Source organism: Xanthomonas codiaei, assembly GCF_002939785.1.
In the GTDB taxonomy this organism is placed as follows: Bacteria; Pseudomonadota; Gammaproteobacteria; order Xanthomonadales; family Xanthomonadaceae; genus Xanthomonas; species Xanthomonas codiaei.
Map to the genome: position 1 here is coordinate 1 of NZ_MDEC01000007.1, position 55,179 is coordinate 55,179.

Below are 55,179 nucleotides of genomic sequence, written 5' to 3' on the forward strand. Positions count from 1 at the left end.
GCATCTGGTCTATGGCGTCCTCAAATCGGGCACCGCATTTGACCCACAGAAAGCCCTTGCCAGGTGAGGGGCAAGACGGTATCTACACGACGCGGCCTGGTCGCTCCGGCTAGCCGGTTTCACCCGGCGCGAAGGCCTCGATCGACAAGGCATGGATATCGGTCTGCATCATCTCGCCGACGGCGGCGTAGACCGCCCGATGGCGCGCCAACGGCGGCTTGCCGGCAAACACGGCACTGACCACCCGCACATTGAAATGCCCGCGCCCATCGCGCGCGCCGGCGTGGCCGGCGTGCCGGTGGCTGTCGTCCACCACCTCCAGTTCGGTGGGCGCCAGCGCCGTTTGCAGGGCCACGCGGATCCGCTCGACCCGGCTCATGGCAGCACCCGCCGGAACGGCCGGACCTCGATGCGCGCATATACGCCCGCTTCCACATAGGGATCGGCATCGGCCCAGGCACGCGCCTGCTCCAGTGCATCGAATTCGGCAATCACCACGCTGCCGCTGAAGCCGGCCGGACCCGGATCCTCTGCATCGATGGCCGGGCATGGCCCCGCCACCAGCAGCCTGCCGGCCGCGGCCAGCGCCTGCAGGCGCGCCAGATGCGCCGGTCGCGCCTGTTGCCGCGCGGCCAGCGCATCGGCCCGGTCATAGCCTTCGATTACGTACCACACACGCCACCTCATCCAGGACTTGGAGATCACCGCGGGATTCTAGCCGGCCCGGCGCTGGACACCGCCCCCGCGCACGCATTACCCTTGGCACCACTGCACACGCAACCGGACGCAGCGGCCCGTCGGCACAGGCTCAACGCTCTTCCCGACGACCGATTCGCTGCCCACCGCCGGCCCGCGTAGACGACCTCCTCGCTGTTCCGTCGCCGCATGCCACGCGGCGCCTGCTTGCATGTGGATTGGCGAATGTAGATATGTGGGATCGTGCCGGCGCAGGCACGACATTGATCGCAATAACTCAAGGCAAAGCCCTGCAGGCGCGGCTCAAGACCGCGGCCGGCGACCGTAAGACCCGATGTCGACCTGATGAATTCCGAACTCGCGCACGTCGCGACTCCGCCAGCCACGAGCGCGCCGCCACAGCAGCAGGAAATGCCGCTGGCGGTGGTGCATGGGCAACCGGTGCTGCAGATTCCGCAGGATCTGTACATCCCGCCGGATGCGCTGGAAGTCATCCTGGATGCCTTCGAAGGTCCGCTGGACCTGCTGCTGTACCTGATCCGCCGGCAGAACCTAGACATCCTGGACATCCCTGTCGCCGAGATCACCCGGCAGTACGTGGACTACATCAACGTGATGCAGGAGCTGCGCTTCGAACTGGCGGCCGAATACCTGGTGATGGCCGCGATCCTGGCCGAGATCAAATCGCGCATGCTGTTGCCGCGCCCGCCCAGCCAGGATGGCGAAGAAGAAGACCCACGCGCCGAGCTGGTACGCCGCCTGCAGGAATACGAGCGCTTCAAGCAGGCCGCCGAGGATCTGGACACGCTGCCACGCATGGGCCGCGACAGCGCGCCGGTGCAGGCGCATCTGCCCGAGCGCGCCGCAGTCAAGCTGCCGCCGCCGGTGGAACTGAAAGAAATGCTGATGGCGCTGTACGACGTGCTCAAACGCGCCGAGCTGTTCAGCGGCCACGCGATCAAGCGCGAGGCGCTGAGCGTGCGCCAGCGCATGGGCGATGTGCTCGGCCGCCTGGACGACGGCAAGTTCTACCGTTTCGAATCGCTGTTCACCGCCGAGGAAGGCAAGCTCGGCGTGCTGGTCACCTTCCTGGCGCTGCTCGAATTGGCCAAGGAGCAGTTGCTGGACATCGTGCAGGAAGCGCCGCTGGCGCCGATCTACGTGAAGTCGCTGGCGTTGGGAAATACCAATGCGCCGCTGCAATTCTCCAGCGAATTCGATGACAGCGATGCTGCCAACGAACCTACCTGAAGCCGATCGCCGAATGGATCAAGCGCTGATCACCCGCATCATCGAAGCCGCCCTGTTGGCGAGCAGCCAGCCGCTGACGCTGGCGCAGCTGCAGGGCCTGTTTCCCGAAGAAGAGCCGGCACCGCCCGGCAGCGTCGAGCGCGCGCTGGAGCTGCTGCGCGAAGGCTGCGCCGAGCGCGGCGTGGAACTGGTCGAGGTGGCCTCCGGCTTCCGCTTCCAGGTCAAGGCCGATGTACATGGCTGGGTGGCACGGCTGTGGACCGAGCGCCGCACCAAGTACACCCGCGCCACGCTGGAAACCCTGGCGCTGATCGCCTATCGCCAGCCGATAACCCGCGGCGAGATCGAGCAGGTGCGTGGCGTGGCGGTCAGCAGCAACATCATCCAGGCGCTGGAAGAACGCGAATGGATCCGCGTGGTCGGCCACCGCGACGTGCCCGGCAAGCCGGCGCTGTTCGGCACCACCAAGGGCTTTCTGGATTACTTCGGGCTCAAGCGGCTGGACGAGCTGCCGCCCTTGTCCGAGCTGAAGGACATCGCCGAGCTGGAGCCGCAGCTGCCGCTGGACCGCGATGGCCAGCTGGACGGCGCAGTGCCGGCATCGGCATCGTTGCAGGCCGACCAGGACGAAGCGGATGCCGATGCGGCCGATGACGCAGCCGGCGGCGATACGGATGCAGATGCCGCGATGGGCGAGGCTTCCTCGACGGCAGATGCCGGCGCCACCCCGGCTGAGTCCACCGACAACGCCGCCGCACCTGCCGATGAAGAGAACGCCGCCCCTGCCGATAACGGCAGCGAGGCCGACGACGCCATCGAAAGCGCTGCAGCGCAGCCCGGCAGCGCAACAGATGGCACGCTGGACCACGAGCAAGACCCGCACCGGCACGACGCCGTCAGCCGCGACCACCGCGATGCCGACGAGCCGCACCCCGGCACACCGCAGCACCCCGAGCCCGCCTCGGCGCAGGACCCGAACACGCAACACCCCGATGCCGCCCGCGAGGGCGACCCCGACACCGCGCCGGGCACGCGCGCGGATGCAGCGAACGAAGACGAAGACAACGCCGTCGCGACGACGACCGTGGCTGTTGACGAAGCCGATTCCGACCCAGAGGCCGACCCGCAACGCGTCGGCCGGAGCCAGACACATGAGTGACACCCCCCGCAAGCTGTCGTTGAACAAGCTTTCCCTCAAGCGCGACAGCGCGCCCGAAGCGCCCAAGCTGGAAGAGCGCCTGCACAAGGTACTGGCCCAGGCTGGCCTGGGCTCGCGCCGCGCGCTGGAGCAGCGCATCGCCGATGGCCTGATCAAGGTCAATGGTGCCGTCGCGCAGACCGGCATGTCGGTGCGCAGCGGCGACAAGATCGAACTGGACGGCCGCAGCTTCGTGGCCAGCGCGCTGACCGAGCCGGCGCGCGTGCTGATCTATAACAAGCCCGAAGGCGAAGTGACCACGCGCGAAGATCCCGAAGGCCGCCCGACCGTGTTCGAGTCGCTGCCGGCACTGAAGGGCTCGCGCTGGATCGCCATCGGCCGCCTGGACATCAACACCACCGGCCTGCTGCTGCTCACCACCGATGGCGAGCTGGCCAATGCGATGATGCATCCCTCCTACGAGGTCGAGCGCGAGTACGTGGTGCGCGTGCGCGCCCCGGAAGGCGAGGAAAAAGTCTCCGACGCCATCATCGAGCGCCTGTCGCGCGGCGTGTTGCTGGAAGACGGCGGCGCCAAGTTCGACGAGATCGAACGCATCGGCGGCACCGATTCGCACGACTGGTTCCGCGTGGTGGTCAAGGAAGGCCGCAACCGCGAAGTGCGCCGCCTGTGGGAATCGCAGGGCTGCCAGGTCAGCCGCCTCAAGCGCAGCCGCTACGGCAAGATCTCGCTGCCGCGCGAACTGCTGCGCGGGCAGTCGGTGGAAGTGGCGCAGGACAAGGTCGACGCGCTGCGCGCCGAACTCAAGCTGGAAGAAGGCGCGCCCTCGGCGCTGACCCTGCAGCCGGTGATCGGCCAGCGCCGCGCTGCCAAGTCCACCGTGCATGTCGCGCGCGATGGCGGCCGCAGCAATGCCTACGTCAATGGGCAGACCTCCGGTGCCGATGAAGGGCGTGAACTGCGCCGCTTCGACAATTTCCGCGAAGACCGCGGCGGCCGCGGTCGCGGCAAGTCCGGTGGTTTCAAGGGCGGCCTGACCGTCAGTGGCGAAGCCGCGGCCAAGCAGTCGCAGCAGCGTCCCTTCAAGCAGCGTGGCCCGGCCAAGGGCGACCGCTCGCTGCCGGACGGCAACCCGGCCGCGTTCCGCAGCTGGTATGTGCCCGATGGCGTGAGCACCGGCCCCAGTGGTCATCGCAATGCCGGCCCCGGTGGCAACGGCACCGGCCAGACGCGCCCGTATGCCAAGAAGGGCCCGGGCGGTGCACGTCCGGGTGCCGGCGGACAGGGCCGCGGCGGTGCCGGTGGTCAGGGCCAGTCGCAGGGCCAAGGCCAGGGGCAGCGCAAGCATCCCTACGGCCATCCGGGCAATGCGCCGATCTTCCCGTCCGACCACGCCACTCCGGGCTTCAATCCGTATGGGGCAGCACGTCCCGCCGGTCGCCCCAGCGGCGGTCGTCCGGGTCCGGGCGGCAACCGCGGCCCGGCCTCGGCCAATCGTGGTCCGGGTGGTCCGGGTGGCGCCCCGCGTGGCCCGGGCGGCCGTCCGCCGGGCGGCGGCAACCGTCGCCCGCCCGGTGGCGGCAATCGCGGTCGCTAAGAGCGGCTAACAAAACGTAACGAGCGCTGGTCAGGTGGTGCGGACGGCGCGGAGGAAGCGCAGTGTACGCGTGGTACATGCCGCACCGAGCAGCGACCGCGCCCGCCTGGCGGCCGCGCAGTCGTTTTGCTGGCGGCTCTTAAGTCCTGGCGGCTACGCACGCAAAAAAACGGCCCTGCAAAGGGCCGTTTTCATAAGCGCCTGCCGGCGGCATGACAGCAGATCGAGTGCCACAAGCCAGGACTGCAGCAAGCCTGCCTGCACTTGTTATTCGACGATCATGGCATCGGGCAATCGGCAGGTACCGCGTCATCGCAGCACGCGCGCCCGCAGACGCGCGTTCCTGATGGCGTGGCTTACTTGCGGCGCTCGATCACGAAGTTGCCGACGTTGACGCCCAGGTCCACACCCTCGCCGGTGCCGGCCAGCGCCAGCGAGATGTCGCCCTTGGTGACCACCTGTGCGGTGCTGGACTTCACCACGCCTGCGTGCGCTTCGGCCGCCGCGTAGGTGCCGAACAGATCGTCCAGGCTGTAGGCGCCGGAGAACGTGCCACGGCCACCGGTGATCTTGGACTTGCCCACGGTCAGGCCGCCGCCCTTGCTGGAGATCTTGACCGGGATTACCGCACCGTTGTCGCACTTGATGGTGCCGGTGCCGCTGGCGGTCTTGTAGAACACCGACCAGCCGGACAGGTTGAACGAGAGCTGGCAGTCGATATTGCCGGCGGCCTTTGCCTGCGGAGCCAGCGTTGCCGCGCCGAGCAGCGCGAGAAGAGACAGGGACTTGATCATGTGTGCGGTGCCGGTGGTGGAAGTGGCGCGAGACTAGCAGCGCCGATGTGGCAGCCGCGACAACGCCCACTGACCTACGCGGCGGCTGTTCAGCCCAGCATTAGCTGGTCGCGCGCGGTGTAGGCGCCGCTGCACATCGTGCCCACGGCATGGGATCATGCCGGCATGTCACGCCCTGCCCTCCTGTTTGCCGCCGCCCTGGTGTCGCCGTTTGCGCATTGCGCCGAGGCCATTCCCACCCAGGCCTATACCGTGGTGCGCAGTTATCCGCACGACACCACCGCCTTCACCGAAGGCCTGTTCTATCGCGATGGCTATCTCTACGAAAGCACCGGCGAGCTGGGCCAGTCGCGGGTGCGCAAGGTCGAGCTGGACACCGGCCGGGTGCTACAGCAGGCGCAGACACCGCTTCCCTACTACGGCGAAGGCATCGTGGCCTGGGACGACCGGCTGATCCAGCTGACCTGGCGCAACCAGCGCGGCTTCATCTACGACCTGGCCACGCTGACGCCGCGCGGGCAGTTCAGCTATCCCGGCGAGGGCTGGGCGCTGACCAGCGATGCGCACACTCTCTACATGAGCGACGGCAGCGCGCGCATCCGCAAGCTCGATCCGCAGAGCCTGAAGCAGACCGGCAGCATCGCCGTCACCGCACGCGGCCGGCCACTGGACAATCTCAACGAGCTGGAATGGGTCAAGGGCCAGCTATTTGCCAATGTCTGGCTGACCACCCGCATTGCGCGCATCGACCCGGCCAGCGGCAAGGTCGTCGCCTGGATCGACCTCAAGGCGCTGGTACCGGAGGCGGACACCCTGACCGACCCGACCAACGACGTACTCAACGGCATCGCCTACGACGCCGAACACGACCGCCTGTTCGTCACCGGCAAGCGCTGGCCGAAGATCTATGAGATCAAGGTGGGTGAGTAGATGGGATTCGGGATTCGGGATTGGGGATTGGTAACAGCGGGCGCGCTGGCGCCTGAGGCTGCGGTGGCTTGCACCAATCCCGAATCGCGAATCCCTAATCCCCGATCTCAACCAGCAGCCGGGATTTGAGATTCGGGATTGGAGATTGGTAACAGCGGGAGCGCTGCGGCCTGGGCTGCAGTGGCTTGCACCAATCACGAATCACGAATCACGAATCCCGAACCTATCGGCATCCAGCATCGCCGGGAACCGGGCGCGGTGGTCGGCCAGGGCGGCGGCGCTGATGGTGGTGGTGACCACCTGTTCGCGTTCGCGGATTTCCACCTGCGGCTGGCCGAGGAAATCGATCACCGCGCTGTCGCCGGCGTAGTGCAGCTGATTGCCGTCCACGCCGATGCGGTTGACCGCCGCCACGAAGCACAGGTTCTCGATCGCGCGTGCGCGCAGCAGCGTCTTCCAGGCGTAGGCACGTGCCGAAGGCCAGTTGGCCACGAACAACTGCAGGTCGAAATCCAGCTGGCCCGGGCGCTCCACATCGAAGCGGTTGCGGCAGAACACCGGGAAGCGCAGGTCGTAGCAGACCTGCGGATTGATCCGCCAGCCCTTCCATTCCACGCAAAGACGCTCGCGTCCGGCCGCGTAGCGAAGGTGTTCGTTGCCGAAGCGGAACAGGTGGCGCTTGTCGTAGTACTGCAACGCACCGTCAGGCGTGGCCCACAACAGTCGGTTGAACACACCGTGCTCGGTGCGCAACTGCACGCTACCGGTCACCGCCGCACCCAACCGCGCCGCCTGCGTGCGCACCCAGTCCACGGTTGGCCCGTCCATGCCTTCGGCCTTGTCGATGGCGTCGTTGGAGAACCCGCTGGTGAAGGTCTCCGGCAGGATCACCAGATCGCTCTGCCCGGCCAGCGGCTCCAGCAATCCAGCGTAGTAGTCGCGATTGCCGGCCGGATCGTGCCAGCGGGTGTCGCCTTGGATCAGGGAGATGCGCAGGTCGTGCATTGAAGGCTCGGGATTCGGGAGTGGGGATTGGGGATTCGAACGGCGGGCTTCGGGTGGCTTCCTGTCATCGGCATTGTGCGAACTCGTCAACAAACGACCAACCGCCGTTGCCAATCCCCAATCCCGACTCCCGAATCCCAGCTGTTCAGAGCCTGCGCAAACGCTCGATCGCCGCATCCAATGTCGCATCGTTCTTGGCGAAGCACAGCCGCGCCAGACGCTGACCAGCCGGGGCATTCTCATAGAACGGCGACAGCGGGATCGCGGCCACGCCGTTTTCGATCGTCAGCCACTTCACGAATTCGGTGTCGGGCAGATCGCTGATCGCCGAGTAATCCACCAGCTGGAAATAGCCGCCGGGCACGGGCAGCGGCTTCAACCGCGTGGTCAGCAACTGTTCGCGGAAGCGGTCGCGCTTGGCCTGGTAGAACGCACCCAGCTGCTCGTCGTGCTCGGGCTCGTCGCGGATCATCGCGGCGAAGGCGTGCTGGGCCGGGCCGAAGCTGGTGAACGTGTTGTACTGGTGCACCTTGCGGAATTCGGCGGTGAGCGCCGGCGGGGCGATCGCATAGCCGATCTTCCAGCCGGTGCAGTGGTAGGTCTTGCCGAAGCTGGAGATCACGAACGCGCGCTCGCGCAGCTCCGGCCAGCGCAGCACCGACTCGTGGCGGCGGCCGTCGAACACGATGTGCTCGTACACCTCGTCGGACAACAGGAAGATCTCGGTGCCGCGCAGCAGTTCGGTCAGCGTCTGCAGGTCGTCGGCCGAGAGCATCGCGCCGGACGGGTTATGCGGCGAGTTGATCATCAGCAGGCGGGTCTTGGGCGTGATCGCCGCGCGCAGCGCGTCCCAGTCCACCGCGAAGGTCTGCGGGTGTAGCGCCACATGCACCGCCCGCGCGCCGGCCAGTTCGATCGCCGGCTCGTAGCAGTCGTAGGCCGGGTCCAGCACGATCACCTCTTCGCCCGCGCGCACCACCGCGTGGATGGCGTTGAAGATGGCCTCGGTGGCGCCGCTGGTGACGGTGATCTCGGTATCGGCGTCGACCTGCGCGCCGTAGCAACGCTGCGCCTTGCCGGCGATGGCCTGGCGCAGCGCGGCCACGCCGGTCATCGGCGGGTACTGGTTGTGGCCGGCGGCCATGGCCCTGGTCAGTTCGTCGACCAGCCGCTGCGGCACCGCGAAATCGGGAAAGCCCTGGCCCAGGTTGACCGCGCCGTGCTCGGCCGCCAGCTGCGACATGACGGTGAAGATGGTGGTGCCCACCTTGGGCAGCTTGGTGGTGAGGGGCATCGGGCCTGTCCGGGCAACAAACGGGGGGACCGCGAGTGTACGCAAAGCCGCCAGGCGGTTGCGCCCGAGCGATGCAATACAGCGTTCCCGGACACATCACCCCACCGAACGCGCCCCCGGCAGCGCGCCATCGTCGCTACAATGCGCGCCCTGCTTCACAGGGTGTCGCGCCGGTTGCCTGTTGGCGATGGCCCGGCACCTGTTCGCCCACCCCATGCCGTCCTGCGACGGGAGCCCGCTGCGCCGATGATCGAACCGCTGCACACTGCGCCCCCGCTGCTGGCGGCGCGCGCGCTGGCCTTCAGCCGCAACGAAGAGCCGGTGTTCGGCCCGCTGGATTTCCATGTGGATGCCGGCGAAGCCCTGCTGGTGCAAGGCGACAACGGCGCCGGCAAGACCACGTTGCTGCGGGTGCTGGCCGGATTGCTGCAGGTGGAGCGCGGGCAGATCCAGATCGACGGCAAGACCGCGCAGCGTGGCGACCGCAGCCGCTTCATGGCCTACCTGGGCCACCTGCCCGGCCTGAAGGCCGACCTCAGCACGCTGGAGAACCTGCACTTCCTGTGCGGCCTGCATGGCCGCCGCGCCAAGCAGATGCCCGGCAGCGCGCTGGCCATCGTGGGCCTGGCCGGTTACGAGGATGCATTGGTGCGGCAGCTCTCTGCCGGCCAACGCAAGCGGCTGGGGCTTGCCCGGCTGTGGCTTTCGCCGGCTCCGTTGTGGTTGCTGGACGAGCCCTACGCCAACCTGGACCTGGACGGCATCACCCTGGTCAACCGGATGATTTCCGCGCACCTGCGCGGCGGTGGCGCGGCACTGGTCACCACCCACGGCGCCTACGCGGCACCACCGGTGCGCACCCGCATGCTCACCCTGGAGGCCGCGGCATGACACCGTCGTCGCAGCCGTCCTTGCTGCAAGCGGCCCGCGCGCTGGTCCGTCGCGATCTGCAATTGCTGTGGCGCCGTCGCAGCGACGCACTGCAGCCGGCGCTGTTCGCGCTGCTGATCGTGGTGCTGTTCGCGCTGGGCCTGGGCGGGCGCCCCGACCTGCTGGCACAGGCCGCACCTGCGGTGCTGTGGCTATCGGTCCTGCTGGCCGGCCTGCTGTCGTTGGATGCCCTGTTCCGCAGCGACGTGGAAGATGGATCGATGGAGCAATGGTTGCTGGCGCCGGTGCCGCTGGCCTGGTTGATCGCGATACGCGTGCTGTTGCATTGGGCTACCAGCGCGCTGCCGTTGATTGCGGTGACGCCATTGCTGGGCGAATTGCTGCACCTGCCGCATGACCAATTGCCGGTGCTGCTGGCATCGTTGGCGCTGGGCACACCGATTCTGAGCCTGCTCGGCGCAGTGGTCGCGGCGCTGACGGTCACCATGAAGCGCTCTGGTATTCTCGTGGCGTTGCTGGCGTTGCCGCTGTACGTGCCGGTGCTGGTGTTCGGTGCCGGCAGCGTGGCGGCCAGTGGACAAGGGCAGGATGCGGTGGGTGCGTTGTTGTTGCTGGGCGCAGGGTTGGTGATCGGCATCGTGCTGGCACCGCTGGCGGCGGCGGCGGCGATCCGGATCTCGCTCAGCTGATCGACGTTGCAGATGCACCGCTGATGGCAGACCGTAGGCCGTACCGCGACGTCGTACCGAGAGTTGTCTCCATGCAAAGAGCCATCGCCATGCCAAGAGCCACCGCCATCGCATGAACGTCGTCGTCCGCTGGTTCCACCAACTCGCCTCGCCCCCGATCTTCGACCGTTTCACCGCGCGCTGGGCCCCCTGGTGCTACGCGCTGGCTGCGCTGTTGCTGGGCGCGGGGATCTGGCAGGCCCTGTTCGCGGTGCCGGCCGACTACCAGCAGGGCGACAGCTTCCGCATTCTGTATATCCACGTGCCCAGCGCGTGGATGAGCCTGTTCGTGTTCGGCCTGATGGCGCTGTACGCGGCCATTGCGCTGATCTGGCGCATCAAGGTGTGCGAGATCCTGGCGATGGCGTGCGCACCGATCGGCGCGGCGTTCACCGTAATCACCCTGCTCACCGGCAGCATCTGGGGCAAGCCGATGTGGGGCGCCTGGTGGGACTGGGACCCGCGCCTGACCACCGAATTGATCCTGCTGTTCCTGTATCTGGGCGTGATCGGCCTGTACCACGCCATCGACGACCGCCGTCAGGCGGCACGCGCGGCCGGCCTGCTGGCGATCGTGGGGGTGGTGCTGTTGCCGGTGATCCGCTATTCGGTGGTGTGGTGGAATTCGCTGCACCAGGGCCAGAGCATCCGCCTGTTCGGCCCGTCGACCATCGATGCCAGCATGTTGCTGCCGCTGTGGTTGATGGTGATCGGCACCAAATTCTGGTTTGCCGGGTCGCTGCTCACCCGCGCACGCGCCGACAACCTGCGCCGCGAGGCCGGCAAGGCCTGGATCGTGCGCGAGCCGCAGGACACTGCCGCATGAGCTATCTGCCGTATGTCATCGCCGCCTACGCCGTGTTCGTGCTGGTCCTGCTGTGGGACCTGATCGCCGGCCGTTGGCAGGTGCGTCGCGCATTGAAGACCGCCCAGGCGCGCCGCCTGCGCGAGCGCAAGCGCACCCTGCCCAGCGATGCGGAGCTGAGCCGATGAACCCGCAACGGCGGCGCCGCCTGTGGCTGGTGCTCGCGCTGGTGCTGGCCGGCGGACTGGCGACCACGCTGGTGGCGATGGCCCTGCAGCGCAACGTGGCGTATCTGTACACGCCCTCGGAAGTGCTGCGCGGCGATGCCGGCGAACACGCGCGCTTCCGGCTCGGTGGCATGGTGGAAAAAGGCTCGTTCAAACGCGCCTCCGGGTCGCTGGAAGCGCAGTTCCGCGTCACCGATGGCGATGCGCAGCTGCCGGTGCGCTACGACCGCATCCTGCCCGACCTGTTCCGCGAGGGTCAGGCGGTGGTGGCGACAGGCCGCATGCAGCAAGGCGTATTCGTGGCCGAAGACGTGCTGGCCAAGCACGATGAAACCTATATGCCCAAGGAAGTGGCCGACAAGATGGGCGATGCGCATCGCAAGCATCGGGTGGAGGGGCCGCAGTGAGGCGCCTCGGGACTGGGGACCCGGGACCGGGGACCCGGGAAAGGCGCGTTATCGCGAGCGCAGGCCTGCCAGCAGTAGCTTGTCGCGCGCGTCTCGGCGAAGCCACAGACCTGAATGTCCCCCGCCCCCCGGTCCCCGGCCCCGGCGCTCCCAAACACCGCGCTGCCTTCAAAAGCCGCGTAACGGTTGCCTCTCGCACGCATCTCAGCCGCGCCAGGAACCCTGCTTTCCCCGGGTCCCCGGTCCCCGGCCCCGGCGCTCACAAACACCACGCTGCCTTCAAAGACCGCGTAACGCTTGCCCCTCGCACGCATCTCAGCCGCGCCAGGAACCCTGCTTTCCCCGGGTCCCCGGTCCCCGGTCCCCGGTCCCGGCTCCCCCATGCTTCCTGAGCTCGGCACCTTCCTGCTGGTCCTGGCCTTGCTGGTCGCGCTGGTGCAGGCCGCCTTGCCGCTGGCCGGTGCGCAGCGCGGGCATGCCAGCTGGATGGCGGTGGCACGGCCGGCGGCGCTGGTGCAGCTGGGTCTGATTGCCACCGCGTTCGCGTTGCTGACGCACGCGTTCCTGGTGCAGGACTTTTCGGTGCGCTATGTGGCCGAAAACTCCAATAGCCTGTTGCCGGTGATCTATCGCTACTCGGCGGTCTGGGGCGCGCACGAAGGCTCGCTGTTGCTGTGGACGCTGGTGCTGGCGATGTGGACCGGTGCGGTGGCGCTGTGGTCGCGGCAATTGCCGGCGCAGGTGGTGGCGCGCGTGCTCGGGGTGATGGCGCTGATCAGCGTGGGCTTCCTGGCCTTCCTGTTGTTCACCTCCAATCCGTTCGCGCGCCTGCTACCGGTGCCGCCCGAAGGCGCCGACCTCAATCCCCTGCTGCAGGACCCGGGCCTGATCATCCACCCGCCGATGTTGTACTGCGGCTATGTCGGCTTTGCGGTGCCGTTCGCCTTCGCCATCGCCGCGCTGCTGGAAGGACGCATGGACGCGCGCTGGCTGCGCTGGACCCGGCCCTGGACCAACGTGGCCTGGGCCATGCTCACCGTGGGCATCGCGCTGGGCAGCTGGTGGGCGTATTACGAGCTGGGCTGGGGCGGCTGGTGGTTCTGGGATCCGGTGGAAAACGCCAGCTTCATGCCGTGGCTGGTCGGTACCGCGCTGCTGCATTCGCAGGCGGTCACCGAAAAGCGCGGCAGCTTCGCCAGCTGGACGCTGTTGCTGGCGATCGCCGCCTTCGCGTTGTCGCTGCTGGGCACCTTCCTGGTGCGCTCGGGCGTGCTGACCAGCGTGCATTCGTTCGCCGCCGATCCGTCGCGTGGCCTCTTCATCCTGGTGTTCCTGCTGGCGGTAGTGGGCGGTTCGCTGTTGCTGTACGCGCTTCGCGCGCCGCGCATGAGCCCTGGCGACGATCCGCGCCGCGCGTTCGCCGGCAGTTCGCGCGAGACGCTGCTATTGCTCAACAACCTGCTGCTGACCTGCGCCTGCGCGATGGTGCTGCTGGGCACGCTGTACCCACTGCTGGCCGATGCGCTGGGGCTGGGCAAGCTGTCGGTGGGCCCGCCCTACTTCGGTACTTTGTTCCTGGTGTTGATGGCGCCGCTGGTAGCGTTGCTGCCGTTTGGCCCGCTTACGCGCTGGCAGCGCGAACAGGCCTCGCGACCGCTGGCGCTGCTGGCGCCCTGGGCCGGCCTGGCGCTGGCCGCAGGCGTGCTGGCCTGGTTCGTGGCACCGCAGGGGCAGCTGAAGGCAGCCATCGGCGTCACCGGCGCGGCATGGGTGCTGTTGGGCACACTGCGCTTCCTGTGGACGCGGCATGCCGCCAAGGGCCGGCGCTTCACCGCCGAGATGCTGGGCATGGCGCTGGCGCACCTGGGCGTGGCGGTCTTCCTGGCCGGCGCGCTGCTGGTGGAATCGCTGAGCCTGCAGCGCGAGGTCGCATTGGCACCCGGCCAGCAGATCGAGATCGGGGGATACGCGCTGCACTTCGAGAATCTGGAAGAACTGCGCGGGCCGAACTACCTGTCCGACCGCGCCAACCTGCAGGTGTTCAAGGACGATGTGCCGGTCGGCAGGCTGCATGCGGAAAAACGCCGCTACGCCAGCGGCGGGCAGACCCTGACCGAGGCGGCGATCCGCCCTGGCCCGTTTGGCGACCTGTATGTCGCCCTTGGCGAACCGCTGGGCAACCAGGCCTGGGCGGTGCGCGTCCACCTCAAGCCGTTCGTGCGCTGGATCTGGCTGGGAGCGCTGCTGATGGCGCTCGGCGGCCTGGTCACCGCGGCCGACCGGCGTTTTCGTCGTCCTGCGGAGATCCAAGATGTCTGAGTCGCGTTCGCCCCGCCTGCCCACTGCGGTTCTCGTGGGCGCCATCGTGCTGCTGCTCGCCCTGGCGGCACTCTTGGTCTATGCGGTGGTGCGCTCGGGCCAGGACGATCGCGATGCCCTGCCCTCGGCGCTGATCGGCAAGCCGGCGCCGGAGTTCGCGCTGCCGTTGCTGCACGACCCCAGCATCGTGGTGCACGCGCGCGAGCTGCGTGGCGCGCCCTACATCATCAATGTATGGGGCAGCTGGTGCCCGGCCTGCCGCGAAGAACACCCGGTGCTGAGCAAGTTCGCGCTGACCAAGCGGGTGCGCGTGATCGGCTACAACTGGAAGGACGAGCGCGCCGACGCCCTGCGCTGGCTCGAGCAATTGGGCAACCCGTACCTGCTGGTGGTGGCCGACGTCGACGGGCGCACCGCCATCGACTTCGGCATTGCGGCGGCGCCGGAAACCTTCCTGGTCGACGGGCGCGGCGTGGTGCGCTGGAAGTACAGCGGCATGCTCACCCAGTCCATCATCGACACCCAGCTGATTCCGGCATTGAGCCGGATCGAACGCTCGCCCAGCGCCGCCCCGGATCTACACGCCAAGCCATGAGCCGCGCCTGGCTGCTGACGCTGCTGCTGTTGCTGCCCTGGCTGGCCGTGGCCCAGCCGGTGGGCGATCACGCGCCGCTGCACTACCGTTCCGCCGCCGAGGAGGCACGCTTCCACGCGCTGACCGCCGAGCTGCGCTGCGTGCAATGCCAGAACCAGTCGCTGGCCGATTCCAACGCGCAGATCGCCCAGGATCTGCGCCGCGAAGTGCTGGCGCTGATGCAGCAGGGCCGCAGCGATGCGCAGATTCGTGAGTTCCTGGTCGCGCGCTACGGGCAATTCGTGCTGTACCGCCCGCAGGTGGAATCGCGCACCTGGTTGCTGTGGTTTGGCCCGTTGCTGGTCCTGCTGCTGGGCGGCACGGCGGTGGTCATGCTGGTACGCCGCCGCAGCGCCGCCGCGCCCGCGCTGCCGCCCGACGAGCAGGAGTGGTGATGGTCGGTTTCGTGATTGCGGTGGTGGCCATTGCACTGCTGGCCTTTGGAGTGGTGCTGCGGCCGCTGTGGCGGCAGGCGCGCGGGCTGGCCGCCAGCATGGCGGCGCTGCTAATGGGTGCCAGCGCGGCCTTGTACTGGCTGGTGGGCACGCCGGGCGCGATCGAACTGGCCGCCAACCGCCCGGACACGCCACGCACGCTGGACGAGGCCATCGTGCAGCTGCGCGCAGCCCTGGCACGCAATCCTGATCAGGCCGAAGGCTGGTTGCTGCTGGGTCGCTCGCTCTCCAGCCAGCAGAAGTTCGCCGAGGCCCGCGACGCCTTCGCGCGGGCGGTGGCGCTACGGCCGGATGAACCTGACGTACTGGTGGCCGCCGCGCAGGCGCGCATGCTGGCCGACGACAGCGGCCGCCCGGATCCGCAGGCGCTGCGCCTGCTCGAGCATGCGCTCAGCGTGCAACCGGACCACCAGCGCGCACGCTGGTTTCTGGGCGTGGTGCAGCGCCAGGCCGGCCAGCCGGCCAAGGCCAGCGCCACCTGGGAGCCCTTGCTGCAGGTGGTCGACGCCAGCACCCGCCCCGGCCTGCTCGAACAGATCAACGCCGCCCGCCAGGAAGCCGGGCTGGCAGCGTTGCCGGCAGCGGCCACGAGCGGCGCCGATGCGGCGGCCGGCAAACGCATCAGCGTGCGCGTCGCGCTGGATGCGGAATTTGCCAAACGCACCGCGCTGCCCGGCGACACCAGCGTGTTCGTGATCGCCCGCGCAGCCGACACGCCGATGCCGGTGGCGGTGGAAAAACACGCCCTCAGCGAACTGCCGCTAACCATCACCCTGGACGACGGCGACAGCCCGATGCCCACCCGCGCTCTGTCGTCATTGGGCAATGTTCAGGTACTGGCGCGGCTGTCGCGCAGCGGCAACGCCATGCGCCAGGCCGACGATGTGGAAAGCACGCCGGTCACCGTGCAACTGCCCGCCAGCGGCCCAGTGGAGCTGGTGATCGGACGCTGACAACAAGCGATTCTGCGTACAGCAGCCGCCACGGCATTCACGGTTTCGCAGCCTGCCTTCGCCCTGGCCACGACAGCACGGCCAGCAGCTACTCTCTACTACCAAATCCCGAATCTCGATTCTCGATTCCCGATCTCATGACCGAATTCATCCCCACCGGCACGCTATTCCACGCCCTGCCCTCGCCGTTTCCGATGAAGCGCGGCGGCGCCCTGCATCGGGCGCGCATCGCCTACGAAACCTGGGGCACGCTGGCAGCCGATCGCAGCAATGCGCTGCTGATTGTCACCGGGCTCTCGCCCAATGCGCATGCCGCTGCCAACCCGGGCAACCCCGAGCCGGGTTGGTGGGAGGCAATGGTCGGGCCGGGCAAGCCGATCGACACCACGCGCTGGTTCGTGGTCTGCGTCAATTCGCTGGGCAGCTGCAAGGGCTCGACCGGGCCGGCTTCGATCGATCCGGCCACCGGCGAGCGCTATCGGCTGCGCTTTCCGGACCTGTCGATCGAAGACGTGGCCGATGCCGCCGCCGATGTGGTGCGCGCGCTGGGCATCGCGCAACTGGCCTGCCTGATCGGCAACTCGATGGGCGGCATGACCGCGCTGGCGCTGCTGCTGCGCCATCCCGGCATCGCACGCAGCCATATCAACATCTCCGGCAGCGCGCAGGCCCTGCCGTTTTCTATCGCCATCCGCTCGCTGCAGCGCGAAGCGATCCGGCTGGACCCCAACTGGAACGGCGGTCATTACGACGACACCAGCTACCCGGAATCGGGCATGCGCATGGCACGCAAGCTCGGCGTGATCACCTATCGCTCGGCGCTGGAATGGGATGGCCGCTTCGGCCGCGTGCGGCTGGATTCCGAACAGGCCGACGACGATCCGTTCGGGCTGGAATTCCAGGTGGAAAGCTATCTGGAAGGCCACGCGCGCCGCTTCGTGCGCTTCTTCGATCCCAACTGCTATCTGTACCTGAGCCGCTCAATGGACTGGTTCGATCTGGCCGACTACGCCGAGCCGGCACCGAGCGCACAGACGCCATTAGCTGCAGCCCGCGACGCCGGCGCGCATGTCGGCAACGCATCGGCAAGCCAGGACTCCAGCGATGGCAAGGTGCTGGCCGGCCTGTCGCGCATCCGCATCGCGCGCGCGCTGTCGATCGGCGCCAACACCGACATCCTGTTCCCGGTGCAGCAACAGGAACAGATCGCCGATGGCCTGCGCGCCGGCGGCGCCGATGCCCGCTTCATCGGCCTGGATTCGCCGCAGGGCCACGATGCCTTCCTGGTGGACTTCGCGCGATTCGGCCCGGCGGTGCGCGACTTTCTGGACGCCTGCTGATTGCCAGGTCCCCATCCCGATCGAGATCGCGCTCCTCGCAGACCGCCAGTGGCGTGGCTGCTGGATCCAGATCCCGATCGAGGCCGACCGCCCGTGGCGCGCTACCGCGCAGGCTCTTGGCCGGCCTGTTCGCGGTCGGCATGCTCGGCCTGGTGCTCGCAGATCGCCTGCCGGTTGCGATCGCGCTCTGGTACGCGGTAACGAGCATTGCCGCGCTGATCGCCTACCGGCTGGACAAGACCGCAGCGATGCGCGACCAGCGCCGCACCCCGGAAGCCACCCTGCATGCCATCGCCTTGCTCGGCGGCTGGCCCGGCGCGCTGCTGGCGCAATCGCTGTTCCGGCACAAGACCGTCAAGACCTCGTTCCAGATCGCGTTCTGGGGCAGCGCGCTCGCAAACGCCGCGGCGCTGGCCTGGGCGGTGTATCTGGCGCGCTGAAGCGCGCCATGCCTGTGCTTATGAGTGGCTGACAAAGCGAGTGCGCAGTCGCGATGCAGGCGCGGCCGGTGCCCGGTGCGGCGTGCACCACGCATACACTCCGGCGCCATCCACGCCTACCTGACGACTGCGTGCTGTGGTCAGTTCGCCGCTCCAGGACCCAGCCATGGCGAGGCCGCTCACTGCAGCGGCTGCAGCGTTCCATCACGCAGGCGGTAATGCCGGTGCACCACGCCGGCCGGCAGGCTGTCGTGGGTGATCATCACCAGGCTGCGCTGGCCAAGCGCGGCGGCCAGATCCAGCAGCAAGGCGTAGGCGGTGTCCACATCCAGCCCGTCGGTGGGTTCGTCCAATAGCAGGATGGGCGCATCGCGCAGCAAGGCGCGCGCCAGCGCCAGGCGGCGTGCCTGCCCGGCAGACAGCGTGGCACCGTTCTCGCCAACCCAGGTCTCCAGCCCGTCCTGCGCACGGGCCCAGTCGCCTAGACGCACCTGGTCCAGCACCGCCCACAACGCAGCATCGCTGGCGGCGGCGTCGCCGATCAGCAGGTTCTCGCGCACGCTGCCGGCAAACACCGGGGCGTTCTGCGGCAACCAGGCAATGCGCCGATGCCACTGCGCCTGCGCGCACTGCCGCAGGTCGATGCCCGCATAGCCGACCTGCCCGGCCTGCGGATCCCACAACCGCAGCAGCAGCGCCGACAAGGTGCTCTTGCCGCTGCCGCTGTCGCCGCTGATGGCGATGCGCTCGCCGGCTTCCAGGCGCAGGTCGAGCCCGCGCAGCACCGGACGCACGCTGCCGGGCCAGGCGAAGGAGACCTGCTGCAGCTGCAACGCGCCCGTGCGCGGTAGCGCGACGGCCTGCACCGGGTCGCTGACCGAGGGCGCCTGGTCGACGATGGCCTGCAGCCGCGAGGCGGCCACGCGTGCGCTTTGCAACGCCTGCAGGGCCAGCCCGGCGCCGGCCGACACTTCCAGCAGGGCCATGGTGAGAAACACCAGCGCGGCCGCCAGTTCGGCGGTGATCGCCCCCTGCTCGGCGGCGCGCAGGGCCAGCCACAGCATGCCGGCCAGCCCGATGCCGCCGCAGAGCGCATGCAGCAGGTTGCCGGCGATCAAGCGCCGGCGCTGCAGGCGATCGCCGTCCGCCAGCGCCGCAGCGGCCGCATCGACCTGCTGCAGCCAGGCTTCCTGCCCTTCGACCGCCGCCAGATCCGCCGCGCCTTCCAGGCCCTCGAATACCTGCGTGCGCAGCTGGGTGCGCTGCTGCGCGCGCAGCCTTTCGCGCTGCGCGCCGCCGCGTGCCACCTGCCACGGCACCAGCCCGCCAATCGCCACACCCAGCGCCAGCAACACCAGGGCCGCGGGTGGATGGATCAACCCGGCGGCAACCACGCCGGCCACCCAGATGCCCAGCAGTGCCGCCAGCGGCGCCAGCGCACGCACGCTCACGCCGTCGACCTCGCCGATGTCCGACATCAGCCGCGCCAGCAGATCGCCGGTCCGCGTGGCCGACAGGCGCCCCGGCGCCAGCGGCAAGGCGCGGCGGAAGAACCACACGCGCAGATCGCGGGCGATGCGCAAGGTGGCATCGTGGCCGATCAGTTTCTCGCCGTAGCGCGAGACGATGCGCGCGAACGTCAATGCGCGGATGCCGGCCGAGGGCGAGAAGAAATTGAAGCCGGCGCCCATGCCGACCACGCCGGCCAGGGCGGCGGCGGTCAGGAACCCGCCGGACAAGGCCAGTAGGCCCACCCCCGCCAGCAAGGTGACCAGCACCAGCAGTGCCGATAGCCCCAGGCGCCAGGCATGCCGAACGAACACCGCGCGCAGACGGTCGTGATGTGCCGCGCTCATGGCGACTCCACCGTGACGCGTGCCCCACGCAGGTCGATCACCGTATCGGCCCAGGCCATCACCGCCGCGCTATGGGTGGCCAGCACCACCGCGCGGCCGCGTGCGAACGCGCCCAGCGTGCGCAGCAGTTCCGCTTCGGTGTCCGGGTCGAGGAAGGCGGTGGGCTCGTCCAGCAGCAACAGCTCCGGCTCGCGCAGCAGCAGCCGCGCCAGCGCGACGCGACGCGACGCGCCACCGGAGAGCCCGAATCCGCGCTCGCCGATCACCGTGTGCAGGCCCTCCGGCAGGTGCGTGGCAAAGCGCATCACCTGTGCAGCCTCGGCCACGGCATGCAGCCGCGCGTCGCTGGCCTGCGGGTCGGCCAGGCGCAGGTTGTCGGCAATGCTGCCATGGAACAGATACGGCCGTTGCGTGGCATAGCCCACCCGCGCGCCGGGGCGCAGCACCACGCTGCCCGCCTGCGGGGTGAGCCAGCCGGCCAGGCCTTCCAGCAGCGTGCTCTTGCCGCTGCCGCTGGCGCCGATCACCGCCACCCGTTGCCCGGGTTCCAGCACCAGCGAACACCGCTCGACCACCAGCTGCGGCGCGCCGGGAGGACGCAGCGCCAGTTCGCGCGCCTGCAGCAACGGCATCTGCGCCTGCGCCGCCTCGGCCGCAACGGGCAGCGGCAGTGCGACGGCGATGGCGGCGTTGTCCGCAAATCCGTCCAGCAAGCGCTCGGCCTCGGCCACCGCGGCCAGCGCATTGGCCCGGTCGTGGTAATGCGCGGCCAGCCGCCGCAGTGGCGCGAAGAATTCCGGCGCCAGCAACAGGCAGAACATGCCGGCGCCCAGCGTGGGCAGACCGTGCAGGTCGAGCATGCCCAGATAGCTCAGGCCGAAGTACAAGGCAATGATCGCCACGCTCACCGAGGCGAAGAACTCCAGCACGGTGGACGACAGGAAGGCGATGCGCAGCACTTTCAGCGAGCGCTCGCGCACGCCTTCGGCCGCGGCGGCAATGCCGCTCAGTTCGGCCTGGCCGCGGCCATACACGCGCAGCAGGCCCAGGCCCTTGAGGCGGTCGGCGAAATGCCCGCCCATGCGGGCCAGCTCGCGCAATTGCTCGCGGCCGGCCGCCTCGGCGCCCCAGCCCACCAGCATCATGAAGAACGGAATCAGCGGCGCGGTCAGCAGCAGCACCAGGCCCACCACCCAATCGACCGAAAACACCGCGATCAGGATCAGCGGCGGCACCAGCAGCATTTCGGTGCGCGCCAGCTGATACCCGACGAAATAGCCTTCCAGCGCATCGGTGTGCGCCAGGCTCAGTTCGCCCAGCTCGCCGCTGCGTTGCCGGCGCAGCCACACCGGCCCGTGCTGCACCAGGCGGCGGGCAATGCGCGCACGCAGCTCCCGTTTGGCGATATCGGCCACCTCGCCGGTCAACGACTGCGCCCAGGCCGTCAACAGGGCGCGGCCGAGCGCCGCCAGCAGCAGGCCGGCGCCCACCTCGCGCAACTGCAGCAGGGCCAGATGCTGGACCAGCACCGCCTGCAGCAACCAGGCGATGGCGGCAGCCTGTGCCAGCAGCAAGACGCCCGACACCGCCACCGCCATGCCGGCCAGGCGGCGCGGTCGCGTGGCCGATGCGGCCAGCGCGTCCAGCCATTGGCCGCGCTGACGGCGCTGGTCGGGCGTTTCGCTGGCGCGTGCGCTGGGCTGACTCACATTGCGTTCCGAAGACTGCTCACTGCGGGCGATTGTAAGTCGCCTCCTTCCCCTGTCGGGACGGACAGTGTGCCGCACCGTGTGCGGGCCGCATTGATCTGGATCAACGCGCATGGCGCGGCAAGCGCAGATGATCGGCCCACCTCCTTCATCGACACCCAACCAGGCCCGCCCGCCATGATCGATTCGACCGTTGTTGAACTGTCGCGGCTGCAGTTCGCAGTCACCGCGATGTACCACTTCATCTTCCCGCCGCTGACCATGGGGTTGTCGTTCCTGCTCGGCATCATGGAAAGCGTCTACGTCATGACCGGCAAGCCGATCTGGCGGCGCATGACCATGTTCTGGGGCGTGCTGTTCGGCATCAACTTCGCCATGGGGGTCGGCACCGGCATCGTGATGGAGTTCGAGTTCGGCATGAACTGGTCGTACTACAGCCATTACGTGGGCGATATCTTCGGCGCGCCGCTGGCGATCGAAGGGCTGATGGCGTTCTTCCTGGAAGCGACCTTCCTGGGCCTGTTCTTCCTGGGCTGGAACCGCCTGAGCAAGGTGCAGCACCTGGTCGTCACCTGGCTGGTGGCGCTGGGCAGCAATTTCTCCGCGCTGTGGATCCTGATCGCCAACGGCTGGATGCAGCACCCCACCGGTGCGGTGTTCAACCCGGACACCATGCGCATGGAGGTGGTGGATTTTGTCGCGGTGCTGTTCAACCCGGTGGCGCAGGCCAAGTTCGTGCACACCGTCAGCGCCGGCTACGTGCTGGGCGCAGTGTTCGTGATGTCGATCAGCGCGTTCTACCTGCTGCGCGGCAGACACCTGGACATGGCGCGCCGCTCGTTCGCGGTGGCCGCGGCATTCGGCCTGCTGTCGTCGTTGTCGGTGGTGGTGCTGGGCGATGAAAGCAGCTACGCGGCCAACGAACACCAGAAGATGAAGCTGGCGGCGATCGAGGCGATGTGGGAAACCGAAGCCGCACCGGCAGATTTCACCGCCTTCGGCATTCCCAACCAGCAGACGCATCGCAACGATTACGCGGTCAAGATTCCCTACCTGATGGGCCTGATCGCCACCCGCTCGCTGGATACGCCGATCCCCGGCATCCTGGAACTGGTGGAACGCGCCGAGCACCGCATCCGCGGCGGGCAGATCGCCTACGGCGCGCTGCAACGCATGCGTGCCGACAAGGACGATGCCGAGGCGCGCAAGGTGTTCGATGCGCACTGGCAGGACCTGGGCCACGGCCTGCTGCTCAAGCGTTATCGCGACGATATCGGCAACGCCACGCCCGAGCAGATCGCGCAGGCGGCCATGGATACCGTGCCGCGCGTGCTGCCGCTGTTCTGGACCTTCCGCATCATGGCTGCCATCGGCCTCTACCTGATCGCCTTTTTCGCCGTCGCATTCTGGTTCGCCTGCAAGCACAGCTTCCAGGAAAAACGCTGGTTCCTGAGGCTGGCGCTATGGACCTTGCCGCTGCCGTGGATCGCGATCGAATGCGGCTGGTTCGTGGCCGAATACGGCCGCCAGCCGTGGGCGGTGGAAGGCGTGCTGCCCACCTTCTATGCAGCGTCGGGGCTGGATCTGTACCAGATCGTGCTGACCCTGGTGGGCTTCACCGCGCTGTACACCACGCTGCTGGTGATCGCGATCAAGTTGTCGTTGAAGACCATCGGCAAGGGGCCGGACGCGTTGTTCCCGTCCAACCCGGCGCACGACGCACCCGCACCCACCGCACCGCTGAGTACCGGCGCACTCGCCGGCAGCGCCCCGTAATCGCAGGAGAGACCTCATGGATTTCGTTTTACTCGACTACGCCACCTTGCGCGTGATCTGGTGGGTGCTGCTAGGCGTGCTGCTGTCCGGCTATGCGGTGATGGGCGGCTTCGACCTCGGCGTTGGCGCACTGCTGCCGTTCGTTGCCAGGGACGATGCGCAGCGCCGGCTGGTGATCAATACCGTCGGCCCGGTCTGGGAAGGCAACCAGGTGTGGCTGATCCTGGGCGGCGGCGCGATCTTCGCCGCATTCCCGCCGCTGTATGCGGCGAGTTTTTCCGGCTTCTACCTGGCGATGTTCGTCCTCCTGTTCGCGTTGATCCTGCGCCCGGTGGGCTTCAAGTTCCGTGGCAAGCTGGCCGATCGACGCTGGCGCGACAGCTGGGACTGGGCCCTGTTCGTGGGCGGCTTCATTCCCGCGCTGATCATGGGCGTGGCAGTGGGCAACGTGCTGCTGGGGGTGCCGTTCCATTTCGACGACAGCATGCGCACGTTCTACACCGGCAATCTATTCGGGCTGTTGAGGCCATTCGCACTGCTGGCCGGCCTGCTCAGCGTGGCGATGTTGCTGGCCCACGGCGCGGCGATGCTGGTGCTCAAGACCGATGGACCGGTGGCCGACCGGGCCGCGCGCCTGGGCAGCAGCGCGGCAGTGTGTGCGGCGCTGTTGTTCGCCGCGGGAGGTGCCTGGGTGGCGCTTGGCTTGCCCGGTTATGCGGTGACCTCGGTGCTGGCAACCGATGCGCAGACCAATCCGCTGGCCAAGACCGCCGCAGTCACCGCTGCCGGTGGCTGGCTGCACAACTACAGCAGCATGCCGGCGACATTGCTGGCGCCGCTGCTGGGCCTGCTCGGTCTGGCGATGAGCGCACTGTTGTTGCGCGCACGCCGCGGCGGCCTGGCATTCATCGCCTCCGGCAGCGCCATCGTCGGCGTCGTGTTCACCGTGGGCTTTGCGCTGTTTCCGTTCCTGCTGCCCTCCTCCAGCGTGCCCAGCGCGAGCCTGACGCTGTGGGATGCCTCCAGCAGCCGGCTCACGCTGTGGATCATGCTGCTGGCCACCAGCGTGTTCATGCCGATCATCCTGGCCTATACCGCCTGGGTGTACCGCGTGCTGCGCGGCAAGGTCACTGCCGACGCAGTATCTGCCAATCCCAACGCGTACTGAGTCGCACTGCTGCGGCACTGCGCGTGCATTGCCGCGGCGGCTCGCCATCCCGCTTTCATCGACTTCAAGGAGCACACCGATGTGGTATTTCGCCTGGATTCTCGGCACCGGCCTGGCTGCACTGGCCGCCGTGCTCAACGGCATGTGGTTCGAGGCACGCGAGCCGGAGCGCAGCCAACCGCCGCTTTGAAAAATAGTTGCAGCAGATGCTTGTCGATTCCGCATTCCCTGTGTAACATACGCGGCTCCTTCGGGGTGTAGCTCAGTCTGGTAGAGCGCTACGTTCGGGACGTAGAGGTCGCAGGTTCGAATCCTGTCTCCCCGACCAGTTTCAAGACACAAAACCGGCCTCGTGCCGGTTTTGTGTTTTCAGGCGCCGCTGCACGGATGTGTACGGTGCGGATGGTCTTTCATGTCTGTTGTCACTGCCACCGCCTCCCCGTCCGCCCAGTTGCGTGGTCGCGGCCTGGTGCTGGCTGCCATTCTGCTTTCGGCATTCAACCTGCGCACCGCGGTGACCTCGCTGACGCCGCTGCTGGAACGCATCGCCGACGAGTACGCCTTCGGTGCGCCGACCATGGGCGCGCTGGGCATGTTGCCCACTGCTGCATTCGCAGTGACCGGCGTCGCCACGCCTGCAGTACTGCGCCGCCTCGGACTGTTGCGTACCGCGCTGCTGTCGATGGCCTTGGCCACGCTCGGGCTGGTGCTGCGCCCGTTGCTGCCGGGCACCGGTGGGCTGCTGTCAGGCTCGCTGGTGGCGCTGGCCGGCATGGGCATGGGCAATGTGGTGCTGCCGCCGCTGGTGAAGCGCTATTTCGGCGAACGCGTGGGCCGGGTCAGCACGCTGTACATCACCGTGTTGCAGGTGGGCACCTTGCTGCCGGCCTTGCTGGCGGTGCCGGTGGCCGATGCATTGGGCTGGCGCAGTTCGATGGTGGTGTGGGTGCTGCCGGCATTGCTGGCGCTGGCCGCCTGGGCGCTGGTGCACACCCATTCGGGACGTCTGCGTGCCACCGGCCCGGCGCCGGTCACCCCGACCCCCGAAGCCGAAGGACGGGTCGCGCGCACCGCGCTGGGCTGGAGCATGGCGGTGACCTTTGGCATGACCTCGCTGGTGACCTATTCGATGTTCACCTGGCTACCCACGCTGCTGCGCGAAGCCGGTGCCTCGCCCGCCTTCGGCGGCACCATGGTTGCGCTGTTTTCGGCATTGGGCATGGTCGGCGCGTTGACCATGCCGGCACTGGCGGTGCGCATGCGCAACCCGTTCCCGATCGTGCTGGCGTGTGCGGCCTGCCATCTGCTCGCGTTCGCGGGCCTGTGGTGGGCCCCACTGGCGGCGCCGGTGCTGTGGGTCACCCTGCTCGGCCTGGGGCCCAGCACCTTCCCGCTGGCACTGGTGCTGGTGAACCAGCGCAGCCGCACCGCCGCCGGCTCGGCTGCGCTGTCCGGGTTCTCGCAGGGCATGGGCTATGCGATGAGCTGCCTGGGGCCGTTCCTGTTCGGCTGGCTGCATGCGCATCGCGGCGGCTGGACCGCGCCGTTCGTGTTCCTGGTGATCTGCATCCTGCTGCAGCTGGTGGCCGCGTGGGTGGTGTGCCGCCCGCAGCTGCTGGAAGACAGCTGGGCGCCGCCGGTACGCGGCGCCCGTGCGGTCAGCGCACCGGCAGAGTGATGTAGCTGGGCTGCTCGGGCGTCACGTAGACCCGCTGGGTGGCCTTTTGGTAGTCGCCCGGCTTGGCGAAGAACATGTTCGGCACGTAGGTCTGCGGGTTGCGGTCGTAGAGCGGAAACAGGCTGGACTGCACCTGCACCATCACCCGGTGACCGGGCTGGAAGGTATGGTTGGCGGTGGGCAGGCCGAACTCGAATGCCAGCGGTTGATTGGGCGCCAGCGGTTTGGGCGTGCTGAAACTCTCGCGATACCGCCCGCGGAAGATCGCCAGCGACACCGGCAGTTCATAGCCGCCCATCTTCGGATCCGACGCCATCTCGTCGGGATAGACATCGATCAACTTCACCACCCAGTCGCTGTCGCTGCCGCTGGTGGAGGCCTGCAGATGCACCTGCGGCGCGCCGGCGATCTGCAGCGGCGCGGTCAGCGGCTCGGTGACGAAGGTCAGCACATCCGGGCGCCCGTCCACGAAGCGCTGGTCGTGCACCAGCCAGGTGGTCCACATGCTGCGGTCGCCGAAATCCACCGGGCGCGGCACGAACGGCACCGGCTTGGCGGGGTCGGACACGTACTCTTCAAACGCGCCCTGCCCTGCAGCGGGCTTGTCGAAGGACAGCGTACCGCCAGCCTGCAGGTACAGCGGCTTGCTCGCCGACGCACAGCCCTTGGCGCAACTGCGCGGCCAGGACTGCAGGCGATCCCAGCGATTCTCGCCGGTGTCGTAGATGAGCACCGGCGGCGTGCTCGCCTTGGGCGCGCCATCGACCAGGTATTGGTCGAAGAACGGGCGCAAGACATCGCGGCGAAACTGACGCGCGGTGTCGCCATCGAAATTCAAAGCGCCCAAGGAGCTGCCATCGTAGTTCACCTGGCTGTGCCGCCACGGGCCCATCACCAGATAGTTGAGCGCATTACCTTTGTCGCGCGGCTCCATCGCCGCATAGCTGTGGATCGCGCCCCACATGTCTTCCTGGTCCCACAGCCCCTGCAGCCACATCGTGGGCACCTCCAGCGGCGTGCGCGCCATCACCTTGTCCAGCGCCTGCTCCTGCCAGAACGCATCGTAGGCGGCGTGTTCGGTGAGCTTGTGCCACCACGGCAACTGCTCCAGGCCGGCGGCCCTGGCGAAATCGCCGGCCGAGCCGGCACGCAGGAAGTTGCTGTAGTCGTCATGCCCCTGCCGCGCGATGCCGGTGCCCTTGCCGCGCTGGGTCAGCTGGCCGGTGAAGTAGTCGAAGTTCACCTGCCGGAACGCACCGTAGTTGAACCAGTCGTCGCCCATCCAGCCGTCGATCATCGGGCTTTCCGGCACCGCCACCTTGAGCGCCGGATGCGGGTTGGTCAGTGCCATCACCACGGTGAAGCCCTCGTACGAGGACCCGATCATGCCGACCTTGCCGTTGGATTCGGCAACGTTCTTGACCAGCCAGTCGATGGTGTCCCAGGCGTCGGTGGCATGGTCCACCTCGCTGGGATTGAGTACGCCGCGCAACGGCCGGGTCATCACGTAATCGCCTTCCGAGCCGTACTTGCCGCGCACATCCTGGATCACCCGGATATAGCCGCCTTCGACGAACACGTCATCGCCCTGCGCAAGCAGATCCTTCATGTGCGGCGAGGCCATGCGCTCGGTGCGCCCGCTGGCGTTGTAGGGCGTGCGCGTCAGCACCATCGGCGCATGGCGCGCGCCCTTGGGCAGCACGATCACCGTATGCAGCTTGACCCCATCGCGCATCGGGATCATCACCTCGCGCTTGATGTAGTCGTTGGCGGCGTCGGGCGCCACGAAGGGCTTGCCGGTGATGTCCGGCGTCATCGCCCCGGTCTGTGCGAAGGCGCTGCCGGTGGCGGCGGCAATGGCGGTGGCCAGCAGGCAGGCGGCAAGACAGTGCATCGACGACTCCGGACAGGGCGGGGGCAATCCCCGACTGTAGGCAGGGCCTGGGCTGCCCGGGGAGTGTCAAAGGTCGTGGTTGGCGGGATGGGAACACGCGGGCCGACCACAAGGCGCGGCCCCGGCATCTGAACCAACGGAGTCCAGGTATCGCTCAGCTAGCAGCCGCGTAGGCCTGGCGAGAACAATGGCCAGCGCATCGCTGCCGCCAAGTCGCACGCGATCAAACCCAACAATCAGCAGCGAATATTCCATTGCTCACGCATTGCGTGCTGGAGGCGATGCTGATGTGCACGATTCGCACGCAAGTCGATCGCTTCGCGCTTCCATTTTTCGAAAGGGATGTTCCTGCACATGATGGAGCGGCCTTCAACAATCAGGTGCTTATCCATGGGTATTTGCGGTTCCGCCGATCGCGTCCAGTCGGGAAGATTCACATATACCGAAAGTGTTCCGGCCCAGCAGCCGCCAGCGGGCAACACTTCGCAGCATGTCAACAGTCCCGACCACACAAGTGGCGTGCTGGCAGGACTGAGCAGCGCGAGCCATCGCAGGAGTGCGAGCAGATCGTCTTCACGACAGCTCTCGCCGAGCCTCAGGGCTGTCAGCGAGGTCGTACAGTCCGTCAGGGCCGAGTACTACAAAGCGCCCCGCTTGAAATCGAGCAACAAAAAGAGAAACGCTGGCTTTGAGGAGGCCATTCGAATCCACAATGCGACTGCAGAGATCGCCCGGATGCGACAGCAGGTGGATAACCTGGAAGAGGACGTGGTGTCGGCGGCCATGGATGGGAACGCGCACAACTGCGGTGAGCTGGCGACCCTGGCCGTCCACTATTTGCAACAAGATCACAATCAGATTGCACGCCTAGCCTTTTTCAATGGAACAGCGCACACCGCCGCGATTGTCGGCCCAGTGTCTGGCGCAGGCAGCTTGCCTTCGGACATGACAGATTGGGACGCGGACATCTATGTGTGCGACCCCTGGTGCAATATCGCCTGCAGGGCAAACGACTATCCCGCCGAATTCAAAAAAAAGATGGAAAACTGGGATAAGGCTGGAAAACAGGTGTGGCTATCAGGACGTGGCTTTGTTTCCCCATTGAGCGACGAATGGATGAGCACGGTGCTTGGGGGAGAAAAGAGGGCCACGTGATCGAGTCGACGGCGGCCAGTGGCGCTGCAATGCACAGCGGCACAGGACTGAGCCGGCAACGCATACCACTTCAGTGGCGTACCTGGCCCTCGCCACGCACCACGAAGCGCTCCACGGTGAGCGCTTCCAGGCCCATCGGGCCGTAGGAATGCAGGCGCGTGGTGGAAATGCCGATCTCCGCGCCCAGGCCGAGTTCGCCGCCATCGGAGAACCGCGAAGAGGCATTGACCATCACCACCGCCGAGCGCAGCGACTGTACGAACCGGTTGGCGTTGGCTGCGTCCTGGGTGGCGATCACTTCGGTGTGGTCCGAGCCATGCTGGCGGATATGTGCCAGCGCGGCGTCTAGGTCCGGTACCACGCGGATGGCCAGGATCAGGTCCAGGAATTCGGCGGCGTAATCGTCTTTGGTGGCGAGCGCGATCTGCGGCAGCACCGCGCGCGTGGCCGCGTCGCCGCGCAGTTCGACATCGCGCGCGCGCAATGCCGCAGCGGCGGCAGGCAGGAAGCGCTCGGCGATGTCCGCGTGCACCAGCAGGGTTTCCAGCGCGTTGCAGGCCGACGGACGGCTGGCCTTGCCATCGACAAGCAGGCGCACCGCCAGCTCCAGGTCGGCCGAGGCGTCCACGAACAAGTGGCAGACGCCCTTGTAGTGCTTGATCACCGGCACGCGCGCGTGTTCGGCAACGAAGCGGATCAGGCCCTCGCCGCCGCGCGGGATCGCCAGATCGACGATGTCGGTCAGCTGCAGCAGCTCCAGCATGGTCTCGCGGCGCAGATCCTGCACCAGCGTCAATGCCGCTTCCGGGACCTCGGCTGCGCGCAAGGCGCGCTGCAAGGCCTGGGCGATCGCGGTGTTGGAATGGATCGCTTCCGAGCCGCCCCGCAGGATCACGCCGTTGCCGGCCTTGATGCACAGCGCCGCCGCATCGGCAGTCACATTGGGCCGCGCTTCGTAGATCATCGCGATCACTCCCAGCGGCACGCGCACCTTCTGCACGCGGATGCCGTTGGGGCGGATGTCGTCGCGGGTCACCTGGCCGACCGGGTCGGGCAGCTGCGCCACCTCGCGCAGTGCGGCAGCGATGCCGGCCAGGCGGGTGTCGTCCAGTGCCAGCCGATCGAGCATGGCGGTGCCGGTGCCCTTGGCGCGGGCGGCCTCGAGATCGCGCGCGTTTGCGGCAAGGATCAAGGCCGCATCGGTTTCCAGCGCGGCAGCCATCGCCTCGAGCAGATCCTGCTTGGCCTGCGCGGAAAGTTGCGAAAGCACCTGCGCGGCATCACGACATTGCAGGGCGAGGGATTTGATGGTCATTGGGGGGCCGGGATTGGGGAGTCGGGAGTGGGGATTGGCAAAAGCGGACAACACCGCCCTATCACCATAACGGAATCATTGGCTGGGACACGGAGACAATGTTCGAGAAACGCGGCGCGCATGCGTTTGCAAATCCCCAATCCCCAATCCCCAATCCCGGCTACAAAAGCACCAAATCATCGCGGTGCACCACATTCTCGCCATAGCTGTATCCCAGCACGCTGTCGATCTCGCGCGAATGGCGGCCGGCGATGCGACGGATATCCAGCGCCGAGTATTGGCTGACCCCGCGCGCCAGACAGCGCTCGCCTGCGTTGTCGCGCAGCCGGATCTCCACCATGTCGCCGCGCCGGAAATCGCCTTGCGCACCGGCCACGCCGCCCGGCAGCAGCGAGGCGCCCTTGTCGGTCAACGCCGTCGCCGCGCCCGCATCGATCAGGATCGCGCCGGCTTCCACCGGCGCATGCCGCAGCCAGTACTTGCGTGCGGCAATGCGCGTGCGCGCGGCGTGGATGCGGGTGCCGCGCAGGCGGTCCTGCGCCAGCCCGCGCACCACCTCGCCGCTGCGGCCGTTGAACAGGTAGGTGTCGATCCCGGCTGCGCCGGCCTTGGCGGCGGCCTCCAGCTTGGTGCGCATGCCACCGGTGCCCACGTTGCTGCCGCTGCCGCCGGCCATCGCCAGCACCTCGGGGGTGAGCTCGGCAACCTCGTTCAACGGGCGCGCATGGGGATTGCTGCGCGGGTCGGCGGTGTACAGCCCATCGATGTCGGTCGCGATGAACAAGGCATCGGCATCGACCAGGGCGGCGACGATCGCGGCCAGGTTGTCGTTGTCGCCCAGCTTGAGCTCGTCCACCGACACGGTGTCGTTCTCGTTGATCACCGGCAATGCGCCCAGCCGCAGCAATTCGCCCAGGGTGGCGCGCGCATTGAGATAGCGGCGGCGGTTGCGCAGGTCGTCGTGGGTGAGCAGCACCTGCGCCACCGGCCGTTCGAAAAAGCGCTGCCACAAGGCGATCAGTTGCGCCTGCCCCAGCGCGGCCAGGGCTTGCCGCGCAGCGATGGGCGCGCCGACCTCGGCGGCCTTGGGCAGGATTGCGCGGCCGGCGGCCACCGCGCCGGAGGACACGATCACCAGTTCGCGCCCGGCCGCCAGATTGGCCGAGACGAACTGCGCCAGCCCCAGCGCAAAGCGCGGCGACAGCCCGCCGCCATCGGCGGCAAGCAGGCTGCTGCCGACCTTGAGCACCGCGCGGCGCCATGGCGGCAGCGCTTGCTCGACGAATGGGGACACGGCATTCGCAGCCGGCAGGGTCATGGTTGCAGCCTCAGCGAATGGTCCATTCGTGCACGCTCAGGTTCGAAGCCTGCATCGTGACCAGCGGATCACTGGCGACAATGGCCTGCGCCTGCGCCAGGTCGTCCACGTTGCACAGCACGTAGGCACCGCCGCTGCCGTCGGTGAACCCGCCGGTGAGATGGAGCCTGCCCTGTGCGCGCAGCGCATCGAGGAAGTCGCGATGCGGTTGGATGGCGGCATCGTCGAAGCTGGGCAGGCGCATGGCCAGGACCAGATAGAGCGTGGTCATTGCACGCATTCCTCAGCGTCAGTAGCGATCCATGCGCTCATCGCAGCGCCTGCCAGCGGGCCTGCAACACATCCAGTTGCAGGTCGGCAGCCGCGCCGGGCGAGACGCGTGCAGCCAGGCTGCCTTCCGGCGTGCGCCCCTGCCCTGCAGTGTCCGAGGCTTCGGCGGCCGCCTTGTAGGCATCGCGGAACGGGACGCCGGCCACGGCCGCTTCCACCGCCACATCGGTGGCATACATGCCCGAATCGATCGCCGCCTGCAGCTTATCCGGGCGCCATTCCAGGTTCGCCAGCAGCGCCGGCAGCAGTTCCAGCGCGGCCAGGCCGCGGCCAAAACCATGCACGATCGCGCCCTTGCTGCTCTGCAGATCGCGGTGGTAGCCGGACGGCAGCGACAGCAGCTGTTCGATCTCGGTCCGCGCCGCCGCCACGCTGGCGTGGGTGGCGCGCATCAGTTCGATGACATCGGGGTTGCGCTTGTTCGGCATGATCGAACTGCCGGTGGTGTACTGCGCTGGCAGCGCCACGAAGGCGAACTCGCCGCTGGTGAACAACGACAGGTCCCAGGCGATGCGCCGCAGATCGAGCGTGGCGCTGCCGAGGGCTTCGAGCGCAGCCAGCTCGTACTTGCCACGCGAAAGCTGCGCGTAGATCGGCGAGACCTGCAGCCGCGCAAAGCCCAGCGCGGTGGTGGTATGCGCGCGGTCCAACGGCAGATTGACGCCGTAACCGGCTGCGGTACCGAGCGGATTGCTGTCCACCAGCTGCAAGGTGTCGTTGGCGCGCACCGCGTTGTCGATGAAGGCCTCGGCCCAGCCGGCCCACCACATGCCTGCCGAAGACACCACCGCCCGCTGGATATGCGTGTAGCCAGGCACCGGCAACGCCGCCTCGGCCTGGGCGCGGTCCAGCGCCACCTTGGCGATCTCGGCGCTGAGCGTGGCCACGCGCCGCAGCTTGTCCTTCAACCACAACCGCGTGGCCACCAGGATCTGGTCGTTGCGGCTGCGCCCGGTATGGATCTTGCGGCCGGCATCGCCCAGGCGCTCGGTCAGGCGCGCCTCGATGGCCGAATGGCAATCCTCGTACTGCTCGTCCAGCACGAAGGCACCGCTGCGGAAATCATCGGCCAGCAGCCCCAGCTCGCGCTGCAGACCGGCCAGCTCGTCGGTGGCGAGGATGCCGATGTGCTGCAGGCCTTGCGCATGCGCCGTGCTGGCAGCGATGTCGTAGAGGAAGAACTCGCGGTCCAGGATCACGTCGTCGCCGGCCAGGAAAGCCTGGATCTTGGCGTCCACGGCCACGCCGGGTTTTTGCCACAACAGGTTTGTCATTAGGGGTCCTTTTTTGCGGGACCGGGGACCCGGGACCGGGGACCCGGGAAAGCAGGAGCTTCTGCCCTTGCTCTCCCCGGTCACCGGTCCCCGGTCCCCGGTCCCGAACATCACACTGCAATCGAGGTCAATTCGTCCCAGCCGAACGCCAGGTTGAGATTCTGCATCGCCTGCGTCGCCGCGCCCTTGAGCAGGTTGTCCAGGGTTGCCACCACCACCACGCGCTTGTTGCCGGACGCCAGGGTGATGCCGCCGATCTGCACGCCGTGCCGGCCGGCGATGCGGCTGACCCACGGTGCCTCGTCCACCAGCTCGATCAGCGGCTCGTCGGCGTAGCGCTGCGCATAGCGCGCCTGCAGCTGCTCGCGCGTCAGCGGCTGCTGCAGCCATAGATTCACGGTCATGGTGATACCGCGGAAATGCGGCGCCACATGCGGCATGAACTCCACCGGCACGCCGAGCTGGGCGGAGACTTCGCGCTCGTGCATGTGGTTGGTCAGCGCATACGGCATCAGGTTGTCGGCGAGCAGCTCGGGGTTGTTCTTGTCCGACGGCGTGGTGCCGGCGCCGGAATAGCCGGACACGCCGAAGCATTGCGGCGGGCCGGCCAGCTGATCCAGCAGCGGCGCGATGGTCAGCTGCATGGCGGTGGCATAGCAGCCCGGGTTGCTGATGCGCTTCTGCCCGGCGTAGCGCGCGCGGGTGAGTTCGGGCAGGCCGTAATACCAGGCCGGATCGAAGCGATAGTCGGCGGACAGATCGATCACCAGCGTCTGCGGCCTGGCGGCATCGATCGCAGCCACGAATGGCTCGGCCTTGCCGTTGGGCAGCGCCAGGATCACCACGTCGGCCGCCTTGGCGGCCACCGCGTCGGCATCCAGACTTTCGAACCGCAGATCGCCGCGATAGCCGTCGTTGTGGTCGCCCACCGCCTGCCCGGCCAGTTCGCGCGAAGACACGAAGACCAGCTGCAGGTGCGGATGCGCCGCCACCAGCTTGATCAATTCCGAGCCGGTATGCCCGCGGGCGCCGACAATGCCGATGGTGGTGCTTGCTTGAACACTCATGCGTTTGCTTCCAGGCGGAACTGCAGGTGGCGTTTGACCCCGGCCCATTCCGTATCGATGATGGAGAACACCACGGTATCGCGCGGCGTACCGTCGGCGTGCCGGGCGTGATTGCGCAGCACCCCGTCCTGCTTGGCACCCAAGCGCGCAATGGCCGCGCGCGAGGGGTGATTGAACCAACTGGTCTCGAACACCACGCTCAGACAGCCCAGCGTTTCGAAGGCATGCTGCAGCAGCATCAGCTTGGTTTCGGTGTTGACGCCGGTGCGCTGCACACGCGGGGCGTACCAGGTGTAGCCGATCGACAACCTGGGCACCGTCACGTCCAGCCCGTAGTAGCGGGTGCTGCCGACGATCTCGCCTGCCGCATTGCGCACCACGAAGGGCAGCATCCTGCCTTCGGCCTGCGCCGCCAACGCGGCGGCCAGGTAGTCGTCCAACTGCGCCGGTGCCGGCACGCCGGTGTACCACAGCCGCGACAACGCACCGTCCTCCAGCGCGGCACGCAGACCGTCGACGTGTGCGGCCTGCAAGGGCTCCAGCGTCGCATGCTGCCCGCGCAGCGTGGGCAACTCGCGCCACAGCAGGGGCAATTGGCTCCAGGTCATCGCGCTCAGCCCAGCAGGGTCGGTTGACGGGTGGCGCAATGCGCCACGCAGTGCTGGATCTGCGCGAAGTTCTCCAGCCCGTACCAGAACACTTTCCACTTCTCCTGCTTGATGCAGCCATCGGATTCGGCGTAGTAGAAGATATTGACCTGGTTGTTGTGCCGCGAGCGCCAGAACAGCTGCGGGGTTTCCTCGCGCATCACGTTCCACACCGCCCGGCCCAGGCCTTCGCCCTGCGCGTCGTCGAGCACGGCGAACTTGTCCAGATAGGTCAGCCGGCCTTCGCCGAGCTGGCCCTCGTCGGTGAGGATGACCGCGGCGCGATAGTTCTCGCTGACGTAGGCACGCAATAGCGTGGTGTTGGAAAAATAGTCCGGCACCAGGGTGCGACCGAAGCTGGATTCGATCAGCGATGTGAGCCGCGGCAGATCCAGCTCGTCCCAGGACGTGGCGCGCAGCACGCGCTCGCCCCGCCGGACCAGGGTGCCGGAGCCCTTGTGGGTGAACAGTTCCTTGGCCAGATCCGCCGGCCGGGTGATCGACACCGACGATTCCAGCGGCAGGCGGTCGAGCAGGTCCTTGATCTGTTCGATCTTCACCCGCATGCCGCCGTTGATCCACGGCTGCTGCATCAGGTGGTCGTACTCGGTGGACAGGTTGATCGAATCGATCAGCTTGCCGTCGGCATCCAGCAGGCCGCCGGTGCCGGTGAGGAAGATGATCTTGTAGGGCTGCAGCTCCTGCACCAGTTCGTTGGCGGCAAAGTCCGCGTTGACGTTGAGGATCTGCCCGCTGGGCGTTTCGCCCAGGCTGGTGATCACCGGGATCGAGCCGGCCTGCAGGCTGGCTTCGATCGGCGCCAGATTCACCGCCTTGACCTCACCGACCAGGCCATAGGTTTCGCGATCCAGGTACTGCGCCTCGAACACGCCGCCGGTGATGGAGGTGGCGCGCGCGCCGTTCTGCTGCAGCGCTTCCACCAATTTGAGGTTGGAGGCCTGGAACACCTTGCGCACGATCGCCAGCGCTTCGGGCGAGGTCACCCGCAAGCCGTTGACGGTCTGCTTCTCGATGCCGGCGGCCGACAGTTCGGCGTCCAGCTGCGGGCCGGCGCCGTGCAGCACGATCGGGGTCAGCCCCACTTCCTGCAGGAACGACAGCGACGAAGTCAGCGCCTCCAGATCGTCGCGCAACACCGCGCCGCCCACCTTGACCACCGCAAAGCGTTTGGCGTCGAGCTGCGAAAACCGCTTGAGGTACTGGCTGATTTCCTTCGCGCTGGCCATGCTCGAAAGCAGGCGCACGATGGTCTGGCGGGTCTGTTTGTGGGGCTGTGCTGGGAGGGACATTGCCGTGATCGAAAGAGGAAGGAAGCGCCAGGCGCAAGGGTCGGTTTAGCGGGAACCGTTGATGATGCGATGGACCGATTCGGCATAACGCTGCAGTTGCTCCAGCGTCACGAACTCATCGGCGGTATGCGCCTGGGCGATATCGCCCGGGCCATAGACCAGCGCGGTGTAGCCGCCGGCCGAGAACAGCGAGGCCTCGGTCCAGAAGTCCACCGCATTGCCGATCGGCAGGTCCAGCGCATCGGCCACATCGCGTGCGGCCAGGCGACGCTCTTCGGCACGCGCTATGTCGCCGGACGGCAGGCTGGGGCCGCGAAAGGTTTCTTCGAAGTGCGCTGCGGCGGGATCGGCAAAGCCGGCAAAGGTCGCCAGCAGGCCATCCACATCCATCGATGGCAGCGGACGGAAACCGAAGCGCAGCTCGGCCGCAGGGGCGATCATGTTGGCCTTGATGCCGCCATCGACGCGGCCGATGTTGAAGCGCAGGCCGGTCAGCCCGCCGAAGCGCGCATGTGCGAGTGCCTGGACATGATCCAGCGCCCTGCCGCCCCAGCGCATCGCCTGGTGCAGCGCGCTGGCAGACGGATCCTGCTTGCCCGAGGCATGCCCGGCGCGGCCGGCAAAGCGCATCAGTACCGAGCTGATGCCACGATGCGCCAGCACCGCCTCGCTCATGGTCGGCTCGGCCACCAGCACTGCCTCGAACGGCAGACCACGGGCCAGAAACGCGGCAATACAGCGCGGGTCGTTGGCTTCCTCATCGGACGAAAACAGGAAGGCGGCATCGCCATCGCCGGCATTGGCTGCGGCGATCAACGCCGCAGCCGCGCCCTTGATGTCGCACACGCCCAGGCCGATCGCGCGGTCTTCGGTGCGCCGCATCACATGCGGATCGGCGCTCCAATGCGGCGAATCCGGCACCGTGTCCAGGTGTACGTTGAACAGATACTTTGGAGTTCCACGCACCGCATACAGGCTCACCGCCCCGGCACCGTGGTCGATCAACTCGACCTGGAAACCGGGCAGTTGCGCGCCCAGGTAGTCGAAGATGCCGCCTTCGGCAGCGATCGCACGCGGCGGATTGCGAGTGTCGAAGGACACCAGCGCTTCCAGGTGAGTCAGCGTGTTGTCGAGCAGTGTGTTCATTGAATGGGTCTGGTTGCGTCGGGCAGCATGGTGGCGAGGTGATGTGTGGCCAAGTGTGCGGAGTGTCTCTGAGGTTCCTACCACCCTTCCCCCGCCTGCGGGGGAAGGTGCCCGAAGGGCGGATGGGGGCAGTGCAAAAGCCCCCCTCATCCGGCGCTACGCGCCACCTTCTCCCGCACGCGGGAGAAGCAATCTGCGCGCAGGCGCGCAGCACTGGCACCCCATGGCACGCGGCGGGTTGCGGGTGTCGAAGGACACCAGCGTTTGAATGTGAGTCAGCGTGTTGTCGAGCAGTGTGTCCATTGAATGGGTCTGGTTGCGTCGGGCAGCATGGTGGTGTTGCCAAGTGTGCGGGGTGTCTCTGAGGTTCATACCACCCTTCCCCCGCCTGCGGGGGAAGGTGCCCGAAGGGCGGATGGGGGCAGTGCAAAGCCCCCCTCATCCGGCGCTACGCGCCACCTTCTCCCGCACGCGGGAGAAGCAATGTATCTCTGACGTTCATACCACCCTTCCCCCGCTTGCGGGGGAAGGTGCCCGACAGGGCGGATGGGGGCAGTGCAAAGCACCCTCATCCGGCGCTACGCGCCACCTTCTCCCGCACGCGGAAGAAGCAATCCGCGCGCAGGCGCGCAGCATCAAAGCATCCGCACGCCCTGCTCAGCGATTGACCTGCGCGTACAGCGTGGAGCTCATGCCGAACAGCTTGATGAAGCCTTCGGCTTCTTCCACGCCCCAGTCGGCCGACTGCGCATAGGTCGCGCCCTTGGTGTTGAGCAGGTGCGGCGAACGCACCGCCACCGCATCGACGCGGCCACCGCGGGTTTCCAGCACCACTTCGCCATTGACCTTGGACTGCGACGACTTCAGGAACGCCTCGATGTCGGTCTTGAGCGGGTCGTGGTAGAAGCCTTCGTACACCAGCTCCACCCACTTGCGCGCCACGTCCGGCTTGAAGCGGTTCTGCTGCTTGGTCAGCACGGCATCTTCCAGCGCGCGATGCGCGGTGAGCAGCGAGACCAGGCCCGGCGCTTCGAACACGATGCGGCCCTTCAGCCCGATTACGGTATCGCCGGTGTACACGCCACGGCCCACGCCGTACTGCGCAAACAGGCTGTTGAGCTTGGCCAGGATCTTCGCACCGGGCAGCGGCTCGCCATCCAGCTCCACCGCCTCGCCTTCGACGAATTTCAAGGTCACCGTCAGCGCCTCGGTGGGCCATGCGCTGCGCGGCGCGCACCAGCCGCGCGCGCCCTCGCCCGGCGCTTCCCACCGATCGATCTCGCCGCCGGACATGGTCAGGCCCAGCAGATTCTCGTTAATGGTGTAGGCCTGCTGCTTGGCACGCACGCCGAAACCGCGCTCTTCCAGATACTTCTGTTCGTAGGCGCGGGTCTGGGTGTGCTCCTTCTGGATTTCGCGGATCGGCGCGACGATCTGGTAGTCGCCCAACGCCTTCACCGCCAGGTCGAAACGCACCTGGTCGTTGCCCATGCCGGTGCAGCCGTGCGCGATGATGCGCGTGCCCAGCTCTTCGGCGCGCTTGAGCGCAGCATCCACGATCAGGTAACGGTCGGACACCAGCAACGGATACTGGCCCTGGTAGCCCTCGCCCGCCCACACGAACGGCTTGACGAAGCCTTCCCAGATCGCCGGGCCCCCGTCGACGGTGACATGGCTGGCCGCACCCAGCTCGGCGGCGCGCTTCTCGATGAACTCACGCTCTTCGGCATCCACGCCGCCGGTATCGGCAAACACCGTGTGCACCGCGTAGCCACGTTCCTGCAGATACGGAATGCAGAAGCTGGTGTCCAGGCCGCCGGAGAACGCCAGGACGATGTCCTTGGTGCCGGGATTTGAGATTGGGGATTCGGGATTGGTGGAAGCGGTCTGTTGCGACATGGGGGTCTCTTTGGAAGTTGACTAAGTTAGGTCGGGAGCGGAGTTCGCCGTTGCAAATCCCCAATCCCCAATCACGAATCCCGGCTGCCCTGGCCCACCAGGGCAGCCATGATCGCCTTCTGCACATGCAGGCGATTCTCTGCCTCGTCGATGGCGATGCAGTTGGGCGAATCCATCACCGCATCGGTGGCCTTGACGTTGCGGCGCAGCGGCAGGCAATGCGAGAACACGCCGTTATTGGTCAGCGCCATCTTGCGCTCGTCGACGATGAAGTGCTGGTACTGGTCGCGGATCGGCTTTTCCGGCTCCCAGTTGCCGAAGAACGGCAGCGCGCCCCAGCTCTTGGCATAGACGACATCGGCACCGGCGTAGGCGCTGTCGATGTCGTGGCTCACCTGCAGCGAGCCACCGCTTTCGGCCACGTTCTGCGCCGCCCAGCCCATGTAGCGCTCGTCCAGGATGTAGTCCGGCGTCGGGCACAGCAGGGTCACGTCCATCCCCAAGCGGGTGGCGATGGTCAGCGCGGAATTGGCCACCGCGGTGTTGAGCGGCTTGGGGTGATAGGTCCAGGTCAGCACGTACTTCTTGCCGCGCAGATCCTGTGTGCCGAAGTGTTCCTGCAGCGCCAGCGCATGCGCCAGCTCCTGGCACGGGTGGGTGATGGTCTCCATGTTGATCACCGGCACCGGCGAATACCGGGCAAAGCTCTTGAGCACCTGGTCCTCGCGGTCCTTGGACCAGTCGACGAACTTCGGGAACGCGCGCACGCCGATCAGGTCGACATAACGGCCGAGCACGCGCGCCACTTCGGCGATGTGCTCTTCGGTGTCGCCATCCATCACCGTGCCCAGGTTGAACTCGATCGGCCACGCATCCTTGCCCGGCTGCAGCACTACCGCATGCCCGCCCAGCTGGAACGCACCCAGCTCGAAGCTGGTGCGGGTGCGCATGGACGGGTTGAAGAACACCAGCGCGATCGACTTGCCCTTCAGCTCGCTTCCCAGCTTGTTGCGTTTGAACAGTGCGGCCTGGGTCAACAACGCGTCCAGTTCGGCGCGACTCCAGTCCTGGGTGTTCAAGAAGTGCTTCAGTGACATCGATCGATCCTTTGCTGCGTACTTCTGCTGCGTGGTCCGTCGGGAGCGACGGGTGCGCGACATGCGCGTTTCTTGCGGTTGAAACTTTTGTGACGCCAAAACGAAAAAACCCAGCCTGAAGGCTGGGTTTTCGAAAACAGGCAGCAAAACGCTCCGGTTACCCAGCGAAAATGTAGGATTCCGGTCGGCGGGCACGCGAGGTCATGCCGGAGGCCATCCGGGCGGCGCTGGTGTCGTGCTGAAAGGCGTTTGCTTGCATAGGGCGCGAATCCTCGCATGCATGCGGGCAAGGCGCAACCGCTGCGCCACTCACCGCGGCGGGGCGACGATGGCGTCGGGGATATACGGAGTCACCGAAACGCGGACCCGCAGCCGGTTGCCCGGGTCTTCCGGCAGCCGCGAGCGGTATTTGGTGCCCTTGTAGACATAGTCCACGTCGAAGGCGATCGGCCGGCGGAACTCGCGCGGCACTTCCACCACCTTGCAGTTGCGGCGCGTGCTGGTCGGCGGCACCGCTGCCGGGGCCGGCTCGGGGCGACGCGAGAACATTTCCTTGACCGAATCCACCATGCGGTTGATGCGCCCCTCGTCCTCGGCCGGCGCCACCGCGACCTGGACGGCCTGCTCGGCCTCGCACTGCTCCTCGATCCGGGTGGCGCGCAAGGTCTGGTAGACCGGCTCCACGTTCAATACCTGGGCGTAGTCGAGCTTGACGTTTTCGATCACGACGACCCGGTTCTTGACCTCGGGATCTGCCGCATGTGCCGGCATCACCTGCCAGGCCAGCACGCACAGCACGGAGAACGGGAAAAGTCGCATCAGGAGCAAGGAGGCCAAGCCAGGCAATACGTAAGTGTATGGAGCTTGCCTGGTTCCGGGCTGAACGCAGCCCATCCGGTTGCCGGGCAGGCCCATCGGTTCGCCGCACTGCCGCGACCGGCTAGAATCGCGGGGTTGCCCTTTCCAAGATGCCGATGAGCCTGCGCCTGCACAACAACCTGACGCGGCGGGTCGAGCCGTTCGCGCCGCTCGATCCCGCCCGCCCCACCCTGTATGTGTGCGGCCCCACCGTCTACAACTACGCGCATATCGGCAATGCACGCGGCCCGGTGGTGTTCGACGTGCTGGCCGCGCTGTTGCGGCGGCGCTATGGCGCACTGCGCTACGCGCGCAACATCACCGACGTGGACGACAAGATCAACGCCGCCGCGCAGGCGCAGGGCGTGCCGATTTCCGCCATCACCGACCGTTTCGCCGCGATCTACCGCCAGGATATGGCCGCGCTCGGTGTGGTGCCGCCGGACATCGAACCGGAGGCCACCGCGCACATCCCGCAGATCGTGGCGATGATCGAGCGGCTGATCGAAAGCGGACATGCCTACGCCGCCGAAGGCCATGTGCTGTTCGCGGTGGCCAGCTTCGATGGCTACGGCAAGCTGTCGCGGCGCGACCCGGAGGAGATGCTGGCCGGCGCCCGCGTGGATGTGGCGCCGTACAAGCGCGACCCGGGCGACTTCGTGCTGTGGAAGCCGTCCAGCGACGAGCTGCCGGGCTGGGACTCGCCCTGGGGCCGCGGCCGCCCCGGCTGGCATATCGAATGCTCGGCGATGGCCGCCGCCCACCTGGGCCCCACCATCGACATCCATGCTGGCGGTGTGGACCTGCAGTTTCCGCATCACGAGAACGAGATCGCGCAGAGCGAGTGCGCGCATGGCGGCGCCACCTTCGCGCGGTTCTGGCTGCACAACGGCATGCTCAATTTCAGCGGCGCCAAGATGAGCAAGTCGCTGGGCAACATCGAAACCGTGCACGAGCTGATCGCCAAACATCCGCCAGAGGCGCTGCGCTACGCCCTGCTGAGCGCGCACTACCGGCAGCCGCTGGACTGGTCGGACGGCTTGATCGAACAGGCCAAGAACACGCTGGACCGGTTGTACGGGACGTTGCGGGATGTGTCCGCGCTGGAGGCCGGCGATGCATCGAGCGGCAGCGCACCGCCGGCGATTCCCGCCGAGGTGGAGGCGGCCCTGGATGACGACCTCAACACGCCGCAGGCCTTGTCGATCATCGCCAGCATCGCTGCAGAAGCGCGTGCGCTGCGTAGTCAAGTGGCCCAGGGTGCAGACATATCGGCGCGGCTTACCGAGCTGCGCGATAGCAAGACCCGATTGCTGGGCGCAGGCCTGGCACTCGGACTGCTCCAGCAGGACCCGGCCGCCTGGTTCTCGCGCGGCACCGACGCCGGCGACGATGCGCGCATTACCGCCCTGGTCGAAGAACGCAGCGCCGCGAAGAAGGCCAAGGATTTCGCCCGTGCCGATGCCATCCGCACGCAGCTCGCCGACGAAGGCATCGTGCTGGAAGACACCCCGCAAGGCGTGCGCTGGAAACGCGCCTGACCGGTCCTTCTCCCGTCGGGACATTGTCCCCCTTCATGGGGGAGATGGTGCCCCGCAGGGGCGGATGAGGGTACGGGCGAAGCCGCGTGCACCATTCACGAGGCTTCGCCCGTACCCTCACCCCAACCCCTCTCCCGGAGGGAGAGGGGCTCTGACCGAACGCCCCTGGATTTTTGCGAACGATTCTGGAACTTTGATGACCAACTCCCCCTTCCCGCTCGAACCCACCGCCACCGAGGCGCAGGCCGCCATTGCCGAGGAGTTCTCCTTCTTCGGCGACTGGTCCGAGCGCTACCAGTACCTGATCGATCTGGGGCGCAAGCTGCCCTCCTTTCCGGAGCAGTGGAAGACCGAAGAGCATCGCCTGCACGGCTGCCAATCGATGGTGTGGATCGTGCCCGAGGGCAACGCCGAGCGGTTGGACTTCCACGCCGTCAGCGATTCGGCGATCGTCTCCGGGTTGATCTATCTCGCGCTGCGGGTGTATTCCGGGCGTAGCGCGCAGGAAATCCTGGCGACCGAGCCGGACTACATCGCCGGCATCGGCCTGGCCAAGCACCTGTCCCCGACTCGCAGCAACGGCGTGGCCGCGATGCTGGCCTTCATCCGCGACACCGCACGCGCGCAGCAGTGAGCGCGCCCGCACCCTCGCCCGCCGATTCGCTGCGCACGCTGTTCGCACATCCCGGCTTCGGCCTGGTGCTGCTGTATCGCGTCGCAGCCATGCTGTCGTACCAGATCGTCGCGGTCACGGTTGGCTGGCATATCTACGAAATCACCCGCAATCCGCTCTCGCTGGGACTGATCGGACTGGCGGAGATCCTGCCGTTCTTCTGCATCGCGCCATTTGCCGGCTACCTGGTCGATCACCTGCCGCGTCGTCGCCTGGGAATGGTGGCGGTGCTGGGTCTGGTCAGCACGGCGCTGCTGTTGCTGGCGATCACGCATGGATGGCTGCCGGTGCAGGGCGTGTGGCAGATCTACGCGGCCATCGCGCTGACCGGTGCGGCGCGCTCGTTCCTGTCGCCGGTCTACAACGCATTGTTCGCACGTGCACTGCCGCGCGAGGCCTACGCACGCGGCGCCAGCATCGGCAGCGTCACCTTCCAGGCCGGCATGGTGATCGGCCCGGCACTGGGCGGGGTGCTGGTCGGCTGGGGTGGCAAGGGCCTGGCCTATGGCGTGGCTGCGAGCGTGGCACTGCTGGCGATCCTGGCGCTGGCGTTGTTGCGCGTGGAAGAACCGGTCAACCGCGGCCCGCGTGCGCCGATCTTCCGCAGCATCGCCGAAGGCGCGCAGTTCGTGCTGTCCAACCAGATCATGCTCGGCGCGATGGCACTGGACATGTTCTCGGTGCTGCTGGGCGGTGCGGTGTCGATGCTGCCGGCCTTCATCCACGAGATCCTGCACTACGGACCGGAAGGCCTGGGCATCCTGCGCGGCGCACCGGCGCTGGGGTCGATCGTGGTGGGCGTCTGGCTGGCGCGACACCCACTGCAACGCAATGCCGGACGGGTGCTGATGCTGTCGGTGGCCGGCTTCGGGCTGTGCACCATCGCCTTCGGGCTGTCGCGCCACTTCTGGCTGTCGGCGGCGATCCTGCTGGTGTACGGCATGTGCGATGGCGTCTCGGTCGTGGTACGGCAGACCATCCTGCAGCTAGCCACGCCGGATGCGATGCGCGGACGGGTGTCGTCGATCAACGGCATCTTCATCGGCTCGTCCAACGAACTGGGCGCGTTCTATGACGGCGTGATGGCGCGCCTGGTCGGGCTGGTGCCGGCCGTGGTGATCGGCGGCTGCGTCACCCTGGGCGTGGTAGCGACCACCGCCTGGAAGGCGCCGCGCCTGCGCAAGCTGGACCTGCGCGAGCTGCAATAGGCAAGGCGCACCAGCATTGGCCGCGTGCCGCCGGTGCCGCCCCAGCGGCTCGATGCGAATCTGGTGCGCCTGAGACGGCGCGCGCTTTGCCTGGACGGCAGCGCGCGTGGCGCGGTTGCAGACATCGTTCGAGTGCACGCGCACGTCGAACAGACAGCTGGCCATCGCCGGGCGCGCCCGGCGTTGCGCTGCGCGGCCAGCGTGCATCGGCGCCGCCTCTTCGCGCACCCATACGCCACCTTGGCGGACCCGGCGCTCCACAAAAAAGCCCCGCACGTGGCGGGGCTCGATCGAACCGGCAGACAGGACGATCAGTCGCCCTGCTGCTTCTGCAGGTGCTCCCAACGCTCCTGGGCGTCGATGGTGCGTTCGGCGGTCAGGCGCGCTTCCAGGCGATCCAGGCCGATTTCTTCGCCGGTGTCGACGCAGAAACCGTAGTCACCGGCCTCCAGGCGCTTGAGCGTGCTGTCGATCTTGCCGATCAGCTTGCGGTAACGGTCGCGGGTACGCAGTTCCAACGAATTCTCGGTCTCGCGCGTGGCACGCTCGGCTTCGTCGCCGATATCGCGCACTTCTTCGCGCAGGTTCTCGATGGTCTGCTTGGACTCTTCGACCAGCTCGTTGCGCCAGCTCTGCAGACGCTGGCGGAAGTACTCCTGCTGCAGCGTGCTCATGTACTCCTCGTCCGCCGCTGGCTTGTAGCCCTTGGGCAGGATCGGGCGACCGGTGGCCTCGTCGGTCTTGTAGTCGACCACCTTGTACTTGGTCTTGGCCGCCGGGCTGGCCGGCTTGGAGGTCACGGCCACGGCCACCTTGCCGACCGGACGGGTCGCAGCGGGCTTGGCGGGGGATTCGGTCTTGGTTGGCGTTTTTGCGGAGGATTTCGAAACGGGCACGGGATTCTTAGGTGACGGGGTCGCAGGCTTTGCCGGCTTCGCAGGGACGGCCTTGGGGGCCGGTGCGGGCGCGGGCTTTTCAGCCTTGACCGGGACTGACTTGGCCGGAGCAGGCTTGGCGGCCGGCTTCGGTACGGACTTGGACGCCACCGGCTTGGCGGCCGGCTTGGCGGCAGCTGGAGCTGCCTTGGTCGCCGCCGGCTTGGCAGCGGTCGTCTTGGCGACAGGTTTCACGGGCTTGGTCGCTGCGGGCTTAGCGACCGGCGCCTTCTTGGCAACGGCCTTGCTCGCAGGTGCCTTCTTGGCAGCGGGCTGCTTGGTGGCCGGCGTGGCCTTCTTGGCGGCCGGTTTTGCAGCAGCGGGCGCCGCTGCCTTCTTCGCAACGGGTTTGGCGGACTTCTTGGCGGCCTGGACGGCCTTTTTTGCAGGTTTTTTAGCAGCCACGAAACGCTCTTCCTTGGTTCCCCCGGGGCCCGGGAAAGCGGGCCTTTATAACGTACCCCGCGGACCCCCGGCAACCACCTATTAATGCAACTGGCATATCATTGGCAAGTGATCTCACGCCTGCTCATTGCGCTGTTGCGCTTCTACAAGCTGTTCATCAGCCCGCTGCTCGGGCCGCGCTGCCGCTTTGCGCCCAGTTGCTCGGAGTACGCCATGACGGCCATCGGCCGCTTCGGCCCGCTGCGCGGATGCTGGCTGGCCGCACGCCGGCTCGGCCGCTGCCATCCGTTCCATCCGGGCGGTTTCGATCCGGTGCCCGACGCACCCACGCCTTCGTCTTCGCCCCCGCCCTCTTCCTGCAGCTGCAAAGGACCTCATCCATGAGCCGAACCCTCATCATCAACGCCCGCCTGGTCAATGAAGGCAAGGAGTTCGACGCCGATCTCCTGATCGAGAGCGGCCGCATCGCCAGGATCGACAGCAAGATCCCTCCTGCTCCCGGCGATACCGTGGTGGACGCGGCCGGGCGCTGGGTGTTGCCGGGCATGATCGACGACCAGGTGCACTTCCGCGAGCCGGGCCTGACCCACAAGGGCGACATCGCCACCGAATCCGGCGCCGCGGTTGCCGGCGGCTTGACCAGCTTCATGGACATGCCCAATACCAACCCGCCGACCCTGGACGCGGCCGCGCTGCAGTCCAAGTACGACGCGGCCGCCGGGCGCGCCTGGGCCAACTACGGCTTCTACATGGGCGCCAGCAACGACAACCTGGCCCACATCCAGTCGCTGGACCCCAAGACCGCGCCAGGCATCAAGGTGTTCATGGGCGCCTCCACCGGCAACATGCTGGTCGACAACCCGCAGACGCTGGACGCGATCTTCCGCGACGCGCCCACCCCGATCATCACCCACTGCGAAGACACCCCGACCATCGACGCGACGATGGAACAGTACAAGCAGCAGTACGGCGACGCGCTGAGTGCGGACATGCATCCGGACATCCGCTCGCGGCAGGCCTGCCTGAAGTCCTCGCAGCTGGCGGTGTCGCTGGCGCGCAAGCACAACACCCGCCTGCATGTGCTGCACATCTCCACCGCCGACGAGCTGGGCTTGTTCGATGCCGGCCCGCTGGTCGATGCCGACGGCAGGCTGCGCAAGCGCATCACCGCCGAGACGTGCATCCACTTCCTGCGCTTCGATCGCAGCGATTACGCGCGGCTGGGCAACCTGATCAAGTGCAACCCCGCGATCAAGGAAGCCGAGGACCGCCTGGCGCTGATCCAGGCGCTGGCCGACGACGTGATCGATGTGCTCGCCACCGATCACGCCCCACACACCTGGGAAGAAAAGCAGAAGCCCTACGCGCAGGCACCCTCCGGCCTGCCGCTGGTGCAATACGCCCTGGTAGCGGCGCTGGAGCTGGTGCACGAAGGCAAGCTGCCGATCACCCGCATCGTGCAGAAGTTCGCGCACGCGCCGGCGCAGCTGTTCGATGTGGAACAACGCGGCTTCCTGCGCGAAGGCTATTTCGCCGACCTGGTGATGATCGACAACACGCCATTCACCGTGAAGCGCGAGCAGGTGTTGTCCAAGTGCGGCTGGTCGCCGTTCGAAGGCACCACCTTCCGCTCGCGCATCGCCGCGACCTGGGTCAACGGGCAACTGGTCTGGGACGGCGAGCAGTTGGTCGGCAGCGCCGCCGGCCAGCGCCTGACCTTCGACCGCTGATGCGCGCAGTCGTGATTGGAGCATGGCTGGCGCTCGCGCTGGCCGTGCCGGGCGTGGCCAGCGCGCAGGTGCAGGCGGCCGACGCTGCCGGCGTGGTGTTTCCGACCAGCGCGTCGCAAGGCGCCATGGTGATCGGCAAGGTGCCGGCCGGCAGCACGGTGCAATACGCCGGCCGTCACCTGCGGGTCAGCGGCTATGGCAGCGTGGTGTTCGGCATCGGCCGCGATGCCACTGGCCCGTTGCAGGTGCAGGTCACCCTACCCGACGGCAGCCAGCGCACCGCCAGCATCGCAGTGAGGCCGCGCGACTGGCCGACCGAACGCATCAATGGCGTACCGCCCAAGACGGTCAACCCACCAGCGGCGATTGCCGAGCGCATCAAGCGCGAACAGGCGCAGGTGACCGCGGCCCGCGACCGCGACGATGCCCGCCCGGATTTCGCGCAGCCCTTCATCTGGCCCGTGCAGGGCCGCATCAGTGGCCGCTTCGGCAATGCGCGGGTGTACAACGGCCAACCTGGCGCCGGCCATTCCGGCATGGACATCGCCGTGCCGACCGGCACGCCGGTCAAGGCACCGGCCGCCGGCGTGGTGACCTTTGCCGCACCGGATCTCTACCTGACCGGCGGCACCGTGCTGCTCGATCACGGCTTCGGCATCAGTTCTAACTTCCTGCATCTATCGCGGATCGACGTCAAGGTCGGCGACCGTGTGGAACAAGGCCAGGTCATCGCTGCAGTGGGCGCGACCGGGCGTGCGACCGGGCCGCATCTGCATTGGGGGATGAACTGGTTCGATGTCCGCATCGACCCATTGCTGGTGATTGAGCGCGGGAAGTAACCGGACACTAAGTCGCTGCACCGGGGGCAGGCCGAGGGCGCGCAGCGGCGCGGTTGGCAATGCGGCCGCCTGAGCGCGCTGCGGCGCGGTTCGACGTCCGCATCGACCCACTGCTTGTGATTGAACGCGGGAAGTAACCGGACATAAGTCGCTGCACCGCGGTCAGGCCAAGGACGCGCAGCGGCGCGGCTGACGATGCGGCCGCCTGAGCGCACTGCGGCGCGGTGACACCGCTCCAGTCGTACGACGCCCCCTTCCCCCGCCTGCGGGGGAAGGTGCCCGAAGGGCGGATGGGGGCGCCCCCGGCGAGGTAGAGACACCAGTGCGCTTGAAGACGCGGCCCCACCCGAAGCATTCGATGTGCGTATCGACCCACTGCTGGTGATTGAACGCGGCAACTCGCTGGCGCGCGGCGGCGCGGTGACACCTCTCCAGTCGTACGACGCCCCCTTCCCCCGCTTGCGGGGGAAGGTGCCCGAAGGGCGGATGGGGGCGCCTGGGCGAGGTAGAGACACCAGTACGCTTGCAAGACCCGGCCCCACCCGAAGCATTCGATGTGCGTATCGACCCACCGCTGGTGATTGAACGCGGCAACTCGCTGGCGCGCGGCGGCGCGGTGACACCTCTCCAGTCGCACGACGCCCCCTTCCCCCGCCTGCGGGGGAAGGTGCCCGAAGGGCGGATGGGGGCGCTGGGCATATGAACAGCCGGCGCCGCTGCACGCAGTTCGACATGCCGCAGCCTCGGGCAGACACACCAGCGCACACCTACCCGTCGTGCGAGTGTTCGCCGCCCGGCTTTGGGGTATAACCGAGACGCCATCGATCCTCGCTGGACAGCAGCGATCGCGCAGCCACGATGGCGCGTCCGTCGCACAGGTAGCGCCGCTGCCTGGTCGCCTCCCCGACCGCTGGAGATGAGCCACATGCGCAACGAGCAACTCAAGCCCACCCTCGGCACCTGGCAATTGTGGGGGATTGCGGTCGGGCTGGTGATCTCGGGCGAATACTTCGGCTGGAGCTACGGCTGGGGCACCGCCGGCACGCTGGGCTTCCTGGTCACCACCGTGCTGGTGGCGGTGATGTACACCTGTTTCATCTTCAGTTTCACCGAACTGACCACGGCCATCCCCAATGCCGGCGGACCGTTCGCCTACAGCCTGCGCGCGTTCGGCAACTACGGCGGCATGCTCGCCGGCCTGGCCACCCTGATCGAATTCGTGTTCGCGCCACCGGCCATCGCGATGGCGATCGGTGCGTACTTGAATGTGCAATACCCCACGCTGGATCCGCGTGTGGCGGCCATCGGCGCGTATCTGGTGTTCATGGGCTTGAACATCGTCGGGGTGGCGATCGCGGCCACCTTCGAGCTGATCGTGACATTGCTGGCCGTGATCGAACTATTGGTCTTCATGGGCGTGGTGGCACCGGGTTTCAGCGTGGCGCGTTTCGCCGCCAATGGCTGGGCCGGCAGCGACGTGTTCGGCCCGGCGGCGGTTTCCGGCATCTTTGCGGCGATTCCATTCGCGATCTGGTTCTTCCTGGCGATCGAAGGCGCGGCGATGGCCGCCGAGGAAGCCAAGGACCCCAGGCGCACCATCCCGCGTGCCTACATCGCCGGCATTTTCACCCTGGTGGCGCTGGCGCTGGGGGTGATGGTGTTTGCCGGCGGCGTGGGCGACTGGCGCCAGCTGTCCAACATCAACGACCCGCTGCCGCAGGCGATGAAGGCGGTGGTCGGCAACAGTTCGACCTGGCTGCACATGCTGGTGTGGATCGGTCTGTTCGGGCTGGTGGCCAGTTTCCACGGCATCATCCTGGGCTATTCGCGGCAATTCTTCGCACTGGCCCGCGCCGGCTTCCTGCCGCACAGGCTGGCCACGCTGTCGCGCTTCCGTACCCCGCATCGCGCGATCCTGGCCGGCGGCGGCGTCGGCATTGCCGCGATCTGCAGCGATGGCGTGATCGAGATCCAGGGCATGTCGCTGACCGCGGCAATGATCACCATGTCGGTGTTCGGTGCCATCGTGATGTATGTGATGAGCATGCTGAGCCTGTTCAAGCTGCGACGCAGCGAACCGCAGCTGGATCGCAGCTTTCGCGCGCCCGGTTATCCGCTGGTGCCGGCGATCGCCTTGCTGCTGGCGCTGGTGTGCCTGGTGGCCATGGTGTGGTTCAACCCGATCGTGGCGCTGATCTTCGTTGGCCTGCTGCTGCTTGGCGCGGTGTGCTGCGTGCTGAGCCTGCGCAGCCAGGCCTCCACGGCGGCGAGCGGCGGATGAGCGGCTTTGCGTTCACGGCAGGCGGCGAGCAGTTCCGGTTTGCCGACCTCAAGACCCTGCTGGCCAAGGCCACGCCGGCGCGCTCGGGCGACCAGCTGGCCGGGCTGGCAGCCGAGTCGGGGCTGCAGCGCGTGGCAGCGCAGATGGCGCTGGCCGATCTGCCGCTGCGGCATTTCCTCGACGAAGCCGTGGTGCCTTATGAATCGGACGAGGTCACCCGGCTGATCATCGACCAGCACGATGCGACCGCGTTCGCTGCTGTCGCGCACCTCACCGTTGGCGGCTTTCGCGACTGGTTGTTGAGCGCCCAGGCCGACGAAGCCGCGCTGACGGCGCTGGCGCCCGGGCTGACGCCGGAGATGGTGGCCGCGGTATCCAAGCTGATGCGGGTGCAGGACCTGATCCTGGTGGCACAGAAAACCCGCGTGGTCACCGCCTTTCGCAATACGCTGGGCCTGCGCGGGCGGCTGTCCACCCGCCTGCAGCCCAACCACCCGACCGACGACGCCACCGGCATCGCCGCCAGCGTGCTGGATGGCCTGTTGTATGGCAACGGCGATGCAGTGATCGGCATCAATCCGGCCAGCGACAGCCTGGCCGCTACCAGCGCCTTGTTGCGCATGCTCGATGCGGTGATCACCGGCTACCGGATCCCCACCCAGTCCTGCGTGCTGGCGCACATCACCACCACCATCGAGGCGATCGGCCGCGGTGTACCGGTGGATCTGGTGTTCCAGTCCATCGCCGGCACCGAGGCGGCCAATGCCAGTTTCGGCATCAATCTGGCGCTGCTGCGCGAAGGGCACGAGGCGGGCCTGTCGCTGCGCCGCGGCAGCGTGGGCGAGAACGTGATGTATTTCGAAACCGGCCAGGGCAGCGCGCTGTCGGCCAATGCGCATCACGGCGTGGATCAACAGACCTGCGAAGTGCGCGCCTATGCGGTGGCACGGCAGTTCAAGCCGCTGCTGGTCAACACCGTGGTGGGCTTCATCGGCCCGGAATATCTCTACGACGGCAAGCAGATCATACGAGCCGGGCTGGAAGACCACTTCTGCGGCAAGCTGCTCGGCGTGCCGATGGGTTGCGACATCTGCTACACCAACCACGCCGAGGCCGACCAGGACGACATGGATACCTTGCTCACCCTGCTCGGCACCGCCGGCATCAATTTCATCATGGGCATTCCCGGCTCGGACGATGTGATGCTCAACTACCAGACCACGTCGTTTCACGATGCGCTGTATGCGCGGCAGGCGCTTGGCCTGCGTGCGGCGCCGGAATTCGAGCAATGGCTGGAACAACACGGCATCCTGCGCCTGCAGGACGATGGCCGTTTTGCACTCGGCAGCGATGTGCCTGCGGCGTTTCGCCGTGCGTTGGCGCAACTGCCAGCGGAGAAAGCGCAATGAGCACTGCGGCGACGCCTCCACGCGATGCCTGGGCGCAGCTGCGGCAGCTGACGCCGGCGCGTATCGCACTCGGCCGCGTGGGCACCAGCCTGCCTACCGTGGCGCATCTGGACTTCCAGCTGGCGCATGCGCAGGCACGCGACGCAGTGCATCTGGCCTTCGACGCCGCGCCGCTGCAGGCCGCACTGAAACAGCGCCGGCGCAGCAGCCTGCTGGTGCACAGTGCCGCACCGGATCGGCACACCTACCTGCAGCGCCCGGACCTGGGCCGCCGTCTGTCCGATGAGGCTGCCACGCAGCTGCGCGGCCTTGCCGCTCTACAAGGCAATGTACAGGACCTCGCAGTGGTGGTGGCCGATGGGCTGTCCGCCCTGGCGGTGCATCGGCATGCTGCGCCGATGCTCGAACGGATCGATGCACTGGCCGCTCACGAAGGCTGGTCGCTGGCACCGGTGGCGCTGGTCGCCCAAGGGCGCGTGGCGATCGGCGACGAAGTGGGCGAGCTGCTCGCCGCCCGTGCGGTGATCGTCCTGATCGGCGAGCGACCCGGGCTGAGCTCGCCCGACAGCCTTGGCCTGTATCTGACCTACGCTCCGCGGGTCGGGCTGACCGATGCGGCGCGCAACTGCATCTCCAATATCCGCATCGAAGGTTTGAACTATGCGGAAGCGGCGCACAAGCTCGCCTACCTGCTGCGCGAAGCGTTTCGACGCCGCCTGTCCGGTGTGCAACTCAAGGACGAGGCCGAGCAAACGGGCTTGCCATCAGGTGGTGCGAGCGCCGAGGCGCCGCGTAATTTCTTGTTGCCCACCAGTTGATCTGCGTGGGTGCAGCATGCCAACCGGGCCGTCTTGCATCCGGATTTCGCGGCAACGCGATGCGCAACAACCTCAAATCCCGCCGCTTCCAGAATTGGTGCGACTGGACTTGCGAAAGCGCCATCGCTGGCCAGGCATGAATTTTCTGTCTGGCGAACGGTAAGCGCAGGTGCGAATCGTGTGCCTGCGGCGACCGCAGCCATCCAATCGCGCAGCAACCAGGATCAGTTCAGTGCACCGTCGCGCGGATTGCTGGCCGCATAGGTGCTGGTACGCAACTCGTTGTCGTGCGGATGACGCAGGGCGTGACGCACTTGTTCCGGAAGCTTTTCCACATCCAGCAGCACCTTGCCCGAATGCACATCGCGCACCACCGATGCGGGCACTACGAAATCGCCGCCGTTCTCGATATTGATGACCAGCTCGGCGCCATCGTTACGGATGTCGCGTACCGCGCCAACTCCGACCTCGCCATCGCGCAGGAAGACCATCTGGCCGATTTCGATCTTTTGCATGCTGCTTCTCCTGATGGCACGCCCGCACGTGCGGTGCCTGGCAAGCCACGATGATTGCGCCGCGGCGTGTTCGGTCGCGGTGAAGCGCGCCATGGCGGCACGCGCGCAGGCGAACGCTGGCAAGCGCAGGCGAACCGGCATGGTCGCGCCTGCGTGCCCATCCCCTCAACGCAGCGGAACGTCCGCCACCTTGTCCTGATAGTCCTTCTTGGGGTCGATACCGAGCAGCACCTTGATACCGGCCAGCAGGCTGGACCCGTTGAGCCAGATCTGCGCATGGTCCGGATCCAGACGCAGCAGCGCCAGCTTGGGATCGTCCTTGCCGCCTTCGTACCAGGCAGCCACATACGGATTCCAAAGGCGATCGATCACCGCACGGTCGGTATCCTCGCGCAACGAACCACTGATGCTGGCGAACAGATCATGGCCCTTGCTGCTGAAAGCGCCGATCACCCGCCGCCCCTGGCCCAGCATTGCAATCAATGCATTGTCCTTGGAGGTGAAAAACCAGATCGGGCCACCGCTGTCGCCTTCGATCTGCGCCGTCATCGGACGTGCATGACCGTCTTCCACACCATCCAGGCCCAGCATCACGGTGCGGTCGGACTTCAGGGCTTTCCAGAATTTATCCTGCAGCTCTTTTGGATCGGTCATTTGCATTCCTGACATGCGCGTCTTACGCGGGTGATTGAGTCTGGAAGGCCGCGTGCCCACGGCATGTGATGACCCGCGTTGCACCGCCGCACCGGTGCGCATGCAGCACGCCACGCGGTGGTACGTTGCGACCTGGTCCGGACGCAAAGCGTGACCACCCAGCAATTCCTGCACATTGCTTCGCCCACATGCGCGCCGGCAAGCGATCCCGGCAGTAGCATCGCCCTGCCGCGCAGATGGCGACGTGTCTTGAGCGTGAGTCCAACAATGGACTGGCAACACACCGCGCCATGTCCAGTGGCTCACACAGTGGCCGGCATTCGCTGGCAACCTTCATGCACGCGTCCCTTTCCAGGAGAGCGCCACACCATGTCCGTCTCGCACTTTCGTACGACCTGCATTGCCGCTGCACTGTTGACGCTGGCCAGCGTCGATGCGGCAGCACTCACCGGCACCGCTGCACGGCCGCAGCTCACCAGCAGCGAAGCAAGCACCTATACGATCACCAAAGCGCTGGCCAAGGCCGGCCCGATCAATGCCCTGGTCACAGACAACTGGAATCCTACCGCGGGCGTTGCCCTGCTCAGTGCGGACTATGCCGTGGCAGCGGATGGCTCGACGCGTTACCGCAGCCTGCAGTCGGCCATCGATGCGGCAGTGGCGGCAGGTGGCAGCACGCGTCGCTACATCAGCCTCAAGGCAGGCACATATACCGAGCTGGTGTGCGTCCCCGCCAATGCGCCGCCATT

At 67.1% G+C, this 55,179-nt stretch carries 53 protein-coding genes, 1 tRNA gene and 1 other RNA gene (1 of these 55 only partly in view); 31 read left to right on the forward strand and 24 right to left on the reverse strand.

From position 1 onward, the window contains the following. Positions 1–109: 109 nt before the first annotated feature. Entirely contained in the window at positions 110–379 is a 270-nt protein-coding gene (locus XcodCFBP4690_RS06715; protein ID WP_104540223.1) for a BolA family protein, read from the reverse strand. Then, positions 376–675 carry a YciI family protein gene (locus tag XcodCFBP4690_RS06720; protein ID WP_104540224.1) on the reverse strand — a complete coding sequence of 100 codons (300 nt, stop codon included), beginning with the start codon at positions 673–675 and terminating at the stop codon, positions 376–378. The genes XcodCFBP4690_RS06715 and XcodCFBP4690_RS06720 overlap by 4 nt, the downstream gene beginning before the upstream one ends. 366 nt (positions 676–1,041) lie before the next feature. Between XcodCFBP4690_RS06720 and XcodCFBP4690_RS06725 the strand changes: the two genes are divergently transcribed. Genes XcodCFBP4690_RS06725 through XcodCFBP4690_RS06735 form a run of 3 tightly spaced genes read left to right on the forward strand, consistent with a single transcriptional unit; the run spans position 1,042 to position 4,703 of the window. After that, positions 1,042–1,947, forward strand: coding sequence for a segregation and condensation protein A (locus tag XcodCFBP4690_RS06725; protein WP_104540225.1), 906 nt, complete (start codon positions 1,042–1,044; stop codon positions 1,945–1,947). After that, on the forward strand, positions 1,886–3,106 hold the full coding sequence (gene scpB / locus XcodCFBP4690_RS06730) for an SMC-Scp complex subunit ScpB (RefSeq protein ID WP_104540357.1): 1,221 nt from the start codon (positions 1,886–1,888) through the stop codon (positions 3,104–3,106). Before XcodCFBP4690_RS06725 ends, scpB begins: the two co-directional genes overlap by 62 nt. Next, positions 3,099–4,703 carry a pseudouridine synthase gene (locus tag XcodCFBP4690_RS06735; RefSeq protein WP_104540226.1) on the forward strand — a complete coding sequence of 535 codons (1,605 nt, stop codon included), beginning with the start codon at positions 3,099–3,101 and terminating at the stop codon, positions 4,701–4,703. Before scpB ends, XcodCFBP4690_RS06735 begins: the two co-directional genes overlap by 8 nt. A gap of 4 nt (positions 4,704–4,707) precedes the next feature. On the opposite strand, the gene XcodCFBP4690_RS06740 is transcribed toward XcodCFBP4690_RS06735, so the two are convergent. Beyond that, positions 4,708–4,782: non-coding RNA, sX9 sRNA (locus tag XcodCFBP4690_RS06740), on the reverse strand. 277 nt (positions 4,783–5,059) lie between these two features. Next, positions 5,060–5,497 (reverse strand): hypothetical protein, encoded by a 438-nt coding sequence (locus XcodCFBP4690_RS06745; RefSeq protein WP_104540227.1) that lies wholly within the window; start codon positions 5,495–5,497, stop codon positions 5,060–5,062. A gap of 165 nt (positions 5,498–5,662) precedes the next feature. Between XcodCFBP4690_RS06745 and XcodCFBP4690_RS06750 the strand changes: the two genes are divergently transcribed. Further along, a complete protein-coding gene (locus XcodCFBP4690_RS06750) occupies positions 5,663–6,427 on the forward strand; it encodes a glutaminyl-peptide cyclotransferase (RefSeq protein WP_104540228.1) in 765 nt (254 codons plus the stop codon). Between the two features lie 201 nt (positions 6,428–6,628). Here XcodCFBP4690_RS06750 and XcodCFBP4690_RS06755 read toward each other — a convergent pair whose 3' ends face one another. Both XcodCFBP4690_RS06755 and XcodCFBP4690_RS06760 read right to left on the reverse strand, forming a co-directional pair. Continuing rightward, complete coding sequence (locus XcodCFBP4690_RS06755; RefSeq protein WP_104540229.1) at positions 6,629–7,432, reverse strand: amidohydrolase; 804 nt, start codon at positions 7,430–7,432, stop codon at positions 6,629–6,631. A 145-nt stretch (positions 7,433–7,577) separates the two neighbouring features. Then, positions 7,578–8,726, reverse strand: coding sequence for a pyridoxal phosphate-dependent aminotransferase (locus XcodCFBP4690_RS06760; protein ID WP_104540230.1), 1,149 nt, complete (start codon positions 8,724–8,726; stop codon positions 7,578–7,580). Positions 8,727–8,972: 246 nt separating this feature from the next. On the opposite strand from XcodCFBP4690_RS06760, the gene ccmA reads away from it, so the two are divergent. From ccmA to XcodCFBP4690_RS06815, 11 genes are all read left to right on the forward strand, one after another. After that, positions 8,973–9,617 carry a heme ABC exporter ATP-binding protein CcmA gene (gene ccmA / locus XcodCFBP4690_RS06765; protein ID WP_104540231.1) on the forward strand — a complete coding sequence of 215 codons (645 nt, stop codon included), beginning with the start codon at positions 8,973–8,975 and terminating at the stop codon, positions 9,615–9,617. Then, entirely contained in the window at positions 9,614–10,306 is a 693-nt protein-coding gene (gene ccmB / locus XcodCFBP4690_RS06770) for a heme exporter protein CcmB (protein ID WP_104540232.1), read from the forward strand. Before ccmA ends, ccmB begins: the two co-directional genes overlap by 4 nt. A 112-nt stretch (positions 10,307–10,418) precedes the next feature. Continuing rightward, positions 10,419–11,171, forward strand: coding sequence for a heme ABC transporter permease (locus XcodCFBP4690_RS06775; protein ID WP_104540233.1), 753 nt, complete (start codon positions 10,419–10,421; stop codon positions 11,169–11,171). Further along, positions 11,168–11,338, forward strand: a complete 171-nt coding sequence (locus XcodCFBP4690_RS06780; RefSeq protein WP_104540234.1) for a heme exporter protein CcmD — start codon at positions 11,168–11,170, stop codon at positions 11,336–11,338. Before XcodCFBP4690_RS06775 ends, XcodCFBP4690_RS06780 begins: the two co-directional genes overlap by 4 nt. Then, on the forward strand, positions 11,335–11,784 hold the full coding sequence (gene ccmE, locus XcodCFBP4690_RS06785) for a cytochrome c maturation protein CcmE (RefSeq protein WP_104540235.1): 450 nt from the start codon (positions 11,335–11,337) through the stop codon (positions 11,782–11,784). Before XcodCFBP4690_RS06780 ends, ccmE begins: the two co-directional genes overlap by 4 nt. Before the next feature lie 381 nt (positions 11,785–12,165). Next, a complete protein-coding gene (locus XcodCFBP4690_RS06790) occupies positions 12,166–14,103 on the forward strand; it encodes a heme lyase CcmF/NrfE family subunit (protein ID WP_104540236.1) in 1,938 nt (645 codons plus the stop codon). After that, on the forward strand, positions 14,096–14,698 hold the full coding sequence (locus tag XcodCFBP4690_RS06795) for a DsbE family thiol:disulfide interchange protein (RefSeq protein ID WP_104540237.1): 603 nt from the start codon (positions 14,096–14,098) through the stop codon (positions 14,696–14,698). The genes XcodCFBP4690_RS06790 and XcodCFBP4690_RS06795 overlap by 8 nt, the downstream gene beginning before the upstream one ends. Then, the gene (locus XcodCFBP4690_RS06800; RefSeq protein WP_167394498.1) at positions 14,695–15,132 is read left to right on the forward strand and encodes a cytochrome c-type biogenesis protein; all 438 of its coding nucleotides are present in this window, start codon (positions 14,695–14,697) and stop codon (positions 15,130–15,132) included. The genes XcodCFBP4690_RS06795 and XcodCFBP4690_RS06800 overlap by 4 nt, the downstream gene beginning before the upstream one ends. Next, positions 15,132–16,145, forward strand: a complete 1,014-nt coding sequence (locus XcodCFBP4690_RS06805) for a tetratricopeptide repeat protein (RefSeq protein ID WP_167394499.1) — start codon at positions 15,132–15,134, stop codon at positions 16,143–16,145. Before XcodCFBP4690_RS06800 ends, XcodCFBP4690_RS06805 begins: the two co-directional genes overlap by 1 nt. Before the next feature lie 137 nt (positions 16,146–16,282). After that, the gene (gene metX, locus XcodCFBP4690_RS06810) at positions 16,283–17,485 is read left to right on the forward strand and encodes a homoserine O-acetyltransferase MetX (RefSeq protein WP_104540239.1); all 1,203 of its coding nucleotides are present in this window, start codon (positions 16,283–16,285) and stop codon (positions 17,483–17,485) included. A gap of 116 nt (positions 17,486–17,601) precedes the next feature. Beyond that, complete coding sequence (locus tag XcodCFBP4690_RS06815) at positions 17,602–17,925, forward strand: DUF1294 domain-containing protein (protein WP_244183581.1); 324 nt, start codon at positions 17,602–17,604, stop codon at positions 17,923–17,925. 179 nt (positions 17,926–18,104) lie between these two features. Here the strand turns inward: XcodCFBP4690_RS06815 and cydC are convergent, their stop codons facing one another. Together cydC and cydD are read right to left on the reverse strand one after the other, a co-directional pair. Beyond that, positions 18,105–19,781 carry a thiol reductant ABC exporter subunit CydC gene (gene cydC, locus XcodCFBP4690_RS06820; RefSeq protein WP_104540240.1) on the reverse strand — a complete coding sequence of 559 codons (1,677 nt, stop codon included), beginning with the start codon at positions 19,779–19,781 and terminating at the stop codon, positions 18,105–18,107. Continuing rightward, complete coding sequence (gene cydD, locus XcodCFBP4690_RS06825; protein WP_244183582.1) at positions 19,778–21,490, reverse strand: thiol reductant ABC exporter subunit CydD; 1,713 nt, start codon at positions 21,488–21,490, stop codon at positions 19,778–19,780. The genes cydC and cydD overlap by 4 nt, the downstream gene beginning before the upstream one ends. Before the next feature lie 177 nt (positions 21,491–21,667). Here cydD and XcodCFBP4690_RS06830 point away from each other — a divergent pair, with 177 nt between their 5' ends. The 5 genes from XcodCFBP4690_RS06830 (at position 21,668) to XcodCFBP4690_RS06850 (ending at position 26,112) form a co-directional block, all read left to right on the forward strand. Continuing rightward, positions 21,668–23,266, forward strand: a complete 1,599-nt coding sequence (locus tag XcodCFBP4690_RS06830) for a cytochrome ubiquinol oxidase subunit I (RefSeq protein ID WP_104540242.1) — start codon at positions 21,668–21,670, stop codon at positions 23,264–23,266. Between the two features lie 16 nt (positions 23,267–23,282). Further along, on the forward strand, positions 23,283–24,434 hold the full coding sequence (gene cydB / locus XcodCFBP4690_RS06835; protein WP_104540243.1) for a cytochrome d ubiquinol oxidase subunit II: 1,152 nt from the start codon (positions 23,283–23,285) through the stop codon (positions 24,432–24,434). A gap of 79 nt (positions 24,435–24,513) precedes the next feature. After that, complete coding sequence (gene cydX / locus XcodCFBP4690_RS06840) at positions 24,514–24,624, forward strand: cytochrome bd-I oxidase subunit CydX (protein ID WP_104540244.1); 111 nt, start codon at positions 24,514–24,516, stop codon at positions 24,622–24,624. A gap of 61 nt (positions 24,625–24,685) precedes the next feature. Beyond that, positions 24,686–24,762, forward strand: a tRNA-Pro gene (locus tag XcodCFBP4690_RS06845). A gap of 123 nt (positions 24,763–24,885) precedes the next feature. Continuing rightward, positions 24,886–26,112 (forward strand): CynX/NimT family MFS transporter, encoded by a 1,227-nt coding sequence (locus XcodCFBP4690_RS06850; protein WP_167394512.1) that lies wholly within the window; start codon positions 24,886–24,888, stop codon positions 26,110–26,112. Here XcodCFBP4690_RS06850 and XcodCFBP4690_RS06855 read toward each other — a convergent pair. After that, positions 26,093–28,006, reverse strand: a complete 1,914-nt coding sequence (locus tag XcodCFBP4690_RS06855; RefSeq protein ID WP_104540246.1) for a CocE/NonD family hydrolase — start codon at positions 28,004–28,006, stop codon at positions 26,093–26,095. The two genes, XcodCFBP4690_RS06850 and XcodCFBP4690_RS06855, sit on opposite strands and share 20 nt — an antisense overlap. A gap of 236 nt (positions 28,007–28,242) precedes the next feature. Then, positions 28,243–28,398, reverse strand: a complete 156-nt coding sequence (locus tag XcodCFBP4690_RS22690; RefSeq protein ID WP_167394500.1) for a hypothetical protein — start codon at positions 28,396–28,398, stop codon at positions 28,243–28,245. 262 nt (positions 28,399–28,660) lie between these two features. Here XcodCFBP4690_RS22690 and XcodCFBP4690_RS06860 point away from each other — a divergent pair, with 262 nt between their 5' ends. Continuing rightward, a complete protein-coding gene (locus XcodCFBP4690_RS06860) occupies positions 28,661–29,161 on the forward strand; it encodes a hypothetical protein (RefSeq protein WP_104540360.1) in 501 nt (166 codons plus the stop codon). Between the two features lie 70 nt (positions 29,162–29,231). Here XcodCFBP4690_RS06860 and XcodCFBP4690_RS06865 read toward each other — a convergent pair whose 3' ends face one another. The 11 genes from XcodCFBP4690_RS06865 to XcodCFBP4690_RS06915 form a co-directional block, all read right to left on the reverse strand. Then, on the reverse strand, positions 29,232–30,476 hold the full coding sequence (locus XcodCFBP4690_RS06865) for a glutamate-5-semialdehyde dehydrogenase (RefSeq protein WP_104540247.1): 1,245 nt from the start codon (positions 30,474–30,476) through the stop codon (positions 29,232–29,234). Positions 30,477–30,636: 160 nt separating this feature from the next. Next, positions 30,637–31,794, reverse strand: coding sequence for a glutamate 5-kinase (proB, locus tag XcodCFBP4690_RS06870; protein ID WP_104540248.1), 1,158 nt, complete (start codon positions 31,792–31,794; stop codon positions 30,637–30,639). A 10-nt stretch (positions 31,795–31,804) separates the two neighbouring features. Beyond that, entirely contained in the window at positions 31,805–32,065 is a 261-nt protein-coding gene (locus tag XcodCFBP4690_RS06875; RefSeq protein WP_104540249.1) for a YciI family protein, read from the reverse strand. 37 nt (positions 32,066–32,102) lie between these two features. Beyond that, positions 32,103–33,398 (reverse strand): argininosuccinate lyase, encoded by a 1,296-nt coding sequence (locus XcodCFBP4690_RS06880; RefSeq protein WP_104540250.1) that lies wholly within the window; start codon positions 33,396–33,398, stop codon positions 32,103–32,105. 110 nt (positions 33,399–33,508) lie between these two features. Further along, a complete protein-coding gene (argC, locus tag XcodCFBP4690_RS06885; protein ID WP_104540251.1) occupies positions 33,509–34,465 on the reverse strand; it encodes an N-acetyl-gamma-glutamyl-phosphate reductase in 957 nt (318 codons plus the stop codon). Beyond that, on the reverse strand, positions 34,462–35,073 hold the full coding sequence (locus XcodCFBP4690_RS06890) for a GNAT family N-acetyltransferase (protein WP_104540252.1): 612 nt from the start codon (positions 35,071–35,073) through the stop codon (positions 34,462–34,464). The genes argC and XcodCFBP4690_RS06890 overlap by 4 nt, the downstream gene beginning before the upstream one ends. A 5-nt stretch (positions 35,074–35,078) precedes the next feature. Further along, positions 35,079–36,422 (reverse strand): acetylglutamate kinase, encoded by a 1,344-nt coding sequence (locus tag XcodCFBP4690_RS06895; protein WP_104540253.1) that lies wholly within the window; start codon positions 36,420–36,422, stop codon positions 35,079–35,081. 45 nt (positions 36,423–36,467) lie between these two features. Next, entirely contained in the window at positions 36,468–37,568 is a 1,101-nt protein-coding gene (locus tag XcodCFBP4690_RS06900) for an acetylornithine deacetylase (protein ID WP_104540254.1), read from the reverse strand. A 657-nt stretch (positions 37,569–38,225) separates the two neighbouring features. Next, complete coding sequence (locus XcodCFBP4690_RS06905; RefSeq protein ID WP_104540255.1) at positions 38,226–39,467, reverse strand: argininosuccinate synthase; 1,242 nt, start codon at positions 39,465–39,467, stop codon at positions 38,226–38,228. Between the two features lie 71 nt (positions 39,468–39,538). Continuing rightward, positions 39,539–40,564 (reverse strand): N-acetylornithine carbamoyltransferase, encoded by a 1,026-nt coding sequence (locus tag XcodCFBP4690_RS06910; RefSeq protein WP_104540256.1) that lies wholly within the window; start codon positions 40,562–40,564, stop codon positions 39,539–39,541. A gap of 309 nt (positions 40,565–40,873) precedes the next feature. Next, positions 40,874–41,383: a glycine zipper 2TM domain-containing protein gene (locus XcodCFBP4690_RS06915; RefSeq protein WP_104540257.1), complete on the reverse strand. Its 510-nt coding sequence runs from the start codon at positions 41,381–41,383 to the stop codon at positions 40,874–40,876. 155 nt (positions 41,384–41,538) lie between these two features. Between XcodCFBP4690_RS06915 and cysS the strand changes: the two genes are divergently transcribed. The 3 genes from cysS (at position 41,539) to XcodCFBP4690_RS06935 (ending at position 44,844) form a co-directional block, all read left to right on the forward strand. Next, complete coding sequence (gene cysS, locus XcodCFBP4690_RS06920) at positions 41,539–42,963, forward strand: cysteine--tRNA ligase (protein WP_167394501.1); 1,425 nt, start codon at positions 41,539–41,541, stop codon at positions 42,961–42,963. Between the two features lie 196 nt (positions 42,964–43,159). Next, complete coding sequence (locus tag XcodCFBP4690_RS06930; RefSeq protein ID WP_104540259.1) at positions 43,160–43,597, forward strand: SufE family protein; 438 nt, start codon at positions 43,160–43,162, stop codon at positions 43,595–43,597. Beyond that, the gene (locus XcodCFBP4690_RS06935; RefSeq protein ID WP_104540260.1) at positions 43,594–44,844 is read left to right on the forward strand and encodes an MFS transporter; all 1,251 of its coding nucleotides are present in this window, start codon (positions 43,594–43,596) and stop codon (positions 44,842–44,844) included. The genes XcodCFBP4690_RS06930 and XcodCFBP4690_RS06935 overlap by 4 nt, the downstream gene beginning before the upstream one ends. A gap of 311 nt (positions 44,845–45,155) precedes the next feature. Here XcodCFBP4690_RS06935 and dksA read toward each other — a convergent pair whose 3' ends face one another. Next, on the reverse strand, positions 45,156–46,184 hold the full coding sequence (gene dksA, locus XcodCFBP4690_RS06940) for an RNA polymerase-binding protein DksA (RefSeq protein WP_104540261.1): 1,029 nt from the start codon (positions 46,182–46,184) through the stop codon (positions 45,156–45,158). Between the two features lie 84 nt (positions 46,185–46,268). Between dksA and yidD the strand changes: the two genes are divergently transcribed. The 6 genes from yidD (at position 46,269) to eutC (ending at position 53,261) form a co-directional block, all read left to right on the forward strand. Next, complete coding sequence (gene yidD / locus XcodCFBP4690_RS06945; protein WP_064510677.1) at positions 46,269–46,568, forward strand: membrane protein insertion efficiency factor YidD; 300 nt, start codon at positions 46,269–46,271, stop codon at positions 46,566–46,568. Next, positions 46,565–47,914: a dihydroorotase gene (locus XcodCFBP4690_RS06950; RefSeq protein ID WP_104540262.1), complete on the forward strand. Its 1,350-nt coding sequence runs from the start codon at positions 46,565–46,567 to the stop codon at positions 47,912–47,914. Before yidD ends, XcodCFBP4690_RS06950 begins: the two co-directional genes overlap by 4 nt. Then, a complete protein-coding gene (locus XcodCFBP4690_RS06955; protein ID WP_167394502.1) occupies positions 47,914–48,753 on the forward strand; it encodes a M23 family metallopeptidase in 840 nt (279 codons plus the stop codon). The genes XcodCFBP4690_RS06950 and XcodCFBP4690_RS06955 overlap by 1 nt, the downstream gene beginning before the upstream one ends. 916 nt (positions 48,754–49,669) lie before the next feature. After that, positions 49,670–51,034: an ethanolamine permease gene (gene eat / locus XcodCFBP4690_RS06960; RefSeq protein WP_104540263.1), complete on the forward strand. Its 1,365-nt coding sequence runs from the start codon at positions 49,670–49,672 to the stop codon at positions 51,032–51,034. Beyond that, positions 51,031–52,443: an ethanolamine ammonia-lyase subunit EutB gene (locus XcodCFBP4690_RS06965; RefSeq protein WP_104540362.1), complete on the forward strand. Its 1,413-nt coding sequence runs from the start codon at positions 51,031–51,033 to the stop codon at positions 52,441–52,443. Before eat ends, XcodCFBP4690_RS06965 begins: the two co-directional genes overlap by 4 nt. Further along, positions 52,440–53,261 carry an ethanolamine ammonia-lyase subunit EutC gene (gene eutC / locus XcodCFBP4690_RS06970; RefSeq protein WP_104540264.1) on the forward strand — a complete coding sequence of 274 codons (822 nt, stop codon included), beginning with the start codon at positions 52,440–52,442 and terminating at the stop codon, positions 53,259–53,261. Before XcodCFBP4690_RS06965 ends, eutC begins: the two co-directional genes overlap by 4 nt. A 224-nt stretch (positions 53,262–53,485) precedes the next feature. Here the strand turns inward: eutC and XcodCFBP4690_RS06975 are convergent, their stop codons facing one another. Then, on the reverse strand, positions 53,486–53,776 hold the full coding sequence (locus XcodCFBP4690_RS06975; RefSeq protein WP_104540363.1) for a hypothetical protein: 291 nt from the start codon (positions 53,774–53,776) through the stop codon (positions 53,486–53,488). Between the two features lie 165 nt (positions 53,777–53,941). Further along, positions 53,942–54,445 (reverse strand): pyridoxamine 5'-phosphate oxidase family protein, encoded by a 504-nt coding sequence (locus tag XcodCFBP4690_RS06980; RefSeq protein WP_208622706.1) that lies wholly within the window; start codon positions 54,443–54,445, stop codon positions 53,942–53,944. Positions 54,446–54,841: 396 nt separating this feature from the next. On the opposite strand from XcodCFBP4690_RS06980, the gene XcodCFBP4690_RS06985 reads away from it, so the two are divergent. Continuing rightward, positions 54,842–55,179 carry the 5' portion of a putative acyl-CoA thioester hydrolase gene (locus tag XcodCFBP4690_RS06985; RefSeq protein WP_244183584.1) on the forward strand. The gene runs 802 nt beyond the window's last position, so only the first 338 of its 1,140 coding nucleotides appear in the window; the start codon lies at positions 54,842–54,844; its stop codon lies off the right edge, out of view.

Excerpts from the sequence above, each read along its gene's own strand:
- XcodCFBP4690_RS06975 (WP_104540363.1), bottom strand. The coding sequence starts at position 53,776 with ATGCAAAAGATCGAAATCGGCCAGATGGTCTTCCTGCGCGATGGCGAG.
- XcodCFBP4690_RS22690 (WP_167394500.1), bottom strand. The coding sequence starts at position 28,398 with ATGGATAAGCACCTGATTGTTGAAGGCCGCTCCATCATGTGCAGGAAC.
- XcodCFBP4690_RS06910 (WP_104540256.1), bottom strand. The coding sequence starts at position 40,564 with ATGTCACTGAAGCACTTCTTGAACACCCAGGACTGGAGTCGCGCCGAA.
- XcodCFBP4690_RS06955 (WP_167394502.1), top strand. The coding sequence starts at position 47,914 with ATGCGCGCAGTCGTGATTGGAGCATGGCTGGCGCTCGCGCTGGCCGTG.
- cysS (WP_167394501.1), top strand. The coding sequence starts at position 41,539 with ATGAGCCTGCGCCTGCACAACAACCTGACGCGGCGGGTCGAGCCGTTC.
- cydX (WP_104540244.1), top strand. The coding sequence starts at position 24,514 with ATGTGGTATTTCGCCTGGATTCTCGGCACCGGCCTGGCTGCACTGGCC.
- XcodCFBP4690_RS06735 (WP_104540226.1), top strand. The coding sequence starts at position 3,099 with ATGAGTGACACCCCCCGCAAGCTGTCGTTGAACAAGCTTTCCCTCAAG.
- XcodCFBP4690_RS06805 (WP_167394499.1), top strand. The coding sequence starts at position 15,132 with ATGGTCGGTTTCGTGATTGCGGTGGTGGCCATTGCACTGCTGGCCTTT.
- XcodCFBP4690_RS06900 (WP_104540254.1), bottom strand. The coding sequence starts at position 37,568 with ATGAACACACTGCTCGACAACACGCTGACTCACCTGGAAGCGCTGGTG.
- XcodCFBP4690_RS06875 (WP_104540249.1), bottom strand. The coding sequence starts at position 32,065 with ATGACCACGCTCTATCTGGTCCTGGCCATGCGCCTGCCCAGCTTCGAC.
- yidD (WP_064510677.1), top strand. The coding sequence starts at position 46,269 with ATGCAACTGGCATATCATTGGCAAGTGATCTCACGCCTGCTCATTGCG.
- scpB (WP_104540357.1), top strand. The coding sequence starts at position 1,886 with ATGCGCCGCTGCAATTCTCCAGCGAATTCGATGACAGCGATGCTGCCA.
- XcodCFBP4690_RS06865 (WP_104540247.1), bottom strand. The coding sequence starts at position 30,476 with ATGACCATCAAATCCCTCGCCCTGCAATGTCGTGATGCCGCGCAGGTG.
- eat (WP_104540263.1), top strand. The coding sequence starts at position 49,670 with ATGAGCCACATGCGCAACGAGCAACTCAAGCCCACCCTCGGCACCTGG.
- XcodCFBP4690_RS06780 (WP_104540234.1), top strand. The coding sequence starts at position 11,168 with ATGAGCTATCTGCCGTATGTCATCGCCGCCTACGCCGTGTTCGTGCTG.
- XcodCFBP4690_RS06755 (WP_104540229.1), bottom strand. The coding sequence starts at position 7,432 with ATGCACGACCTGCGCATCTCCCTGATCCAAGGCGACACCCGCTGGCAC.
- ccmA (WP_104540231.1), top strand. The coding sequence starts at position 8,973 with ATGATCGAACCGCTGCACACTGCGCCCCCGCTGCTGGCGGCGCGCGCG.
- XcodCFBP4690_RS06895 (WP_104540253.1), bottom strand. The coding sequence starts at position 36,422 with ATGTCCCTCCCAGCACAGCCCCACAAACAGACCCGCCAGACCATCGTG.
- argC (WP_104540251.1), bottom strand. The coding sequence starts at position 34,465 with ATGAGTGTTCAAGCAAGCACCACCATCGGCATTGTCGGCGCCCGCGGG.
- XcodCFBP4690_RS06795 (WP_104540237.1), top strand. The coding sequence starts at position 14,096 with ATGTCTGAGTCGCGTTCGCCCCGCCTGCCCACTGCGGTTCTCGTGGGC.
- ccmB (WP_104540232.1), top strand. The coding sequence starts at position 9,614 with ATGACACCGTCGTCGCAGCCGTCCTTGCTGCAAGCGGCCCGCGCGCTG.
- XcodCFBP4690_RS06855 (WP_104540246.1), bottom strand. The coding sequence starts at position 28,006 with ATGCACTGTCTTGCCGCCTGCCTGCTGGCCACCGCCATTGCCGCCGCC.
- XcodCFBP4690_RS06830 (WP_104540242.1), top strand. The coding sequence starts at position 21,668 with ATGATCGATTCGACCGTTGTTGAACTGTCGCGGCTGCAGTTCGCAGTC.
- proB (WP_104540248.1), bottom strand. The coding sequence starts at position 31,794 with ATGACCCTGCCGGCTGCGAATGCCGTGTCCCCATTCGTCGAGCAAGCG.
- eutC (WP_104540264.1), top strand. The coding sequence starts at position 52,440 with ATGAGCACTGCGGCGACGCCTCCACGCGATGCCTGGGCGCAGCTGCGG.
- XcodCFBP4690_RS06890 (WP_104540252.1), bottom strand. The coding sequence starts at position 35,073 with ATGACCTGGAGCCAATTGCCCCTGCTGTGGCGCGAGTTGCCCACGCTG.
- XcodCFBP4690_RS06745 (WP_104540227.1), bottom strand. The coding sequence starts at position 5,497 with ATGATCAAGTCCCTGTCTCTTCTCGCGCTGCTCGGCGCGGCAACGCTG.
- XcodCFBP4690_RS06800 (WP_167394498.1), top strand. The coding sequence starts at position 14,695 with ATGAGCCGCGCCTGGCTGCTGACGCTGCTGCTGTTGCTGCCCTGGCTG.
- XcodCFBP4690_RS06965 (WP_104540362.1), top strand. The coding sequence starts at position 51,031 with ATGAGCGGCTTTGCGTTCACGGCAGGCGGCGAGCAGTTCCGGTTTGCC.
- XcodCFBP4690_RS06760 (WP_104540230.1), bottom strand. The coding sequence starts at position 8,726 with ATGCCCCTCACCACCAAGCTGCCCAAGGTGGGCACCACCATCTTCACC.
- XcodCFBP4690_RS06750 (WP_104540228.1), top strand. The coding sequence starts at position 5,663 with ATGTCACGCCCTGCCCTCCTGTTTGCCGCCGCCCTGGTGTCGCCGTTT.
- XcodCFBP4690_RS06905 (WP_104540255.1), bottom strand. The coding sequence starts at position 39,467 with ATGTCGCAACAGACCGCTTCCACCAATCCCGAATCCCCAATCTCAAAT.
- metX (WP_104540239.1), top strand. The coding sequence starts at position 16,283 with ATGACCGAATTCATCCCCACCGGCACGCTATTCCACGCCCTGCCCTCG.
- cydC (WP_104540240.1), bottom strand. The coding sequence starts at position 19,781 with ATGAGCGCGGCACATCACGACCGTCTGCGCGCGGTGTTCGTTCGGCAT.
- XcodCFBP4690_RS06880 (WP_104540250.1), bottom strand. The coding sequence starts at position 33,398 with ATGACAAACCTGTTGTGGCAAAAACCCGGCGTGGCCGTGGACGCCAAG.
- XcodCFBP4690_RS06775 (WP_104540233.1), top strand. The coding sequence starts at position 10,419 with ATGAACGTCGTCGTCCGCTGGTTCCACCAACTCGCCTCGCCCCCGATC.
- XcodCFBP4690_RS06715 (WP_104540223.1), bottom strand. The coding sequence starts at position 379 with ATGAGCCGGGTCGAGCGGATCCGCGTGGCCCTGCAAACGGCGCTGGCG.
- XcodCFBP4690_RS06915 (WP_104540257.1), bottom strand. The coding sequence starts at position 41,383 with ATGCGACTTTTCCCGTTCTCCGTGCTGTGCGTGCTGGCCTGGCAGGTG.
- XcodCFBP4690_RS06790 (WP_104540236.1), top strand. The coding sequence starts at position 12,166 with ATGCTTCCTGAGCTCGGCACCTTCCTGCTGGTCCTGGCCTTGCTGGTC.
- ccmE (WP_104540235.1), top strand. The coding sequence starts at position 11,335 with ATGAACCCGCAACGGCGGCGCCGCCTGTGGCTGGTGCTCGCGCTGGTG.
- XcodCFBP4690_RS06725 (WP_104540225.1), top strand. The coding sequence starts at position 1,042 with ATGAATTCCGAACTCGCGCACGTCGCGACTCCGCCAGCCACGAGCGCG.
- cydB (WP_104540243.1), top strand. The coding sequence starts at position 23,283 with ATGGATTTCGTTTTACTCGACTACGCCACCTTGCGCGTGATCTGGTGG.
- XcodCFBP4690_RS06980 (WP_208622706.1), bottom strand. The coding sequence starts at position 54,445 with ATGTCAGGAATGCAAATGACCGATCCAAAAGAGCTGCAGGATAAATTC.
- XcodCFBP4690_RS06950 (WP_104540262.1), top strand. The coding sequence starts at position 46,565 with ATGAGCCGAACCCTCATCATCAACGCCCGCCTGGTCAATGAAGGCAAG.
- XcodCFBP4690_RS06930 (WP_104540259.1), top strand. The coding sequence starts at position 43,160 with ATGACCAACTCCCCCTTCCCGCTCGAACCCACCGCCACCGAGGCGCAG.